Genomic DNA, 57,671 nt, shown 5'->3' with positions numbered 1-57,671 from the left:
GCAGGCATTTGTATTTACCAGCTATAAAGGGGCAAATCCCGAAGTAAATGACAGCGGCACAAACGGACTGACACAGGGTATAGACTATACATCCTATCCGGTACCACGCACGATCAGTTTTGGTATCAACGTGAATTTGAAATAAGATTATTTTATCGACTTTAATCTACTATAATTATGAAAATAAAATTGCTGATGGCCGGACTGGTACTTTTAGGGGCTGGTTCTTGTCAAAATGATTTTCTGGAGCTGACTCCGAAGACCAGTGTCACAGAAGCTGATTTTTTTCAATCTGAAGATGATTTTACAAAAGCTGTTACCGGCATTTACCGCCCTTTGCAGGGCCTTTACAATGATGCCTATGTGATGGGCGAGATGCGCTCAGACAATTCCTATTATCTGTTCAACAATAGCAACCGGGGTGGACAAATCACGGACAAGGAAAACATTAATACGTTTACGGATGTGGCGACAAATAGCTATATCTTCAATAAGTATATCAATAACTATTCCGGAATTGCCAAAGCAAATGCCGTTTTGGTGCGGATTGACGCAGCCAATATCGGTTCCGATATCAAAAATAATCTGAAAGGTCAGGCAGAATTTCTTCGGGCGTTCTACTATCTGGATCTGGTGCAGTATTTTGGCGGAGTGCCGCTGCAACTGAAAGAAGTGAGAACGGTTGCCGAAGCCAATTTGCCACGTTCGTCGGCTGCTGATGTATACAAACAAATTCTGGCCGATGCTACCGATGCAGCTTCCCTGCTGCCCAAAACCCAGTCTGTAAAAGGCCAGGCGACGCAGGGTTCAGCAAAAATGCTGCTGGGTTATGTTTATATGATTCAAAAACAGTATGCCGAAGCTGAGAAGGTTCTTAAAGACGTGACGACGCTGGGATACAGTCTTTTGCCTGATTATGCATCTATATTCGATCCGGCTAATAAAAATAATGCTGAATCAATCTTTGAAGTGCAGTATCTGCAAGGTACTCAGGGTGTTCAAAGTAATTTCGCATACCAGTTTGCCCCAGGCGTCACCGACACCAAAAACATCACCGGACAAACAGGCAACAGCCAGAACCTGGGAGACTGGAATATTCCTACCAATGACTTACTAGCCGCTTACGAATCCGGTGATACGCGTAAATCTGCTTCCATAGCCGACAATTATATCAATCCCGCTGGTGAGGTAGTGGCGCAGCCATTCGTGAAAAAATACCTTCATCCACACGCCCAGTTTAATAACACGAACGACAACTGGCCGGTTTACCGCTATGCAGATGCATTGCTGCTATTGGCAGAAAGCCTCAATGAGCAGAATAAATCGGCTGAGGCCATTGTGCTTCTCAACCAGGTGCGTACCCGCGCAAAACTTGCTGCTACCACGGCAAACTCGCAGGCCGACCTGCGGATAGCCATTGCAAAAGAGCGCCGGATCGAGCTTGCCTTTGAAAATCACCGTTGGCTGGACCTTGTGCGCACAGGTCAGGCAATCCCGGTCATGACGGCTTATGGAGCCAAACAAAAGGCTATTCGTCCCTATCTGACCGGTAATGTATACAATGTAACGCAGGACCGGCTTATATTTCCTATTCCACAAAATGAGTTGTTGATCAATTTATCATTGGAACAAAATCCTGGTTACTAATTAAAATTGACGCGTGGTTACAAATAGAGACTGTTATGAAGGATTTGTTTTCAGATCAACATTGCCAGTATTTGTTATGCTTTTATCTTGCCAAAATATTGAAAACTATAATGAGAATACCTCTGATTTTACTGTTGTTAAGCATATTGGCTACCTCTGTATCTGCACAGTTAAAAGTGTATCATCTGCGCTGCGAAGATGCTGAAAATCCTTTGGGTGTGGAAACAGCCAGACCACAGCTTAGCTGGCAGCTTTTATCGAAGGAGCGCGGACAGCGGCAAACAGCTTTCCGGATACTTGTTGCGGATTCACCCCAGCAATTGGATGCTGCAAAGGGAAACTTTTGGGATTCAGGAAAGCAATTGACGGATGAATCCATTCAAATAGCTTTCTCAGGAGCCAACCTAAAACCAGGCAGAAAATATTACTGGAAGGTAATGGTCTGGGATAAAGCGGGGAAACCTTCAGCTTGGAGCCAGCCGGCCTTTTGGCGTATGGGCTTGCCAGATCAAACAGACTGGGGCAGCGCGCAGTGGATCGGGATGGAAAAAATAGCTGAAACAGACCGCATCGTGCCAGGTATAGATTCATTTGATAAACTGATCGGCAAGTCGGCTCCGGCCAGCAACGTTTTACCGCAATTTCACAAACAGGTTTTGGTTCGAAAAAAAATAAAAGCTGCCACTGCCTACATCTCCGGACTTGGCCAGTTTGAGTTTTTTCTAAACGGTAAAAAAGTAGGTGACCATGTGCTGGACCCGGGTTGGACAGAGTATTCCAAAGTTGCCCAGTATGTAACCTTCGATCTTACCAATCAGATTAAGAATGGTGAGAATGCCTTTGGTGTAATGTTGGGTAACGGTTTTTACAATATTCCAAGTGAGCGGTACAAAAAACTGGTGGTCAGTTATGGATATCCAATGTTCATCGCAAAAATTCAACTCGAATATGCGGACGGGAGTTTTGAAAACGTCGTCAGTGATCTGACATGGAAAGCTGCCCAAAGCCCTATAACTTTTAGCAGTGTTTTTGGCGGAGAGGATTATAATGCAACACTGGAAAAATCCGGCTGGATGAGCGTTGGATTCAATGATCAGACCTGGCAATCGCCGGTAGCGGTGCAGGGGCCGCCTCGTTTGTCATCACAATTGCAGGATCCAATTAAAATTCATGAGATTTTTACGGCTAAAAAACCGATTAGTCCTAAAATAGGTATATGGGTTTATGATCTTGGACAGAACACGTCAGGCTTTCCGCAACTGACTGTAAAGGGCAAGAGGGGAGCCAGCGTCAAAATTACTCCTGCCGAACTGCTCACCAACGATAAATTAGCAAACCAACAGGCTGTCGGATTTCCTGTTTTTTTTAATTACACACTGCGTGGAAACGGCCCAAATGGCCAGCAGTCCGAGACCTGGCATCCCCAGTTTACCTATTACGGATTTCGTTATGTTCAGATCGAGGGAGCGGTTCCAGCGGGAGAGCCTAATCCGGAAGGATTGCCTGTGGTTGAAGATATAAAAGGATTGCATACACGTGCCTCGGCACCTCAGGCAGGTTCATTCTCCAGTTCGAGTGTGCTGTTTAATGAAATAGACACACTCATCGACTGGAGTATCCGAAGCAATATGGCAAGTATACTTACAGACTGCCCTCACCGGGAAAAGCTCGGTTGGCTCGAGGTGGCTCATCTCATGGGAAGTTCAATGCACTATAAATACGATGTGTCCAGATACTTTGCGAAAATCGTTCAGGATATGCAGCAGTCGCAGACCGAAGAGGGATTAATTCCAAGTGTAGCTCCCGAATATCCCCGTTTCCCCGGAGCCTTTCGCGATTCTCCCGAATGGGGTAGTGCCAGCGTCATCCTGCCCTGGTATTTATACAAATGGTATGGCAATAAACAGCTGCTGACACAGAGTTATCCAATGATGAGAAAATATATTTCTTACCTGGAAAGTAAAAGTAAGGACGGAATTCTGATGCATGGCCTGGGGGACTGGTATGACCTTGGTCCAAAAGATCCGGGTAGCCCGCAGCTTACGCCGGCAGGTGTTACCGCAACGGCGGTATATTACTATGATTTATCGATCATGACCCAAACGGCTAAATTACTGGATAAGCCGGGCGAAGCTGAAAATTATGAGCGGCTTGCGCAGATTGTCAAAAAGGCATTTAACAAGAAATTTTATAACGAAAAATTAAAGAATTACGCCACAAACAGCCAGACCGCCAACGCTATGGCTCTTTACATGGGCCTTGTTGAACCGGAAAACCGGGAGGCAGTGACCCAAAGTCTGATAACGGGCATAAGGGAACGCAATAACAGTCTCAGCGCCGGTGATGTAGGTTTTCGTTACCTATTGCTTGCATTACAACAGGCGGGTGCCAGCGAAGTTATCTATGATATGAATAGCAGAACTGACGTCCCGGGTTATGGTTATCAGTTAAAAAAAGGAGCCACTGCATTAACGGAGTCATGGCAGGCGAATACCAATGCCTCAAACAACCACATGATGCTGGGGCATTTGATGGAGTGGTTTTACAGTGGATTGTCCGGCATTCAGGATGCGCCTTCGTCTGTTGCGAGCAAGGAAATTATTATTCGTCCGCAGCTGGTTGGAGACATCACCTCTGTGAATACCCATTATGATTCTCCTTATGGAAGAATTAGCGTTCAATGTGAGATAAAGGATAATATAACAGAAATGAATGTCGAAATCCCTGTCAATAGTTCGGCGGTAATATACATTCCCTCGTCGGATCCTTCAAAAGTGAAAGAGGGTGACAAACCTGTTTTAAGTCAGAAGGACGTCAGGTTTGTAGAGAATAAGAACGGACAGTCTGTTTTCAAAATCGGTTCCGGCAGTTACAGATTTAAAGTAAAAAGATAGGGTGAGGGCCTTTTCGGTCATGGCGGTTGTCAGATCACACAGGAGCTTCTGGTGACCATGACCTGCAAAAGATATTAAGTTTCACTAATGATTTACCAAAAAATCAATTGTTATTACTTCAAAATTTTATAACAATTGATGTGATGAAATGGTGAAGGGAGATTAGATCCGCAGATATTAAAAGGCTGGCAGATCTGAAATATTATGCAGTAAATTTGAATCATGAATCGTAGAAATTTCATTGAAAATCTGACGTTGGGAAGCGGTTTACTGTCGACAGCGTCGTTAATAACATCACCTGCAACAGGACAACCGGTGCAAAATGAAGTTATAAACGGGAAAGTAGTTTTAACTTCTGACTTGGTCATTGCGGGAGGTGGTCTTGGAGGCTGTGCATCAGCGATGGCGGCGTTAAGAAATGGCCTTTCTGTTATTTTGACAGAGGAAACAGACTGGATAGGTGGGCAGCTAAGTCAGCAGGGCGTTCCGCCGGATGAGCATGTCTGGATCGAAACGCATGGAGCCACACAGCTTTACAGAGATTTCAGGAACAATGTCAGAGATTATTACAAACGTAACTATCCGCTTACAGATGAGGCAAAGGCCCGCAAAAATCTGAATCCTGGTGATGGCTCGGTTTCAAAACTTTGTCACGAGCCCAAGGTTGCCGTCGCAGTGCTAAACGATATGTTTGCGCCTTACCTAAGCAATGGGAAACTTAAACTCCTTCTTGAACATAAAATAACAGGAGCCGACGCCAATGGAAACAAGGTTAAAACGCTGGAAGCGATTAGTTTGAGCAGCAAGCAAAAACTGGTTTTATCGGCACCATATTTTGTGGATGCGACCGAACTGGGTGATCTCCTTCCGCTGACAGGTACTGAATTTGTCACAGGAGCTGAATCAAAAAGTGAAACCGGTGAACTGCATGCGCCGGAAAAGGCGGATCCCGAAAATAATCAGGCTTTTACGGTTTGCTTCGCGATTGATTATGTTCCCGGTGAAAATCATGTGATTGAGAAGCCTAAAGAATATGACTTCTGGAAAAATTTTGTCCCGAAAATGTCAAAACCCTGGTCAGGGAAGCTACTTGATCTTTCATATTCAAACCCTAAAACGCTAGCTCCAAAAATGCTGGGTTTTCATCCGGAAGGGATCAGTATGGGTGAAAAACTAAATCTTTGGAATTACAGGAGAATTATCAATAAGGAGAATTTTACAAAAGGATCTTACACAGGAGATATCACGATTGTGAACTGGCCGCAGAATGATTATTTTCTCGGAAATCTGGTGGGAGCAAGTGAAAAGGATTTTAACAAACATTTTGAAGGTGGTAAACAGTTGAGCCTGTCACTTCTTTACTCGCTGCAAACCGAAGCACCTCGTCCTGACGGAGGGAAAGGTTGGCCGGGAGTCAGGTTAAGAAAAGATATCATGGGAACGGAAGATGGGTTGGCGAAATATCCTTACGTCCGCGAATCCCGGAGAATTAAGGCTGTTTTTACGATTAAGGAAGAACATGTTGGGGTAGATAATCGCTCCTTGGTCACCGGGAAAAAAACGGAAAATAAAGCAGCGGAATTTTACGATAGCGTTGGTGTAGGGTACTACCATATAGACCTGCACCCAAGTACGCGCGGAGACAATTATATCGATTTTGCTTCGCTGCCCTTTCAGATTCCGCTGGGCGCACTTCTACCGAAAAGAATGGAAAATCTTCTTCCGGCAAACAAAAACATCGGAACCACGCATATTACTAACGGCTGTTACCGCCTGCATCCGGTTGAATGGAGTATTGGCGAATCCGTAGGTTTGCTCATAAAATATGCTCTGGACAAAAACGTAATCCCCAGGATGGTCAGGGATAAGCAGGAGTTGCTGACTGATTTTCAGATTTTTATAAGAAAACAGGGTATTGAAACGAACTGGCCTGGATAGAAAAGCATCAGTAAATTATATAAGTAGTTACGATTGAGCCAGACTTGCTAATTATGGGTTATCTTGTTAATAAATATAGCATTTACTTTATGAGAATTTAACAAAAATATCAAGTTTTGTTAATTTTGAAATAGCTATTCCTAAAACCATAACTGCTTTACCTTTTGAGCACATTTAAAATATTCAGCGGATTGTTTCTTACAGGTGCCCTGGCATCTGTAACGGTATTCAATTTTTTTGAAGATAAAAATTCTGATAAATTTTATCGGGAAAACAAAACATACACCAGGTCCGAGAGCCCGGATAAATCACAAATCAAAGGAAAGATGATTGCCGACACATCAGCACCGGACAGCAGCCGTTTTACGCAAATGATGCTGGCACAAGGACTGGACGAGCCGATGGAAATGGCTATTTTGCCCAATCTGGATGTCGTTATCGTTGAACGTAAGGGAGCGGTAAAACTTTATGATGCGGAAGAAAAACAGATTAAAACGATAGCACATTTTAATGTTTTCAGCGGTATTGAAGATGGTTTGCTGGGCGTAGCCGCAGATCCGGAATTTGATAAAAATCACTGGCTTTACTTTTACTATGGGGTCGGTGGAAATAAAAATGTAAGCAACCTTGAACGATACGAAATGACTGATGGCCAGATAAATATGGCCTCCAAAAAAGTACTGCTCGAAATTCCTACGCAACGCACTTACTGCTGCCATTCAGCGGGTTATCTGACTTTTGGCGCTGACGGTCTGCTTTATCTTTCAACAGGCGATAATACAAACGCAGAAGAAATTGAAGGACATAATCCGACTGATGAGCGCCCGGGCAGACGGTTGTCGGATGGTCAGGGTACGACTGCGAACAGCAAAGATTACCGCGGAAAAATATTGAGAATCAAGCCTGAGGCAGATGGTACTTATTCCATCCCGGATGGCAATCTTTTTCCAAAGGACGGCTCTACGGGTTATCCGGAAATTTACGTAATGGGATGCCGAAATCCGTTCCGGTTGTCAGTGGATCCAAAAAATAACTTTGTATACTGGGGGGATGTCGGGCCGGATTCCAATGTTCCGGCAGAAGAGAATTTTTTGAGTTATGACGAAATCAATCAGGCGCGAAAGCCAGGTTTTTTTGGTTACCCTTATTTTCTAGGTAACAACGAAGGATTTCCAAAATATGATTTTGAAACAAAAAAAGAAGGTCCAAAACAGGATCCGCTGCATCCTGTAAACAATTCCCCCAACAATACGGGAGTTAAAAATTTACCACCTGCGCAGCCTGCGATGATCTGGTATGGCAAGGGTGAATCGAAACGTTGGCCCATGGTGGGGAAAGGTGGCGCAAGCGCGATGGCCGGGCCGGTATATTACCGCGATTTGTACCCGAATGCAAAATATAAATTGCCGGCATATTATGACGGAAAACTGTTTATATACGAGTGGATACGTAAATGGATTATGGCGGTAAAGCTGGATAAAAACGGAAATTATGTAAGCATGGAGCCATTCTTGCCACATTTGAAAGTGGTAGCGCCTATGGATATGAAAATAGCACCGGATGGAGCAATCTATATGTTGGCCTATGGAACCAACTGGTTTGCAAAAAATACGGATGCTGGCCTGATACGAGTGGAATATTCCGAAGGAAACCGTAATCCGATGGCTGATATTCAGATTGATAAACAATACGGGGCCGCTCCAATGACGGTTTCTTTTTCCGCCGAGAAGTCCAGGGATTATGATCCGGGCGACAAATTGAGCTTTGAATGGAAAATAGGAGCAAAAAAAGTATCAGGATCGAAAGTGAAACATATGTTCACCAAACCTGGAATTTATGATGTAGCACTAACCGTTTCTGATCCGCAAGGTGGAAAAGGTATCGCTACTGTGCAGGTTAAAGTTGGTAATACACCACCAGCAGTTTCAATAAGCAGCACCGCCAATAAGAGTTTTTACTGGGACAATACAGTTTTTGATTACAAGATAAATGTTAAAGACACGGAGGATAAAGTAATCGAAAAGTCAGCTTTGACAGCTTCTTTCAATTATTTACCTTTTGGTAAGGATCTGGCTTCGGTGCTGTCGGGGGCGAATCATGGAAATATTAAATATGCTGCAACGGAAAAACTGTATGCCTCTCTCGACTGCAAGGCCTGCCATACGATTGACACCAAATCAATTGGGCCGGCATTGAAGGAAATCGGCAAACGTTATGCGGGAAAAGAAGGCTCTGATCAGAAATTGGCCAAAAAAATTATTAAAGGAGGAAGTGGCAGCTGGGGAACCTATCCTATGCCGCCGCACATGGATTTGCCTGAAAAGGACGCCCTAGAAATTTCCAGATATATTCTTTCACTCGGAGAACAAAAGAAACAGCTTCCGCTCAATGGCAGTCTAAAATTAACTGAACATGTTGGTCAGGGTAAGGAAGGAGCTTATGTGCTTTTAGCAGGATATACAGATAAAGGTGCAAATGGTATTGAGCCACTCAAAGGCAGTAGCCACATTGTGCTTCGAAATCCGCTGATCGAGATGGAGGATTACGAAGAAGGTAGTGCCAATGTTGTGATTGCCACGTTGAATACCGGTTATGTTTCATCGATATGGGGTAAGAATGGAAAGTATGTCAGCTTCAAACAAATCGATTTTACCCATATCAAAAAAATAAAGATACGGTTACAGGAGCAAGGCGCTGGTGGTTTGATTAAAGTTAGACAAGACAATGAAAAAGGCGCTCTGATCGGAAGTTTACCGGTATCTTCCGGTCAGCTCAAAGATGTGAAAACAGACTGGAAAGAATTCGTGATCAGCCTGAAACCGACAACGGGTATTCATGATCTGTATTTTACGTTTTCAAATCCTGATGAAAGCCAAGTCGGTTTGTTTTTCCTTGACTGGGTCTTTTTTGAAAAAATGTGATGGTGGGTTTGGTACTGCTTATTTAAACAACAAAGTTCCAGACAGGTTTCACTATGGATTCTGCAAATATCAGGATTTCTAATTAGTCGGAGTCTAAAATTTACCGAAAGAAAGGTCAAAGACACTTCTCTTTAAATTTAAGAAACACCTTCACTAACCGGGTAAAAATCATATCCTTTTGTCTTATTTGTAAGACAAAAATATTGCAGTTCAGGCTTGTTATGCCAAAGCACTGTTTTTTTATTTTCGACATAAAGCCTGATTCTAACCCATTATTTACCCTGTGTTACTTCAAACCACTGAAACTTTCTGGCTCTGGCAGTTATTAGGACGATTGCACCCGCTAATGGTTCATTTTCCTGTTGGCTTGCTTTGTATTGCGCTGTTATTGGAAATTATCGACTGGCGTGGCAAAAGTGGGAAGTTGAAGGATGCCATTAATATCCTGGTATGGATTGGTGCCGGGAGTGCTGTCCTTGCAGTCATTTTTGGATGGTTACTGGCAAGTGAGGGAGAATATGGCGGAGATAGCCTGGAAATTCATCGCTGGTCTGGTATCGCGACCATGGTTCTGTCTCTTGTAACCGCTTTTTTAATCCGCAATAACCGAGTAGCAGCTTTTCGCTCTTTCCTGTTTCTGACTGTTTTTGGGGTTTCTTTTGCAGGACATTATGGCGCTATGCTGACTCATGGCGGTGACTATCTTTCCAGTGTTCTTCCATTCTCAAAACCTGATAATCCTGATGCCCAGGAAGCTGATTTTGTTTTGACAAATAATGGTGAGCTGAATCCTCAGCAAATTCAGGACCTGAATGTGGAAGTCAGGACCATTCTGGCTCACAATTGTTATAGTTGTCATGGAGAGCAAAAGGTAAAGGGCGATTTGAGGTTGGATAGTAAGGATGGTATCATGAAAGGCGGTGAAGACGGCGTTGTAGTAATTCCCAATCACCCTGATAAAAGTGAGTTGATCAGAAGAATATCTTTGCCGGCAGGAGATAAGGATGCCATGCCGACAAAAGGAAAAAGGTTGACAGAAAAAGAAGTGAAAGTCCTGGAATTCTGGATTGAAAAAGGTGCATTGTGGCCGGATGGAAAAGAAAAAAGCATTTACCGTGTTGCAGCTCTGGAACCACGTATGCCGGCACTTCCGGCCGCAAGTGGAGATATTGTTCAGCCCATTGACCGGTTTGTAAATGTATATTTTCTAAAAAACAAAATTGAGTGGAAACCGGTGGTAAATGACAGAACTTATATTCGTCGCGTTTATCTTGATATCATCGGATTGCTCCCGCCACCGGAAAAAGTGGAGGCATTTATAGCTGATCAGAATCCGGAAAAAAGAGCTGCGTTGGCAAAGGAATTGTTAAGCAGAAATGACGATTATGCCCAGCATTGGCTTTCTTTCTGGAATGATGCACTCAGAAATGATTACACCGGAACTGGTTATATAACAGGTGGCCGCTTTGATATTACCAAATGGCTCTACACTTCTTTGGAGGACAATAAGCCTTATAACTGGTTTGTAAAAGAATTGATAAGTCCGGTAAAAGGGTCGGAAGGATTTATCAAAGGAATAAAATGGAGAGGAACTATTAATTCAAGTCAGCGCACAGAAATGCAGGCCGCACAAAATGTTTCACAGGTTTTGTTGGGATTGAATTTAAAATGTGCATCCTGCCACGATAGCTTCATCAGCGACTGGAAACTGGCTGATTCTTATGCCTTTGCCAATATATTTGCTGATACTTTGCTCGAAATAAACCGCTGCGACAAACCGACCGGCAAAATTGCAGGTACTAAAATACTTTATCCGGAATTGGGTGAGATTACAGTAAATGCAAGTACTGAAAAACGCCTGCGACAACTGGCAGACTATCTGGTTCAGCCAAAAGATGGTCGGCTATACCGAACGGTTGTGAACCGGATCTGGGCTCAGCTTTTAGGACGGGGCATTGTGGAACCTGTTGATATGATGGATAATATGCCATGGAGTGAGGATCTGCTCGACTGGCTTGCTTCTGATTTTGAAAAAAATGGGTACGATATGAAAAAATTGATTTTTGCGATCTTGACTTCAAAAACATACCAGCTTCCGTCTTCTTCGGTGAAAGAACCAGGAGATATTATGGCCAACAATTATAAATTCACAGGAATGGTCCGAAGACGATTGACAGCAGAACAATTTACAGATGCCATCAGTACTTCTTTCAAACCGATGTATGCAGATTCGGCCGTTGTTTTTAATCTTTTGCCGGAAAAGATTAAAGCAAAAGTGCCGTTCGCAAGAGCAGCACTTGTTAAAAATGATCCTTTTTTAACCTCATTAGGCAGACCCAACCGGGAAACTGTAAGCACAAGCCGGACATCGCAGGCAAATTTGTTACAGGCTTTGGAGCTTACCAACGGAAATAAATTTACCGAGACGCTGAAAAGTGGGGCGAAAGAATGGATCGTAAAATATCCAACAACGGATACATTGGTAACTGAACTTTACAAGCGGGCACTGGGACGAAATCCTGCACCGAAAGAACTGGATGCAGCCCGGAAAATCCTTGGCCCAAAACCAAGCGAAGAAGGAATCCAGGATTTTGTCTGGGCTCTGGCACTTGTTCCGGAGTTTCAATTAATTTATTGATTACCAATGCAGAAAAGATAATTGAGATGTAGTTTTTAGAATCGAAATATCGTTAATACTTTCGGATGCATTAAGCTAATTCCTAAACGCTAAAAGCCAAACGCTAATAATGAAATCGACCTGGAACAGAAGAGAATTCCTGCAAAGAACCAGTGCTGCAACCTTGGCCGCATTAGCCGCCGGTTCGCCACTGGCAAATGTTTTGACAGGCTGTAAATCCGGAGCAAATTCTACCGCCGATACCGTCATCCTGCTTTGGATGGCTGGCGGAATGGCACATACCGAAACTTTTGACCCGAAACTTTATACGCCATATAAAACAGGGATGGAAGGTAACCGGGTTTTGAGCACATTTAAATCAATGCCGACAGCCCTGGATGGAATTCATTTTTCGGACGGGCTGCAATCGATTGGAAAAGTGATGGATAAAGGGACTTTGATCCGTTCCTACACAGCTGCGGATATGGGGCATATTCTTCATTCCCGACACCAATATCACTGGCATACTTGTTACGAACCACCTCAAACTGTTGCCGCGCCACATTTAGGCTCATGGATTGCAAAGGAACTGGGGCCTAAAAATCCGGTCATACCCGCATTTATCGACATAGGCCAGCGATTTACTTTGGGTGAAGGTGAAGAGTTGAAGGCATTTCATACGGCTGGATTTCTGGGTAATGAGTTCGGCCCTTTTTTCATTCCGGATCCAAGCCAGGGGCTTGATAGCGTTCGACCGCCCGTAGGCATGGATGCCAAACGCTTTGAAAGGAGAAATCAACTGTACAACGAATTGATCAATAACAGTCCGGTTGGAGAATTTGGTAGTGATTATCAGCGGGAATCATTAAAACGATCTATGGAACAGGCATATGCCTTGCTTAATTCGCCGGAATCAAAAGCTTTTGACCTGAGTACTGAACCTAAGGAAAGTTATAATATTTATAATACCGGTAAATTTGGTTTGGGATGTTTGCTGGCCAGAAGATTGACAGAGCAAGGTGCGCGGTTTATCAGTGTTACTACTGAATATGAGCCATTTAAAGGTTGGGATACTCATGAAAATGGTAATACCCGGCTTGTTGAAATGAAAAAACAAATTGACGGCCCTGTGGCCCAGCTTATTAAAGATCTGGACAAACAAGGCTTGCTGGACAGAACGATGGTTGTTTTGGCGAGTGAATTTAGTCGTGATATGATGGTAGAAGGAAGTCCGGATTTGAAAGTTCAGGAGCAGGTACCGCAGCCAGATATTTTGTCGGATATGAAATTTTATGGAATGCACCGCCACTTTACCGATGCAGGTTCTATGCTGATGTTTGGCGGAGGTATTAAAAAAGGGTTTGTATACGGGAAAACTGCTGACGAACGACCATGCAAAACGATTGAAAATCCGATCAAAATAGACGCTGTTCATCAAACTATTTATCACGCACTTGGTATTGCAGAAGACACGCAATACGAAGTCGAGAAGCGTCCGTTTTACACTACGCCGGATGGAAAAGGAAAAGCTGTTATGGAACTTTTGACCTAGGAAATTACCGTTTTGAATTTATATTTAAACCGTAGATTTATCTGAAATACATTTTTGTGTTTCAGAAAAATCTACGGTTTAAAACAGGTTATAATTTTTTTAACCATATTGATTATCAATCTTTATAATTACCATTACTCCCCAATAGTATTTTTAATTTCCTCACACATTTTTTTGACCCTGGAATAAGAAGATTTGCTGTTCTCATGTTTGTTTAGTTTGATCATCACTTCACCCGGTTCATATTGAAGATCAAACGTCGTTTTATCTTCCAGTGTTGTCGTTACGTCAATCTTGTCATCATCCGAAGCAATGGTAGTTGGCGCAATATTCTGATCAATAACTTTGACAATCTCCTCTGTTTTATTTTCGTCGAAATAAGCTGTAAACCGGTATTCGTCATCAGAATCTTTTACCGCAATTTTCACATCATCTGAATTTCTGCATGAAGAAACTATGCTTACAGTAAGCATAAATAAAATGTATTTAAGTTTCATGGCTAAATATGTTATGTTTAACAAGGTACTATGCAATATATAGTACATGATTAGTATTTTGGCTAATCTATACATGGACGGAAAAATTCAGTGATGAATGTAGTGGAAAGGTGCAGATTGTCCAACCGAACCGGCAAATTGTATAAGCGTATCCAATTTTCACCGAGTACTTTTGTAATCTTATTTAGAATGAGTCTATTTATTTATAACACAGCGACTTAATAATAAATTGATTTGGCCGACTGTGGAATAGACTGTTTAAAGCTACTATATATTAAAATTCCTTATTTTTTACCTAACAAATCATAACGATGACGTGACCGCTACTATAAATTCCCTCCACAAACAATAATTAAACCGGATGGCTGCAACCATCCGGCTCATTGCGCAAAAGTGCAATGCTTACCAACGCTGAACATTTTAAAGCAATGCAAATTAGTAAAATTCTGCATATCGGGATATTTTGTGTCCTTTCGATCATAACTTTTGCCCAAAAATCTTCCGTAACCATTACCGGACATATCAAATCCGCTGATGGTGAGGTATTACCAGGTGCTGCCATAGCTCTAAAAGGAACTTCTATTGGGACTTTCTCCAATTCTGAGGGGAAATATTTCCTGGAAAAAGTAATGCCCGGCACCTATCAGCTTACCGTTTCATTCATAGGTTATCAGACCCAATCCAAACAAATTACAACAAAGGAAGGCGAGCAACTAAAATTCAACTTTCATCTGGATTCCGACACAAAAGAGTTGGAATCTTTTTCGGTGATTGGACGGAGCGAAACGAAGGAAATCAACCGGCAGGCCTACAATGTCACAGCCATTGACGCAAAAAAACTTCAAAACTCTACACTTGATTTGTCTCACGCACTAGATCGCGTTTCTGGAGTGCGGGTTAGAGAAAGTGGTGGTGTGGGTTCAAATATGAACTTTTCGCTGAATGGATTTACTGGTCGGCAGGTAAAATTTTTTCTGGATGGCGTGCCGATGGACAATTTTGGTTCTTCTTTTCAGCTTAATAATATTCCGATCAATCTTGCCGAAAGGGTAGAGGTTTATAAGGGTGTTGTGCCAATCTGGCTTGGTTCCGACGCATTGGGGGGAGCTGTTAATATCGTAACTAATACAAAACAAAATAGTTATGTTGATGCGTCATATTCTTACGGTTCATTTAATACGTACCGTACGGCGATCAATGCCGGATTTACGGCCAAAAACGGCTTCACTGCGCAAGTGAACGTATTTCAAAATTTTTCAAATAATAACTACTGGATTAACGTAGATGTCGCCGATGTGAATACGGGTGAATATTTCAGAAATCAGCGATTGCGAAGATTTCACGATACCTATCACAATGAAACCTTGATTGCAAACATCGGTATAGTTGGGAAAAAATTCGCTGACAAACTGTTGATTGGAATCACGCTTGGTCAGAACAAAGCCGAGATACAAACCGGCGCAAGGATGGTAAGCGTTTTTGGGAAATGGCATCGGAAAGGAAATATTGTGATGCCAAGTCTGAAATATCAAAAGAAAGATCTTTTTGTAAAAGGATTGAATTTCAATTTGTCTGCGAATTATAATCTTGGACAAGAGCAAAATATTGACACGGTTTATCGCCGCTACAACTGGTTTCAGCAGTTTAAACAATACGAAGGGCTGGGAAGTGAGCGCGAAAGATCATTGTATAAATTCAGAAATAATAATGGTCTGGCAACAGCAAATTTGAGCTACCAGATCGATGATCGCCACTCAATAACCATCAATAACGTTTATAATACCTTCAACAGAAAAGGAAAGGACGAACTTTTTCCTGACGCTGATAAATATGAGCAGCCGCGGATCAATACCAAAAACGTGCTCGGTTTAGGTTATAAATTTGATTACAGCGACCGCTGGAATACCTCACTTTTTGTAAAGCAATTCTCCCAAGATAACAAGTTTTCGGTTTCATATAATCCAAGTGGAAACTGGGGTGATATAGCTTATAGGGATCAGAAAAACAGTTTTAGTAAACTGGGATATGGCGTTGCCTCTACTTACTTTCTATTGAAAAACCTGCAATTAAAGGGCTCATTTGAAAAGAGTTACCGACTGCCTGAAACGGATGAGCTGTTTGGTGATTTGTTAAATCTGGAAGGAAACATTGATCTGAAACCGGAAACAAGTAATAACTACAATTTAGGATTTAGTTATCAGGCCAGTATCCATAAAATACACCGGTTTAGTATCGACGCGAATGTGATGTATCGCTATGCCCAGGGCTTTATACGTCCCAAATTGAATGCCAACCAGACAAAACAGGTAATGGATAACCTGGCAGATGTAACCAATTTTGGAGTTGATGGCGAGGTTCGCTATTCCTTCAGACAATTGGTTACTGCGGGAGTCAATCTGACTTATCAGGATCTGCGGAATAATACAAAATTTGAAGATGGCTACACAACGGAAAGTCCGCTCTACCGCGACCGGATTCCTAACATGCCTTTCATGTTCGGGAACGCGGATGCCGCACTTTTCCTGAAAGATTTTGGCAAAAAAGGAAACACCCTGACTTTTGGTTATAATCTGCTTTATGTCCATGCATATTACCTGTATTGGCCAAGTCTCGGAAGTGACAAACTTGACATTCCACGCCAGTTAAGCCATGATGTCAACATTGTTTATGCCATGGCCAATGGAAGATATAACGTCGCTCTGGAATGCAAAAACATGCTTGATAGTAAGTTATACGACAATTTCAGTCTTCAAAAACCAAGTCGAGGATTCTATGTAAAGCTTCGGTATTTTATCAGCAAATAAATAATAATCAGTTCAATAGTTTCAATAATTCTAATAAATCAAAAAATGAAAAAGTCATATTTACAGTGGTTTTTTGTGTTGGGAATGGGTGTGTTTTTGGGGGCTTGCAGTGATGATAAAACTGTTGATCCTGGTACTGAACCAGTTGTAGACACCGAGTCAAGATATGTGGTAGCATCAACGCCGATTGGTTCTGCGGGGGTGGCGGATTATCTGCTTACCACAAGCGATCTTTCGCAGGGAACGATCAGTACTGTTGGAAAAGGAATTGAGCAGGATGGGTCTTATCGTTATTATATCACCCACAAAAACAAGTTTTTCAGTTTGCTGTACGGCCAGGGAAATCCGGGTGCTGTCACGACCTATGCACTGGATGAAAAAGGTGAACTGGTAAAAACTTCTGATTTTCAGAGTGAAACTGTTCAGGTATTTGCAACTGCCGGTGATGATGTTTTGATCATTAAAGTGCCAAGAAGCGGAAACGAAAGTTCTTCCTGGTTCCGTATCAATGCGGACCAGTCTAAAATTGTTGCTGAAGGTCAGGAAAACATAGTAAAACTGGCAGGCAATGGAGAGCGTGCACATTTCACCGGCGCAACTCAGGTAGGGGATAAAGTTTTTGCTCCGTATATGAGTATCAAAGGTGCAGCGCCTGATGTTTTTGGAACAGCTTATCCGGACAGCAGCTGGATTGCGGTGTTCTCTTATCCGGCTATGAAACTTGAAAAAGTGATTAAGGACAACAGAACAAGCTTTATCGGATCATATTTTAATAACGGACTGGCAGTGGATGAAAACGGTGATGCCTATGGATTTTCTCCGGCGTCTGCTAGCAACAGTGGTGCAGCAACTTCGAAAAAACCTTCCGCTTTTGTAAGAATTAAAAAAGGAACTACCGAATTTGATCAAAGTTATTTCTTTAATGTTCAGGAAAAATCAGGCGGCTATCACATTGCTAATCAGACTTATCTGAGCAAAGGGAAAGTGCTGCTTTATATGTATGGAACGGTTAATACAGCAACCGGGAACAAGAGACTGGCGATAGCAGATCTTTATAACCAGACATTTACCTGGGTTACGGGGGCTCCTGAGGCAATTGCATCCTCATCTGCCTCTTACAATAATAATACCGTTAGTGCGGATGGAAAGACGGTATATGTTGGAATAAATACAGACGCCGGCAGCTGGGTTTATGGCGTGGACATCGCTTCCGCAACTGCAAAACAAGGTTTGAAAGTTGAAGGCGGTGCTATCACTGCCATTGTAAAAGTGAAATAAAAGAAATCAGGAATGGTCGCCAAAGCTTGTCCACTTCTTCGGAAGGGATAAGCTTTGTCATTACCAAAGCCAGCCTACCGCACGCATTCTATAATTCACTTATTCTATCATTATATTATGACAACATTCAAAAAAGTCAATAACTTTCTCCACTTATGGCTCGGGCTTATCTCCGGAATCATCGTTTTCATCGTCTGTATCACAGGCTGTATCTGGGTTTTTAATGAGGAGATTGAAGGTTTGCTAGAACCAGAAACTAAAATTGAAAGGCAGGATAAAGCAGTTATCATGCCTTCTCAGCTGATGCAGATTGCAAAGGCTTCTTATCCTGATATCAAAGTTTCTTATGCGAATTACCAGCAAGGAAGAGCGATTAATTTGGGTCTGGGTGAACGACGCGGTCCTAATATCACGTTGAAAATAAATCCGTATACTGGTGAGATAATCAGTAAGGATGTACACAAAAAGGGGGAAACAAGCTTTTTTCGATGGGTTTTAAACGGTCATCGTTTTTTATGGCTTCCGTTTGAAATTGGTCGCCCGATTGTAAATTATGGCACTTTAGTTTTTGTCATACTTTTGATAACCGGACTGATATGGTGGTATCCTAAAAAGTGGACGAAAACCACAACGGATAAAAGTTTCAAAATAAAATGGGGTGCATCTTTTAAGCGGGTTAATCTGGACCTTCATAATGTGCTTGGGTTTTACTCACTTTTATTTTTGCTGGCCATCGCATTGACGGGAATGGTTTATGGAATTAAATGGTACAGTCAGGGTTTATATTGGGCAACTTCGGGCGGGAAATCACTGCCGGGCCGGGAAAGGGAGATAACTTCTGACTCGTTAATGGCTGGAAAGTTTTTTACCCCACAACAGGCGATTGATAAAGCCTGGTTAAAAGTGATCAGCGAGAATCCGAAAGCCGAAGGTTTTTATTATACTTTTCCTGATTCTGTAAAAGCAAAATCTGCCATTTATATTACCATTTATCCAAACAGCGGTCAGTTTTATAATAACCGTAGTTATTCTTTTGATCAGCATACATTAAAAGAATTGCCGAAAGATGAGGTTTATGGAGCTTCTTATGATGGCGCACCTTTTGGAACAAAACTTCGCAAAATGAACTACGATATTCACGTGGGAAGTATTCTCGGATTTCCAGGTAAAGTGCTGGCTTTCCTTTCCAGTCTGATCGGAGCAAGTTTGCCTGTGACGGGCTTTCTGGTATGGTGGGGACGGAAAGGTTTTGGCAAAAAAGGTAAGAAAAATGCCGGCAGGATTAAGAAGTTTGTAAGTGAAGATCTTTCAGAAAATCAGGAAAATATCAGTTTAGCCACAACGTCAAAATTTAAACCGGGACTAATACGAAATAAAGATTTAAACGAAAAAACAACGATTGATTCATAATTTTGATGAAGCAGAATTTTAAAAATTTTGTGTGAATGTCTTGCCATGAAAAATAGTTTTAATAAATCAACCGACCTTTTGAATGAAACCAGACAGGTAAAAATTACTGATTTTCCTCTCCATCAATTGGGAGGAGATTTTTTCATGATGTCCAAAATTGAAGAAAGTAATGAGCATTATTTTAATGGGATCCATCGCCATGACTTTTACGAATTTCTATGGTTTACGGATGTGAAACCACGTCAGGTGCATTTTATTGATTTTATCAAATACCCTATAAGCCGGAACCAGCTATTTCTGCTTCTTCCGGATCAGGTCCATAATATTGATAAGCGGGATAAGGTTGGGTATCTTTTTGCTATTTCCAAGGATTTTTTCGAACGTTTGATTGCTGGTGATATTTTCAAATTATTTTACCACACTGTTAATTTTTCAATCATAGTGCCTGATTCACAGGTTTGTCTTTTTCATAAATTAATTGATCTGATTCAGCTTGAACATGATGGTGAAAAACGTCCTGCTATTTTAGAATCTTATCTTAGAAGCTGGTTTTTACATTGTATTGAATTTCAAAAAGATATCAGAAAAGATGAGAATAAGGATAACCGTATGAACCTGTTAATTGAATCTGTTGAAAATCACTTCAAAAGTCAAAGAAGTGCTGCTTTTTATGCGAATGAACTATCGTTAAGTGCGAAAAGACTGAATGAATTAACAAAAGACACCTATGGTAAAACAATCAATCAAATTATTAATGAGCGGCTGATTCTGGAAGCGAAAAGAGAAATCAGCTGTTTTGATAAATCAATTAAAGAGATCAGTTACGAACTCGGTTTTTCTGAACCTGCCTATTTTACACGTTTTTTTGGTAAACAAACAGGACATACCCCGGAAGATTTTAGGAAGAAAACAGGAGATGTGATCAGGTAAAATAAATGAAAATGAAATCGCCTGACTATGCAACAGCCCAGCGACTTCATTTTTTAGGAAGAAAATTCTATTAGGCTATAATTAATCCACGGATACCATTGCTTTAATCACACCATTTTCAGGATCTAGCCAACCGGCGAACTGATCTGCTACTTCATCAAATTTTACACGATGGGTGATATAGGTTGTAGGATCAACAAGCCCTTTTTTCATACTATCAATCACATGCTCAAAATCCTGGCGTGTTGCGTTTCTGCTGCTCATTAAAGTGGCCTCACGTTTATGAAATTCGGGGTGACTGAAAATGATTTCTCCTTTTTGCAAACCAATTAAAGCATAAGTTCCTCCATGTGCCAGATAAGCAAAAGCGGTGTTGATGGCCCGTAGGTTTCCGGTTGCGTCAATAATGATCGTTGGCATATCACCGTTCGTAATCTGGCTCAATCTTTCTGCTACGTTTTCCGTAAGAGCGTTGATGGTATGTGTTACACCAATTTTATCCTTAGAAAATGCCAGCCGGGAGTCATTTACATCGAGGGCGATGACCGTTGCTCCGGCGATTCTTGCAAATTCCATAGTACCTAAACCAATCGGGCCAGCCCCTGCAACCAGTACAAAATCACCGGGTTTTACACCGGCTCTTCTCACACCATGAGCGCCTATGGCAAGTGGTTCGACCAATGCCAATTCGTCAAAACTTAATCCGTCTCCGTGCACCAGCGCATAGGAGGCGACAGAGATATATTCAGACATACCACCGTCAATATGCACACCTGATACCTGAAGACTTGTACAGCAATTAGGTTTATCTGAGCGGCAAGCAATACATTTTCCACAGTTGAAATATGGAACAAAAGTTACGGCTTCGCCAATCCGGAATTCGGAGGAATCGTCACTGGACACAATTTCACCGGCCAGTTCATGACCTAAAATTCGGGGATAATTAAAAAATGGCTGCGTTCCTTCAAAAGCGTGAAGGTCTGTACCACAAATTCCAATTCGTTTTATTTTGATAAGGGTATTTCCGGCAGATTGTTCTGGTTTTTCAGATATCTGATAAGAAAATTGACCTGGTGTTACACAAACAAGAGTTTTCATTTAGGCTTAGGTTCGAAATTCGATAAAGAAGTAACTGAACGATTAGAAATTCAAAATTAAAGATAGTTACATCGAAACAATTACTTTTTTAAGATTTTCGCGTTTAAGATTCTGAACACGCACTTATCTATTTTAATTAAAATGAATAGAGATGATTCACTTTGGAAAGGAATTCTTGAAAATTTATGTCCTGATTTTCTACGATTTTTTTTCAGGATGCAGATAAATTATTGAATATCGAGAAAGGGTTTGAATTTCTGGATAAAGAACTGGAGCAGCTATTTCCATCAGACGAAATTGATGCGCCAAAGTTTGTTGATAAACTGGTAAAGGTATTTACAAGAACCGGTAAAGAGGAATGGATTCTTGTACATATTGAAGTCCAGGGATACATTGATAAAGATTTTTCGAAAAGGATGTTTACCTATTTCTATCGTATCCTTGACAAGTATGGCAAACCAGTTACAGCCATCGCCATTTTTACGGATAAAAATAAAAAGTACCACCCTTCGGTTTTTGAATATGAATTCCTTGGAACCAGAAATATCTTCTCTTTTAATAGTTACAAAATTATCGAACAGAATGAAGAAGATCTTCACGAAAATGACAATCCATTTGCAATAGTCATTTTAACAGTACTCCTGGCCTTGAAAAAGAAAAAAATGGATGACGAAAGTCTTTTCAATTTAAAATACTTATTGGCAAAGAATTTGTTGAAAAGGAAAATTGAAAAGAAAAAGATTGATGATTTGCTAATATTTTTACATCAATACGTAAGGTTTGCGGATTCAGAATATAGTATTAAATTTGATCAGGTTATTGGGGAATTAACTGAAAATAAAAAGAATATGGGCATAAGAGAAATGGTGCTTGATAGGGCTAAGAAAGAGGGGAAAGAGGAGGGGAAAAAGGAAGGGAAAGTGGAAAATCAAATTAGTATTATTACAAACTTGCTTAGGGCAGGACGTTTTACCACTCAGGAAATAGCTAATTACGCAGAGGTTCCGGAGAGCTTTGTTTTAAATGTGATGAAGAATCTGAATTTATAAATAATAAATCTTGAAATTAAAAAGCCGGTTAAATCATCTGATGAATGATCTAACCGGCTTTTTAGTTAACCAATTATCCTTATTTTACAACCACTTTTAGTGATTTCTTTTCATTGTCACCATTTTGCAATTGAAGGAAATAAACACCCGAAGTCAAAGTGGAAACGGGTTGAATGATCAATGTTTCCTGGCTTTCGGTTTTTTGTGCATTTACCTTAATTTCTACACCGGAATTGTTGAATAATCTCACCGAAGTATTTTCAGCGATTGAAGCAGTAACTGAGAAAACTCCATTATTTGGGTTTGGATATACAAAAGCTGCCTGGGTCAATCCTTTCACAGAAATACCAATAATTCTTGATAAATCGGTAGTTCCATCCAGATCTCGTTGTTCCAAACGGTAGTAATAAATCTGACCAGCTTTCACGTCAGTGTCGTTAAACTGATATGCAGAGTTGGCAGACGTCGTTGCATTTCCCGGCACGTAACCAATTTTTTCAAAAGTAGTTCCGGTAGTACTTTTTAATACATCAAACCCTGCATTATCTTTTTCATTTGCCGTTTCCCATTTCAACACAACAACCTTTTCAACCGATTGTCCGGTGAAGGATATGTAATTAACAGGCAACGGTTTAGCAAGATTTAATCCGATTAAAATCGGGTCATGGTCTGAGGCACGGAATTGGTCAGCACTGTATAAACTTGAAATCTGATTAGCAGTTTTAAATTCTGTGTTGTAATCAAGCACACTTGGTTCGTCTGCATTGATGTGCCATTTTTCAGCACCTGTAACCTGGGACTGTAATGAACCTGTCGCCAATGCATGATCCAGTGAACCAACTTGCCCGTCAAAAACGTAGGAGTAGGAAGTTACAGGAAGTAAATTGTTATATCCCGCAGTTGCCAATCTTGTAATCGGATCTTCTTTTGCATAAGCATTCAAATCACCCAAAATAAGATAATCGGTATCCAGAGTTCCGGTCGGTTTGGTACCAAGCCAGGTAATTAAATCTTCTGCCTGGCGGGTACGTGTCCCGTTTGAACTTCCCTGTCCATCATTCGCATCAGTATCACCAGCACCACCGGCACTGGATCCCTTAGATTTGAAGTGATTGACAACCACAGTGAAAGTTTCATCATTTGAAAGTTGCTTGAAAGTCTGTGCCAAAGGCTGACGGCCGACCGTATTAAATGCGGCACTTGTAGTCAGTGTAGCCGGCGATCCCACAGGTGCAACTTTATCTGTTTTATAAATAATCCCAACTGTAATGGCATCCGTCGCAATTGATCCCGGGTTGACATACGTATAAACATTGCTGCCAACTTCTGCATTCAATCCGTTTACCAGATCTGCCAGAGCCGTAGTTGGCGTTGCACCGTTGTTTTGTAATTCCATCAATCCCATTACATCAGCACCCGAACCTGTAATGGCTTTGATCACCTTCGTTCTTTGTCTTGTTAATTCTTCTGCTGTGTTAGCGCCGCGGTAGTCAGTGCCGCTCGCGTTAAGATCAAGGGAGGTAAAATAGTTAAGCACATTGGCGCTTCCTACTTTCAAAGTTGCCGATCCAACCGAAGGAGGCGTTACCGGACGAGCATTTGTAGCCATGAAATTAACACCAGAGGCTGTCTGAATTCTATATCCTTCCAGACGTTCATCCAGGATTCCTGTAACATTACTGACCTCATCACCACCTCTCAATGTGTTAGTAGCACTCAAAGGATTTCCACCGCGCCCGAAGATGATCGGATCAGGGTTTTGTTTCCCACTTCCGTCGTCAAGAATAATTTTGCGTTTGGCAATCTCTGCAAGGTAAGCCGAATATCCGGCAACACTTGGTGCACTGAATTGTGTATACTGATCAAGTCTGGCATCTGTTCCGGCAAGATTACTCGCACCATCAGCAGATAAAACAACCTGCCCGTAACGGCCCAACTGAAAATATTCTGTCACGGCCAGATTGCCTGTTGTGGCACTCAGATTTACCAGCATACCTTCATAACGTTCCAGATCAGCTACATTTGCTACCGGAAGTTTTACAGAAGTAATAGTCGGCAAGGCAGCCGTTCCAATTTTGGTATAACTAGTTAATGTTTTTAATTCTGTCAAACTTGTGGTAACGCCGCTGGTTGTGCTTACAAAATCCACAACAGTTCCGGTTATATTTACCTTATCACCTTCGGCAGGTGTTACAAGCCCGGTTGGGTCAGCAGCTTGGTTATAAACGAAGATCCCTTCCGAAGTGGCCGGATCCGCATCTGCGTCGGCGTCTTCTTCCTGAACATAAAATCCACTCAAACCATTGGTACCTGAAAATGTGCGGGTAACAATACCTTCAATCGTTTGCGTGCCAGTGATCGCCGCCGAATTTCCGCTTCCCTGAATATTATGGATTAAAGTGGCAACCAGAGGTGTTGTACCCAAGGCGATCATTTCACTTCGGAATTTTTTAAAGTTATTTTGTGCCAAATCCTTCGCAGCAGTTCCATCACCGTAGAAAACTGCATCGCCATTATCTACCAAAAGCTGGATCTGGCTGGTGCTTGTCAAATTTGCCGGAAGATCCACGATGGATTCAAAACTTCCATTCGCGTTTAGCGCTGTAAGATTTGCAGAGCGTAATACCGGCGCGTCAGTAGCAATTCCTGTCCAGGTATATAATCTGAAATCTTTTGGTGCCACACCCGTTGCTGCATCCGCCGGACCGGCAATGATCAGATATTCGCCGGTACTGTTTTTCTTAATTTCACGGATGCCGCGTCCACCAAGGTCAAGCTGAATCGGAGTGCCAAAGGTTGCCGGACCTGTTGTAGGATTTCCGCTTACCAGGGCCGTCATATTTGTCCAGGGAACAATTAAGGCACTATTGCGATTGGAAACTGGTTCAATCGGTCCGCGAAAAGCGATATATCCTGTTGTTCCATCTGGCGCAATGGTTAATCCTTCAATATTAAATCCATCAAGAGCAGGGTCTTCTGGTACTTTTCCTGTTGCCGCGCTTGCGCTTAAACCCAAGGTATTTCCATTTGAAGCATCCCAGGCTAATAAATCAGTTTTCAATCCGTCATATCTTCCTACATAACTTAATGTTGCAGTTGATCCGGTTCCGGTAAGATCCGTAGCGAAAAACCTGCTGCGGTTTGGTCTGTTTTTTCCTTCGGAAGAATTTCCGTGCGAGCCCAGCCAGTAAATTCTGTTACCAACTTTTACTGAGGATTCAATATCAACTTCACGTGGTACGCCTCCCGACAGGTCTGTTAGTCCTAATGAAGACGTGTAATCAAAACCATTAACCGGTAAACCTGAATTTGTTCTGTTATACAATCTTAAAACCTGATTTTCATCATCAGCAACCAAAACATAATTGTCATCAACGGCTTGTGATGTTGAAGCATCACTTACCTGTGTCAGAAATCTTGTGGTTGAAGGTGTTCCAGACGCTACCGAAGCCGCGTATTTTATTAGGTAAGAGCTTGTCAATGAGCCATCTGAAACTGTTAACGTGATATCACTGTAACCAGCTCCTGCCGGAATAATTTTAAGATTACGGCTATTCCCTGTTCCAGTCAAAACAAGATTAGCATTGGTTACCACATTGGTATTGCTGCTTGAAACCGTCACAACAAGCGAGTTTGCGGCAGTTTCCACATCACTGATGTTAAATTCTAAACCAATTGTTCCTGCCGGATCTGTCGGGTCGCTGACAACACCACTTACAAAAGCTGCGGGAGCAGCCACCGGACTATTATCAGGAATACTTAAATAAGCCGTAGTTTTTTCAGGATCAATTACCGTTTCATTATCAGCCAAAATCACAGGCGCATTCGCATTTGGCGGTCCGTCATTATCTGTTATTGTAATATTTTGCGAAACCGTTGAACCAAGTGTAATACCTGATGAAGGATTACTTAATGTTAAAATAGCAGTTTCGTTTCCTTCATCATCGGCGTCATCAACGATTGTAAATGTCGCAGTTCCGGTGGTTTGACCGCTCAAAATCGTAATGGTTGGAGAACTTAAAACGTAATCCGAAATAGTGATACCAGTTCCGGTTATGGACAACGAGACAGTTTGGTCCGCAGTTACCGGCACAGATGAAGTGGCAGTTACAGTGATAACCGTTTGATTTGCTTCCGCCGCCGAAGCTGGATTCACTGACAAGGTGATAGTTGGAAGCGTTGGCCCGCATGAAGTTAAAGGAGCATCCGCACCGGCAATTGTTATTGCAGTAGTACCTGATGCCGGATTTACTGTACTAACCGAACCAGTTGGCCAGGTGCCGTCATCGTCGGTTGCACAACCCACTATGTTTCCGGTTGTAACACTTCTTTGTTCAATTCTTCTTACACCAGTCGGAAGAATGTTTGGTATGATTGCATTCCAGCTGCCTGTTGTGGTTAGATATCCGCTTGTTACGCTTGCAATAGTTGCTCCAATTGATTCAACAGGTGAAATAAACAATGGTCTTCCTGTACCAGCCGTGTTGTCATAAATAGCGACAAGATTTTTTGCGGTTGCAGAAGAAGTTTCCTTTAAAAATGATCCGTTATTGGCTGCTGAGGCTGTACTATAACCAAGAACTTTAATGGAAGTGTCAAGGACATTCCGGGATAAAATAGTACCGGTAGAATTAGCTACAACAATAACAGGATAAACATCATTCCCTGCTGTAAACCTGGCATTTCCTGTATTTACAAATCCAAACCATCCGGTATAATTTCCATTTCCATCGGAAGTAAAAGTTTCATAATTTCCGGCGGATGAAGTTGATGCACCAGTTGAATAAGTGTAGGTACTTCCATTGGCACTGATCAAGAGTGGATTTCCTGCACCCGGATTCGTTCCGCCAAAATCAGTCGTTATTGCACCACCCGTGAAATATCTGTAAACAGTGTTAGCCGTCAACCCAGTTACAGTAGCCCTGAACATTACCGGCAAGCGGGTTGAAGTTCCACTAGACATATACTGGGGTGTAAGAACGGATGTAAATCCGGTTTGTGTAACTGCCTGTGCTCTTAATTCTTTAAAAAAAGAGTTTGACAAAAGGCAGATAAAAAGGATCTGCTGAACTGCCTTTCTTAGCCGGCGCGCATAAATCCCATTTTCTTCGGTAAAGATTCCCTTCATTTTTTGTTAAAATTAGTTGGATTAAATAATGTAGAAATTCAGAGGAGAAGGGTATGTCAAGCAAAAAAATGACTGGCAAAATTCCGGTTATTCTTCTGATAAGGGCTTAAATAGTCAATGATGCTTGTGTTATGATTTCCTGTAGAAGGAAATAATACCGTAATGCTGGAATATAGCAGGTCTGATCAGAACCGGAAGATGGAACTAAATCAAATCAGGTATTAAGAATATGTCGTAAAACAACAATAGTCCTGCTGACATTTTCAACAGGACTATTGCAAATATTTATAATGTACCTATTCACTCCATGGCGAGTGAAGAATGCAGTCGCAGAAGTTCTTCCGGTGAAAATTCGGGATCATGTAAGCACAGACATCTGCTTTTATATTCCCAAAAGTAGTTTCCGTTTTATGTTCAAAACCGGAAAAGAAGGTCGGGATAATATTCTTTTTAAAATCATTACGAGGAAATGCTGAGATGATTTCCTCACGGTTTGCATCGCTCAGGTTTTCATAACCTTCACCCATCACATCCAGCCCGACGCCTGAATACATCAGTGCCACTTCCGGTTCCTTATGTTCTGCAATGCCGATTGTGGTGTGTAAAGCAATGGTATCCCAAACAAGTTGAAGCGATTCTTTTGGCAAGCCATGGCTTTTCAAAAAGTCTCTTGCGGCATTTGCTCCATCCACCTCAAACCGTAAATCAGGACTGCTATAATGTGAAGTGAGCCCGAGATCATGGAAAACTGAACTTACATACAGCAGCTCAGGATCGTACTGAGCCGCATTTCTTTTTCCGTTTAAAGAGGCAAAAAGAAATACACGCAGGGAGTGATTGTAAATAAATTCTGTTCCATGTTCAAGCAAAAGCTCTGTTGCCTGTGTCGAGATGGTGCTATCGGGAATTTGAATCCCGGCTACGGATTTTACTTTATTAACTGACATATTACTAATGATCTGACTGATTGGTTTGACATGAATTTCATGTACAAAATTAGCCAGGCAGTCAGCATCAGGGAATGTCAAATCCGGTCAATCGCATGCCAATTTTCACAAAATCGCCGCGATATAGCTGGGGAGAAAACTGGGTATATTTTTTAAAAAAATGACTGAATTGTTCAGGAGAATTAAAATTTAAATCGAATGCAATTTCCTTAACTGGTTTGGTACTAAACTGTAACGCCCGTTTCGCTTCTGTAATAATTTGCAGATTGATAATGTCTTTCGGGCCTTGATTACTATTTCTTTTACAAATGTCCGAAAGTTTTCTTGTTGAAATATTCAATTGTGCAGCAAAATCGGAAACGTCATGGGAGGTATGAATCTGGTTTTGTACCAAACCCAAAAACTGCCGGTAAACTTGTTTTTCAAAGTTATCATAAGCCTTTGCCAGCGAAGCATTCAGATTAGCCGTTTTTATCATAATGATTTTTAAATAAGCCGCCATCGCATCCGGTTTGTTGATATAATCTTCATTATTATATTCCGAAAGTAAGGTATTGAACAATATATCCATTTCCTGATATCCAGACAATGGAATGGGAATGTGCTGATTTTCAGTTATATTATTAAACAAAACGGCCTTGCAGTTGTTTGCACTTGCAGGGGTTTTCTCCCAAAAGCAATCACCAAAACTGAGCTCGTAACCCTTTACATCATGATGTTGTGAGAAGTAAAAGATTTGCTCCTTAGCTAATAGAAAGATTTCGCACCCGGCGACAGGATATGTAGCTTCGTCAATATTAATGATACCACTTCCATTTTTGATAAGTAAAATACGGTGATATTTCAGACGAACGGGTTCCTGGAAATCCCGCATCTGTTTATTTAATAATCGTATTGAAAATGAATCCTTTATATCCTTTTCAACCGTTACTTGTGGTGAAGTTGTCTTGGCGTTTCCCATATTTCAAAATGTTATCCGGCGATAAATGCTCTTTTCAAAAATGCTCCGATAAAACTTCCCGCAAAGGTTAAAACACAGCTTCCATATAAACTAAAACTTTCTACCTCCTGCCGACCGGTATTTTCCGGAAGATCAGTAAAAAGAAAGTAGCCCGCCACCAATAATATACACTGAAAAATGGCCAGAAGCCAGCCTTTTACCGGTTCAACAATACCAATGGATATCGCTGAAAAAACCGCAAGTAAGAATGGTAAATGAATACCATCTGATTTTTTGATGATCACAATTACCAAAATACTGGTGGCAATGATCAGGATTGAATTTATGGCAAGACGCTTATCAAAAAACGGATCTTTGGGTTTTGTTACAACTGGTCCTGCCGTAAGCTTTTTCTGTAAAATATCACTTTCCTTCCAAAAATCTTTTTGTGCCTCCACATCTCTGCCCAGTGCCTGATTGGCCAGCCCGCGCCAGTGATAAGTTGTTTCATGTTCATCACCATCATATAAAACCGCTTTGTCAAAAGATTCAAACGCATCTCTGAGTTGCCCGGTTTCAAATTCAATTTTACCTTTTTCCAGATGTAATTGTGACAAGGTTCCGTCATAACTCAGACCGGTAATTAAATCAGTTTTCGCAGCATCAATATTCCCAAGTTTTTTGTAACAAAGTGCCCGGTATAGATAGGCGAAACTGGATTTTGGCTTTGCCTTTATTTTTTGGTCAAAATAATTAAATGCCTTTTCGGTTTGCGCTTCGTTAAAAAGACTAATTCCTTCCTGTAAACCGGCAGCTTCCTTCTCGGATTTAGTCCTTAAATCTGCATAATTCCGCAAATAATATATGTAGCCGACCAGAGAAACGACAACCAGAAATTCAAGCATAAAACTCAATGATTAATAACAAACGCAATTTAATTATAAATGTATCAGGCTATAAAACCGCATTGAAAAAACAACGATTAATTCGGAAAATCAGTTTAATTGCTTATGAATTTTGCCGGTATTGTATGGACCACAGACATTATTGTTAAAGAAAGTTAAAGTGCCATACAAATGTCCTTCTGTTAACTTTTTTTAAGAGGCGTTTCTGTCACCAAAACTATCGAATTTCCTAGTTTTGACCCATCAAAATATTCTTCATAACACCAGGGTGTCGATTGCAAGTGATTTGCTACGAGCAATTTGCGTCAATACTGCTGTGTCTAAACATCACTGACCAAAATGAAAAATTTTAAACGGATTAATAACCTGACTGGCTGGATCGTCTTTGCCATAACCTTGCTGACGTATGCGCTCACGATGGAGCAGACCGCCAGCTTTTGGGACTGCGGTGAGTTTATTGCCTGTGCTTTTAAATTGCAGGTACCGCATCCGCCGGGTGCTCCATTTTTTCTGCTTATTGGTAGAATTTTTTCGATGTTCGCGCTGGGTGATGTTACCAAAGTTGCGTTCTGGGTCAACATGCTTTCCGTATTATGCAGTGCTTTTACAATTCTTTTTTTGTACTGGACAATTGTTTTACTCGCTAGAAAACTGGTTGGTAAAAATGAAGAAGATCTGACCACTGGTGATATAATTCTTGCGGTTGGCTCAGGGATTGTCGGTGCACTCGCATACGCTTGGTCCGATTCGTTCTGGTTTTCTGCTGTTGAAGCGGAAGTTTATGCCATGTCATCGTTCTTTACTGCTATCGTAATCTGGGCAGTTTTCAAGTGGGAAAGGATAGTAGATCCCGCAGAAGAAAACCGCTGGCTGATATTTATTGCTTACTTAACCGGAATTTCAATTGGTGTACATTTATTAAATCTCGTTACTATTCCGGCGCTGGCGCTGGTTTATTATTTCAAAAAATACCCAAAACCTACTGTTTTTGGAGGATTGATGGCCTTTTTCGCAGGACTTATTGTTCTTGGAATTATCAATTCGGGCATTATTCCAGGGCTTCCCGGATTGGCAGGGAAATTTGAAATATTTTTTGTCAATACATTCGGTCTTCCCTACAAATCAGGTGTGATCATCTTCGTAATATTATTTATCGGTGTCGTGGTATGGGCAATCAGATATTCTCATCGACAAGAAAAAATTCTACTCAACACCTGTTTGCTTTCATTCGCTTTTGTTCTGATGGGTTATGCTTCTTACCTGACGGTTCTGGTCCGTTCGGAATATAATCCGCCAATCAATGAAAATGATCCAAGTGATGTTTTAAGTTTTGTTTCTTATTTAAAAAGAGAACAATACGGGAGCCGTCCGCTATTATATGGTCCGTCATTTACATCAAAACCAATAAACCAGAAACCCGAATCAACCGTTTATTCCAAAAAGGATGGCAAATATGTAGTCCAGGGCCATCGCTACGACTATGATTATGAGCCGGGAAGCAGCATGCTTTTTCCAAGGATGTATAGCACGCAGCCAGGCCATCCGCAGCTTTATCAGCAAATGACTGGATTGGTCGAAGGACAAAAGCCGACGATGACGCAAAATATATCATTTCTATTTTCACATCAGTTGGGACATATGTACTGGCGATATTTTCTCTGGAATTTTGCCGGTCGCGAAAGTGATGAAGAAGGTGCCGGTACGCTCTTTCCCTGGGATATCTCAAAAACATACCCTTCCTCAATTGCTCAAAATAAAGGACATAATAACTTTTTAATGCTTCCGCTATTTCTGGGATTTGCCGGCATTATGGCGCTTTATTTTAAAAAGAGAAAAGACTTATTGGTGCTTGGTCTGTTATTTTTTCTGACCGGCGTTGCGCTTGTGATTTACCTCAATTCACCACCAGTTGAACCCCGCGAACGGGATTATATTTATGTAGGTTCATTTTATATTTTCTGTATTTGGATAGGTTTGGGCGTGATTGCACTGGCAAATGCTTTGCGGAAAATAGTTGGAAATAATGCTAAAATGGCTATTCTGGCAACTGCTTTCGGTTTGGCAATTCCTGTGATTATGGTTACTCAGGGTTGGGATAATCACAACCGAAGCAACCGCTATCATGCTGTGGATTTTGCAAGAAATCTGCTGAATTCATGTGCGCCAAACGCCATTTTATTCACCGGTGGTGATAATGATACTTTTCCGCTCTGGTATGTTCAGGAGGTGGAAGGTTTCAGGACAGATGTGCGGGTTTGCGTGCAGACATTCCTCGGTATCGACTGGTATATCAGGCAATTGAAAAGGAAGATGAATAAATCAGAAGCACTGCCGCTTTCGCTGGATACTAATAGTTATGCTTTTGGGAAAAATGATTACCTGCCTTTTTACGAAATCCCGAGTGTGAAAGCCGGTATCAATCTGAAAGAATATCTGCAACTGATCCAGCAGCAAAACCGCGCCATCCAGGTGCCGCTGACCAGTGGCGAAATGGCTTCCATCTTACCGTCTTCCGTTCTTTTTCTACCGGTAAATACGAAGGAAGTTGAAAAAATGAACATTATCAAAAAGGATCTTGTGCCAATGCTGAGTGATTCTATGAGTTGGAACATTGGTGAAAAAGATCTGTACAAAAGCGATCTGGTGATGCTGGATATCATCGCCACTAACAACTGGAAAAGACCGGTTTACTTTTCAAGTACGATGGGCAATTCCAATAATCTGGGTTTGAAAGAATATATGCAACTTGAAGGTTACACTTACAGATTACTGCCCGTGCGTGTTCCGGGAGCGGTTGATGGCTACGTCAACTCAGACATTATGTATAATAATCTGATGAACAAAATGTTCTGGCGCGAACTGGATAATAAAAATACTTACTACGATCCAACCTACCTGGGTTCACCTGTTGCCACTGCCCGCATAGCATTTTTGCGTTTGACCAATCAGTTGATTGCAGAAAACCGGAAGGAAGAGGCAAGAAAAGTGATCAATAAAGCGCTGGCCGTGATGCCGGACAAAAGTATTCCTTACGACCAGATTTCTTCAAATTATATAGGTCTTCTTTTTGAAATAGGTGAAAATAAAAAGGCGTTGGACACGGCTAAAACCATGGCACTGAGAGCAAACGAAAATCTTGAATTTGCAAAGAAAAATGACTTATCAAAAAGTCGGGATATCAATGCTGATCTGTATATTTTACAAACAATTGTGCATGAATGCAGAGAGGCGAAACAGGAAGCGGCCGCCATGGAGTATGATACAATTTTTAAAAAGCATCTGTTAGCCTTTAATATTTTTAGTAAAGAAGAAGAGTAAATGTAAACCCTCATAAATTAAACTGCCCGTATCTTGCATAGTTATAGATACGGGCAGTTTTGTATTACTGTTTTTCAACAAATTCTTTCAGTATTTTTCCAATGATTTCAGTCCAGCCCATTGCAAAGTTTTCCTTTTTAAAGTCGTCTACCGGCGGGAAAGTTTCCAGTCCCTCGTGTGTTAATTTCACTCTGGTTTTATCACCCTCAGGAAAAAGTTCGATGCGTACAGTCGAGTTTCCGGCATAACCGTCATAACGCCAGCTATATGCCAGTATTTTATCTTTAACTACTTCCGTAACAACACAAATATGTTTGAAAGACTTCCCTTCACTTCCACCATAAAAGACAAATTCAAAACCAACTTCCGGTTTGAAATCCTCCATTTCAAAGTACCATTGTTTCAGTTTTTCATGGTCAGTAATGGCCAGCCAGACATTATCTGAACTGGCTTCGTAGGTTCTTTCAATGGTAAAAGGTTCGGGTTTTTCTTCTTGTGCCGCCATGTCGTTACATTTTTTATTTTTGGAATAGTTTTATCAAAAGTTATGAAAGATTTTCCAAAATAATACGCTGAATTTTGCAGTACTAAAATCTTATGGCCCAAAGCCAGCGGCTAACCTACGGATTCAATATATCAATTAAAGGCGACGTAGAAATTCCTCCCGGATTAATTCCTGGCTCGGCCTCAGGAATTGGTATGCCAAGTTTTGCATAATATTCAATCCATACCGGGAAGAACTGATCACTTTTCGGCTTTTTAAAAGTCATCGGTTGTAGAGTGAAAAAATCCTTTCCTGCATTTGCTCTTTTGAAAGCATCGTAGATCAGTTCGGAACAGTAATATTTTTTATTGTTATAAATAAATTCGTCATCATATGGTACACCTTTTTCCTCCAAAGCGTATTTTACAGCCTTTTTAGCCACGGCCGTGTATTGCTTTTTTACTCTTCCGATGAGTACCGGATTCGGCGTTCTTTTTAGAAATAAATCAAGTGATGTTAACTGTACTTCCCTGCCAATGGCTTCAACAATAAAAACGCTGTCTTTTTGAACATAAACCAAACCAATATGTGAAAAATGGCGCCCTCCGAAACTTTTAGTAACCTGCTCAATGGCATCACAAAGCGGTCCGCAGTCAAGATCTTGAAAAATAAAATCTCCGGTTTTAAGTTTAATTCCGGGAGGTATTTGTCCAAATGATATTTCGGATATGAGAAAAAGGCCGAGAAATATTGCAAGAAAACGTTTCACTTTTTTGGTAAAGTATTTATAATGAGATTTTTATTTGATAAATAATTTAATCCCGTTTGTCGATTTCAACACGATCAGCGGATAAATACCAACTTTATGTTTTGGGTCAAATTCGAAATCAAAACGTTTCACAAGCGATGCAAGAATGAGCATCATTTCCATCATTGCAAACTGCTGTCCTATACATAAGCGTGGCCCGGCACCAAAGGGTAGATAATTGTATTTTCCTCTATTCTTAACATTTTCCAAACTGAAATTTTCAGGATTAAAAACCAGTGGATCATTCCAGATATTTGGATTTCGGTGTAGTTCATAAACCGACATAAAAACCGAAGTTCCTTTTGGTATAATCTGCCCTTCAACCTCGTCATCTTCCAAAGCTTCCCGTGTCATTGTCCAGGCTGGCGGAAATAACCTGAGGCCTTCTTCAACAACCTGCCGGGTGTATGGTAGCTTCATTAATTGTTCAAAGCCCGGAACAGTATCAAATATTTTCGATTCCTCACGAATTCTTGCAACAATTTCGGGTTGTTTCGCCAACTCTAAAAGCAACCAGCTAAGACCCGTTGCAGAGGTTTCATGTCCGGCTGCAAACATCGTAATGGCCTCGTCACGGATTTGCTGATCGTTCATTTGCGCTCCGGTTTCCTCATCCAGACTATCCAGAAGCAGCTGCAACAGATCATTCGGTTTATCTTTTACGCCATGTCTTTCGTGAATAAACTCAAAAACCAGTTTGTTAAAATAAGCCAGATCCGTTTTAAACCGTGTTCTTTCTCCATTAACATACATCAAAGGAATTCTATATGGACGGCGGACACGGGTCACCAGATAACGCTGCGTTCTGTTCACCTGATGAAAGATCTGCATTTTGTCCTCATTCGATATGTTGCCAAACAAAGTTTTCAGAGCAATGTCTGCTGTAATTCCCATCATTTTGGCATCAATATCAACGGCACCTTTACCACGAAACGCTTCCATTTCATCAATAAATTCTGATGTGATCTGGCCCATTGTCACAAACAGTTCCTGCAATCTTTCCCGGTGAAAAGCCGGCTGGACGAGCCGGCGCTGACGAAGCCAGAATTCTCCTTCGCTCGTTACCAAACCATTCCCCAGTACCGGATTAAGCATCTTTGATGAGCTTCCTTTTTTGTAATTTTTATTATTTGTTACAAGAATATGTCTGAAAAAGGCAGGGTCGCGGCTCACTATAAATTCGCGAAAAAGTTTGATCCGAAAGGTGTCTCCACAATTATCGAAGCCGCTTCTTAATGCCAAAAGGGGATCTCTGGCAAATATGAAAGGTGCCTGAATATCAAATTTTGCAATCTTGAATAATGGAATTTCAGACATCAATTATTTGTGTTTTAAGGTGGATTATCCGTAGGGAATTTTTGGACATTAAACCGTCGATAAAAGTAAATATAAACGAAAAGGAAATCAGTAAAATTTTCTTTCCTAAATTGACCGGGTAAAATAATGATTGAAAATGAAAAAAGATTGGAGCGAAGATTGGTCCGGGGAAAGGAGCGTAATTTGCCTCTCTTATTGAATTAACTGCTAATGTAAGATAACGGGACATTGATATTCCTGAGTCTATGATACGGGATCCCGGTAACGATAAAGAACTTGAACTGACAGGTCATGTCTGAAACTACTAAAATAAAACTTTACGATCCGAAAGCCTTTACCAGGAAGTACATGCCTTCGGATACATTAAAAAATATCATCAGGGTAGAAGAGCATAAGTTCTTCATTACACGGATTGAAGAAATGTATCAGTTAGTAAAGCATAATGTCCCAGCATCCCGATCCACTATTCATAGCGTTTTATATTTAACAGAAGGCGAGGCGGTGATGAAAATTGGTAGCGATGTTTACAAAATCCAGAAAGACGAAATGCTTTTTGTTCCCGCCGGTCAAGTGTTTTCGTTCCGTACCGGAGATGTGAACAAGGGATATATCTGTGGGTTGCATAATGACATGCTGGTAGGTGCCTTCGGGAAAACGGATCCTTTGAAGGAGTTTGAATTTTTAAGAGTCTGGGGTAATCCGGTTGTGCGTTTTGATCGACAAACTTCTGATTTTATACACCACATTTTGAAACGGCTTTTGCTTGAATATGTTCAGAATGGTATAAAGAATCAGGATATTTTTCAGTCCTATCTATTGGCCATGTTTTGCGAAGTAAAAAATGTATATCAGCCCTTGGTAAGTACCGGAAGGGCCGCTTCTGTATCCATTGCAAACAAATTTAAAGAGCTTGTTTTTACCAATATTAAAGACAAACATCTGGTTTCTGATTATGCATTTCTGCTTAATATTTCACCTAATCATTTAAATAAAACGGTCAGATCGGTCACCTCAAAATCGCCTACAAAATGGATTGATGAGGCAATTATTGCTGAGGCAAAAGTTTTACTATGCCAATCTGACTGGCCGATCAGTGCAGTTGCTCAGGAAGTTGGATTTGAAGATCAGTCGTATTTTACACGTTTATTTAAAAAATACGAAGGAATCACGCCTACTGATTTTCGAAGAATGATTGAAATATCCTGAAATTATTGTCTTCTGTCCTAACTTTTCCTTTCGTTTAAGCTGATCTTTGCAGTGTCAAATTTGGAGCCCGATGTATACTTATTTACTATTTTTTCATTCGATATTCAGGTGGCTTGTTCTGGTCAGTTTATTGTTCGCACTTTTTAAAGGAGTACGCGGATGGAGCGGGAAATTGTCATTTACTAAAAGAGATGATCGCGTCAGGCACATGACTGCGACCATTTCTCACGTCCAGCTCACGCTTGGGTATTTGTTGTATTTCAATAGCCCGTTTATCGCCTATTTTCGGTCGAATTATCACGAAGCGGTCAAGCATTTTGACTTCATGTTCTTTGGCATGATCCACATCACATTGATGACAATCTCTATTATTCTTATCACAATCGGTTCGTCTATTGCCAAACGTCAGCAAAACAATGAAAGCAAATTCAAAACCATGGTAATATATTTCGGGATTGCGCTTTTAATCATTTTTCTGGCTATTCCATGGCCATTTTCACCTTTGGCCAACCGGCCGTATTTACGTCTTTTTTAATAATGATGAAGTTTTTGAAAACTAAAATTGGCAGGTTACGATTGGTAGCTTTGCTGGAAGGACTGTCGCTTTTGGTACTGGTTTTTATAGCGGTTCCGTTAAAATATGCCTGGCATGATCCATCATTAGTTAAAACCATGGGCCCGATTCATGGTTTTTTGTTTCTGTTTTTTGTAATAAACACCATCAGTGTTGGCGTTGAATACAACTGGAAATTTAAGGAAACAACCTGGAAAGTTTTGCTCGCCTGTGTTATTCCTTTCGGTACATTTTATGTTGATTATACGATTTTGAGCAGGATGGAGGAAAGATAATTTATTTCTTCTTCCACAAATTAGGCAGCAACTTATCATTCAGCAGCATCCGCCACGTTCCCCAGTCATGCGCGCCATCGCCGCCAATGAAGTAGTCATGTTTGATTCCATGTTTTTCCAGGGCTTCGTGGGTTGCGGCTGAGCGTTTTTCAACAAAATCCACTTCAGCACTACCGTGCCCTATTAAGAGATAATCCACTTTTTCCTTCACTTTTGGATCATTGAAAAAAGCAGCATTCAACTTTTCTGTTTCCAGATCGCCGGCACTTAAAATTCCAAAAGAACTGAAAAGATCCAGATCATTCATACCAACAATTTGCGTATGACGTCCGCCCATGGATAATCCGGAAATAGCTCTGCTCTTACGATCTTTGATGGTGCTGTAATTTTTGTCAACAAAAGGAACAATCTGCGATCGAAGTTCTTTCTCAAAGAGAGTATAAGTTTTTTCTATGTGATTCGGGTCATTTCTGTGTAAAACCTGGTTATTGGGCATCGCAATAATCATTGGTACAATCCTGCTTTCTGCCAAAAGATTGTCAGCAATAAAATTAGCGCGTCCGTCCAGCATCCAACCCGAAGCCAGCTCGCCACTTCCTCCTAATAAATATAGGACCGGATACTTTTTCTTTGGATCATAGCCTGGCGGCGTGTAGACAAAGATTTCCCGTTCTCCGTTCAATACGTCAGAGTGATAGATACTTCTGGTAATATTTCCATGCGCGACATTTTTCGCGTCATAATAAGCCGGTCCGTTTCCATGAACCACTACACTGCTATATCCAGGCTGATTCGATGCGCCGGTGATCGTATTATTTGGATCTACAATAGCAACTCCGTCAAGCAGAAAACGGTAGACATAGATATTTGGCTTAACCGGACCAACAGTGAGCGACCAAATCCCGTCATCTCCTTTTTTGAAAGGGACCGGATCTTTTACGCCCAGAGCCAGCAGTATGGGGCCGCCGGTAAGTTTTACCTCATGCGCATCTGGTGCTTTCAGTCGAAAAGTTATGGTATGATCATCCTTAACATCGGGAGATACAACATTGCCGCCATAAGGAACCAGATTCTCTGTATTCTTCTGCGGATTCCAATCCAGGTTTACATTTGCCTGTTGGGCAAAGGTGATAGCGGAGGTAGAAAAAATTGTAAAGGTAAAGATGGAAAAGGTTTTCAGCAGGTTCATTTTATCGTCTATTTTCTGGTCATTTTCAGTATTGAACTTACATTGTATATCGCAAAAAGTAAGTGCCAGAGACGGGATACTCACTAAATCAGAACAAGTTTTATTTTTCTCTTACAATGAAGTATTATTTAAAGAAAATATGTGTTGGCAACGTCGAAATAATTTTATTTTTGGATAAATAAAATTAAACACGGGATGCAAGTAGCTGTGAATTTCTTTTCAAAACATAAGCAGGTAATCAGTTACGGTCTTTCTCTGGCGATACTGCTGTTCTTGCTGAAATGGCTGGAAATGCGCTATGTGATTATCAATCATTCTCTTGAAATTTATATTGGTGCCATTGCCATGATTTTCACAGGCTTAGGGATATGGCTGGCTCTTAAACTGACAAAGCCAAAAACTGTTGTGGTAGAAAAAGAAGTGTTTATTCACTCAGAAGATACGTTTTACCCAAATAATCAATCAATTGAAAAACTTGGAATAAGCCGTCGCGAACTCGAAGTGTTACAACTTATTTCGGCAGGTTTTAGCAATCAGGAAATTGCAGATCAATTATTTGTTTCCCTTAATACGATTAAAACGCATTCTTCAAATCTGTTTGGTAAGCTGGATGTGAAAAGCAGGACACAGGCTGTGGAAAAAGCCAAAAGGCTGAATATCATTGGAAAATAAAGTAATACTTTGGTATGATAAAGTTGTCTGGAAACCAAAATCACTCAAAAGTATGACTTAAAATACTGTGCAGCCTATCACCTTTGTGGCATGTCAAATATCAAAACTCACTGAATAGATGAAACGAAACATTATTGTGTGCGGACTAATTTCCGGAGCCATCGTAGCTGTCATGATGGTTACTTCAACAAGCCTTTGTTATCAATCCGGAAATTTTGAGGGCAGCATGGTTATTGGTTATGCAACCATGATCCTTGCCTTCTCTTTGATCTTTGTGGCCGTAAGAAATTTCCGGGACAAACATAACGGAGGCACAGTCACTTTTGGTGAAGCTTTCAAAATTGGCCTATTCATTTCTTTGATCGCTTCAACAATTTACGTGCTCGTCTGGCTGGTTGATTATTATCTTTTTGTCCCGGATTTTTTGGAAAAATATTCCGCAACTATGATCAAAAATGTAAAAGAGGAGGGTGGAACGTCAGCGGAAATAAACAAAACAGTTGCGGAAATGGCTGGATATAAGGAAATGTATAAAAATCCGCTCTTTGTTATCTTATTGACTTACACCGAAATTCTTCCGGTAGGCTTAATTGTTTCACTAATCTGCGCATTGATCTTAAAAAGAAAAACAGTCAGCTTGTAAATTATTTCTATTTAAAATGAATTACGCAATGGACAAAATTCTATTGCTTCCATTGCGTAATCCTATTGTGCCCATTGCGGTTAAAAAAAATTACCCGTGAAAAACCCTTTCAGAAATACCTGTCATAGCCGGACGATTATAACTGCCGAAACGTTCACAAAATGCCTGTTCCAGATTTTCGCGATGGTTTGGGTGAGCAATACTGATCAGTGCCCTAGCACGTTGTTTAAGGCTTTTTCCAAACAAATCTACAATTCCGAATTCCGTCACAACCCAATGAATATGGCCTCTGGTTGTTACCACACCTGCGCCTTCTTTCAAAAATGGAACAATTCTGGAAGCTCCGGATGACGTTATGGAAGGTAATGCTATAATCGGTTTGCCACCTTCTGAAAGCGATGCGCCATGAATGAAATCCATTTGTCCGCCAATGCCGGAGTATTGATAGGTACCCAAAGAATCGGCGCAAACCTGTCCTGTTAAATCCAGTTCCAGTGCCGAATTAATGGCAGTAACTTTTTGATTCTGACGGATAATGCTCGTGTCATTCACATAACCAATGTCCATGACCCGGATAGCCGGATTGTCATTTACAAAATCATACAATTTTTTTGTGCCAACCATAAATGACGTTACTGATTTTCCTCTGTTCAGTTTTTTGCGACTGTTATCAATAATCCCGCTTTCAATCAGAGGAATTACCCCGTCAGACAACATTTCGGTATGCAACCCCAGATTTTTGAGATGGTTCAGATTTTTCAAAACCTGGTCAGGAATCGCACCGATACCAACCTGCAACGTGGCCCCGTCTTCGATAAGCGATGCAATATTTTTTCCGATTTCCACTGTTGCATTTTTCGCATTCAAAGAGTAATCTACTTCGGGCAATAATGATTCGTGCCAAACCAGATTGTTGATTTTACTGATATGCACAAATCCGTCGCCATGCGTTCTGGGCATATTTGGATTGACCTGGGCAACAATATATTTGGCCGTGTCCACCACCGCTCTTGCAATATCGACAGACGTGCCGAGTGAGCAAAAACCATGTGCATCCGGCGGAGAAACCTGAATTAAGGCCACATCAACCGGCAGTTTCCCATTTTTGATTAACTGTGGAATTTGACTTAAAAAGATCGGCACATAATCTCCATAATCACTATTGACTACGGAACGCGTGTTCGCTGACACAAAAAGTGAATTAAAAAAGAAGCTGTTGTGGTGAACCGGATTGTTGAAATCCACATCTCCCAACGTTGTGATACTAATAAATTCAACATTTTTTAACTCCCAGTGACGTTTTTGCAAAGCCTCCACAAGATGCACCGGTGTTGCGGCACTTCCATGAATAAAAACCCTGTTTCCTGATTTAATATGTTTAACCGCTTCTTCTGCTGAAACGTATGTTGGCATGCTCATAGCTCGTGATTTTATATCGTTTTTCAAAGTTTTCTGAATCGAACAGCGATTTTGAAATCCATTTTTATGATGTAAAATTCACCTATTTGAGTCCGGCAGGAAATGACTGAAGTTGGGTTAAAACATGACCGTAATCAGTTTATGATCAGCGTCGTAAAGAAATAATCCGGTGCGAATATTTCTATATTACTGACAAACAGAATATTAGATTTAAGTAATTTTTGGTTACATTTTTGGACATAATTGTCGTCAGTGCAACAACGTCTTATTTTTATGAGTACTGACTGGCAAAGACATGATGAAATTGTTAATATTTCCGTTGCACGATTTTTGTACAACTTTTTGAAGTATAAAACACTTTCGGAAATACTTTTAAATTTTGTTGGCACATCCCGAAATAAAATAGCAGACATATGATTATTCAATTTTGCGGTTTATCAGGCGTTGGTAAGACAACCCTTGCAGAAAATACGAAGACGCGGTTACTTGAAAATGGTATTCGGGCCGAGATCATTGACGGAGATGTTTACCGTAGTAAACTTTGCAAAGATCTTGGTTTTACAAAAGCCGACAGACAGGAAAATATCAAAAGACTGGGATTTATTGCGAGCCGTTTTTCAGCCCAGGGAATTGTCGCCATTATGAGCGTAATCAATCCTTACGAGGAAACCAGAGCCGAATTGGTCCGGGAATATCCGAATGTGAAAACCATTTTTCTGGATTGTCCCATTGAAGTTTTGTATCAGCGCGATACCAAAGGTTTATACAAAAGAACACTACTTGCTGACGATGATCCGCAAAAAATAAGAAATCTTACAGGAATCAACGATATGTTTGAAAGGCCTGGACATCCGGATCTTTATATAAATACATCAGAAAAAACGATCGTAGAAAGTGTAAGAGACTTGACTGATCTGATCATGAAACATATCACTTGTCAGAATTCCCAAACCAGGAAAACCAACCCATCTTTTCTCAAATCTTTAACCTATGCAAAATAAAACGCTGATTATTGCCGGAATGCACCGGTCTGGTACATCATTGACAACGCAGTGGTTATATCGTTGCGGTTTAAATGTGGGTGAAAATCTTTTGGGTGCAGGAATTGGCAATGACGACGGGCATTATGAGGACATAGATTTTTATGAAGCGCAAAAGCAGATTTTAAGAAATAAGAATATCGAGGATTCTGGTTTTACTGAAACACCGGTGCCTGGCTTGGTGCTTGAAGAAAAGGAGTTTTTGCAAAATATTATTTCAAAGAAAAACAGCTCATTTAAAGAATGGGGATGGAAAGATCCACGGACTTGTCTGTTTCTGAGGGATTATGAAGACTTGCTGCCGGAGGCTTATTATCTGGTGGTTTTCAGGGATTGGAAATCGACTGTGAGTTCATTAATAAGTCGCACATATAAAGTGATATATCCGGTTGATGACATTGTTATAAAGGGTTTATTCAAAAAATACCGAAAGAGGCTTGAAGTTCAGAAGCGAATTGAGGAATTGTGTGAAGAGCGGGCAACTAATTTTTTGAAAATCTGGATTTTATACAACAAGGAGATTCTAAAATCGATGTCCCGGTTATCAAAAGACAATTATACCGTCGTCAATTTCGGGGCACTGTTGCAGTCAGATAAAGATGTGTTTAAGATGCTGACCGAGCACTGGAATTTCGATTTGAATTATGTCTGTTTTAAGGAAATTTACAAACCAAAGCTGATTAGTAAGGAAATTAATACGAGCCGTTTTATTGACAAAGCCCTGATTGCAGAAGCAGAAAAGATTGAAAATATTTTACAAAAGAAAACCACGGCATAATCGTGGTTTTCTTTTGTAAAATGCACTTTAAATTTCTTTGTATAATATCATTCCGGCATGGTACAAAATGCCATCTTTGAAATCTCCATCGGCCGTAAAACCGGTGTCGTCCTTATAATCGATATGATTTCCAGTGATTTTGTAATTTCCCTGGTATGCACTTTTTCGGTTTCTACGTGCTTCGTCGTATCGGTTACCGGGTAATAATTCATGGCGGATGTGGCCGTCTTTTGTGACCCACATGCCCAAATAAAATTCCTTATTTTCCATCAAATAATGATTTGGTTTGATAGTTAGAAAATCGATAAACTCAGGAATCGAAATCTGTCGAAACCGTTAAAGATTTGTATTTTTCGAGATTGCTGGTTATGATTTCAATTTTGCCATTGGCCATTTCATAAGCGTCTTTTCCAAGGAAAAGGTGAACCGGCGGTTTTTCTTCCGATGCGATTTTTATTAAAACAGCGACCGCTTTTTCAGGATCGCCCGGCTGATTTCCAGCGATTTCTTTTTCGTGCGCTTCAATGGATGCACGGGAAGTTGCATAATCCTGAATCGAATTTTTTGGAGCAGCCATTGAATCACTTGATAAAAAGTCCGTACGGAAATAACCAGGATACACAACTGTTGCAGAAATGCCTAATTCCTGAACTTCCGATGCAAGGCCTTCTGTAAAACCTGCCACTGCGAACTTTGTGGAACAATAAATTCCTACGCCAGGAAAATCGGCCCTGAAACCTCCAACAGATGCTATATTGAATATTTTTCCAGAACGCTTTTCCCGCATGTAAGGCAGTGTCTGACGAATTACATTAAGTGAACCAAAAACATTAATATCGAAATTCTGACGGGTTTCTTCGTCACTTAATTCCTCTAACGCGCCAAATAATCCGTAACCGGCGTTATTTACCAATACGTCAATTGATCCAAATTTTTCTATTGTTTTTGAAACTGCATCCTTCACACTTTGCTCGTTGGTAATGGTGACTTCGAGCGGAAGAAAACTTTCTGACTCTTCTGATCCAACAGCTTTGTTAAGTGAGTTTACCGTTCTGGATGTTGCTGCAACATTGTAGCCGGCTGATAATAATTGTTTTACAAGTGAAAGTCCAAGACCTTTTGAGGCGCCTGTAACAAACCATACTTTTTTATTTTCCATTTGTTTCGATGTTTTAATTTGATGAAACAAAGGTAATTGGGCAAATCAAGGCTGACATTGCAGGCACCAAACCAATAATTACGAAATTCAAACAATTGGTAATTATTCGTTTGTTTGAAATGAATAATTGAATTTGCACACAGGCAAAACGATAAATTTTATACAAAGTCACCATTATTAATATTTCAAAAGTTTTAACAAAAAATTGCCAGTCAGATAATTCTAACTGGCAATTTTAGATTGGCTTATGATCTTTTATATCGAGCGAAAAGCGGTTGGCGTGGTTTCTGTCTGTTTTTTGAAGAAATTATTGAAATGCGCAGCTTCTTCGAATCCAAGGCAATAACTAATTTCTGAAATGTTCCAGTTCGAATGTTTTAGTAAGGCTTTCGCTTCGTTGGTTATTCTTTCTGCGATATGATGCGATGTAGTTTTTCCGGTCGTGGCTTTTAAAGCCCGGTTCAAATGATTGACATGAACCGAAAGTTTTTCAGCATAATCCTGGGCAGAACGCATGGTGAAGCGCTGTGATGGAGATTCGATAGGGAACTGTCTTTCCAATAATTCGGCAAAAATGGACGTAATTCTTGTGTTGGCATCAGCATGTTGGTACAGCATTTCGGTTGGCTCCATTTTTAAAGCATAATGAATCAGCTCCGTTACATAATTACGGATCAGATCATATTTGAACCGGTAATCCGAATCCAGTTCCGTTCTCATTTTCTCAAATATTTGCGATACATGGACATCCTGTTCTGGTGTTAGCGAGTAGGAAGGTTTGTTGCCTGGCGTGAACATCGGAAGATCACCAATGCCGCCTCTCATTTTTTCTGTAAAAAAGAATTCCTTGAAAATGCAGAAATGACCTGTAATATCTTTGGTAAGATTATCGGATAATAGTGTATATGGTATTTGTGGATTAAAAAAGATCAGGGTGCTGCCCTCAATTTCTACACTTTTATCGGCATAGTGATAAACATTTTTTCCTCTGACCAGACTAATCTTGTAGAAATCCCGACGGCTATATTTCACGGGGTGACTAATGCAATCTTCAAGACGGAAAACATTAAAATGGCCTAGTTCCTGTTGCAGGTTTTCGGGCAGGTAATTGAATTTCCCCCGGTAAAATTCTTCAATCGATTCAGTGTTTGCTATCATGGCGGAAATGGAAGTAATTGCCAAATTTTAGATTGAAATATATTTTCAATTTTATTGATACAAAAGTAAAAGCAAGCGTGGTAAACAAATTACTAAAAACAAACAGAAGATTGCGAAATTCAAACAATTTAGTCATGTTGTGGCAAATTCATCCTCAATACTTTTCCGTTTGTTTACCTTTGCGGTATGGAATATTTTAAAAAGCTGCTTGATTTATTAAAAATAGAAAGGGAGGAAGATCGTCAATCTTATCTTAAACTTACTGAATCAACATCCGTTTCTGAGCGCAGGGCAAATGGACTTGCCTGGTATCCGATTGCAATTCGCGGGCAGGAAATGAGCCGGGGTGATTATGTTACGGTTGAAGTGGAGCGGACAACGCATCAGGACATTTCTCACCAGCTGAGATTTGGAATGCCGGCAGTTTTGTTTTCCAATCATGATCCCAAAAAAGATAAAGTTGAAGGGACGATAACCCATCAAAACGGCAACCGGCTTAAAATCACACTTCGTACAGACGAATTACCGGATTGGTCCCGTGACGGGAAACTGGGTATCGATTTACTTTTCGACGATAACAGTTATGATGAAATGCAAAATGCGCTTAAAACCGCATCTGCCATTGATGAAAAATCGGATGAAGGACGACTGGTGAAAATCCTTACCGGAGAAAAAGAACCAACTTTTAATACAGAAATTCCACCTTATACTTTCCCAAAATTAAATTCGTCCCAGCAAGCTGCGGTGAATAAGATTTTGTCAGCAAATGAGCTGGCCGTGGTGCATGGACCACCCGGTACCGGCAAAACAACGACATTGGTTGAGGCGATAAAAGCGCTTATTAAACGGGAAAAAAAGCAGATTCTGGTTGTTGCGCCCAGTAATACTGCCGTTGATCTTTTGAGCGAAAAACTTTCCGACCAGGGTTTAAATGTGCTTCGTGTGGGCAATCCGGCAAGGGTTTCTGAACGACTTATGTCCCTGACGCTGGATAGCAAAATGTCTGCGCATCCGGGTATGAAAGAAATGAAAACGCTAAAAAAACAAGCGAATGAGTATAAAAACATGGCTCATAAATACAAGCGAAGTTTTGGGAAAGCGGAACGTGACCAGCGCAAAGCACTATTTGACGAAGCGCACAGGATCATGAAGGATGTTGGCAAATCCGAGCAGTATATTATTGATGATCTGGTAGCAAAAGCGCAGGTAATTACGGCGACACTTGTCGGATCAAATCATTACACGGTTCGTAATTTGAAATACAATACTGTTGTCATTGATGAAGCCGGACAGGCTTTGGAGCCGGCCTGCTGGCTACCGATTTTAAAAGCACAGAAAGTTATTCTGGCTGGTGATCATTGCCAGCTTTCGCCAACCCTTAAATCAAACGAAGCTGCTAAAAAAGGTTTGGCAACCACTTTGCTCGAAAAATGCGTGGCCTTACATCCAGAATCTGTGACACTTTTGGAAGAACAGTACCGTATGAATGAGCAGATTATGGGTTATTCTTCAAAAATATTTTATCATGAAAAACTGAAAGCCAGTATTGCTGTGGCGCATCATGTATTATTTCCGGAAGCAGCTCCGCTGGCTTTTATTGATACGGCTGGTTGTGGTTTTGATGAAAAACTGGAAGGAACAAGCTCAACAAATCCGGAAGAGGCGGCCTTTGTATTCAAACATCTTGGCCAGCTTGTTGCAGAAATTGTGTCCAAGACGGGAGCAGATGGGAAGTTGCTGTATACCGCCGAAAACTTTCCATCCATCGCTGTTATCTCACCGTACAAACAGCAAATTTATATTTTGAAAGAACAATTGCTCCATAGCCCTGAACTTCAAAAATATGGAGATAAGATTTCTGTCAATACCATTGATAGTTTTCAGGGGCAGGAGCGGGATGTTGTTTATATCAGTATGACCAGAAGTAATGCGGAAGGCGAAATAGGATTTCTTTCAGACATCCGGAGAATGAATGTGGCTATGACCCGCGCCAGAAAAAAACTGGTTGTCATCGGAGATAGCGCAACGTTATCTTCACTTCCTTTTTACGCAGATTTCATAACCTATGCAGAAAAGCTGGACGCATATCAGAGTGCCTGGGAATTTGCTGATTTATAACGCAGCAAGTTCTTTGTTTAGAAGTTAGTGCATGTAAGAAACATTCGAAAGCCTTAACCCTAAATCGAATTCATATAGCCTCGGGACACCGGTAGCCAGATTAACATCTGAAATCCTGGTTTCGCTTATTTTTTCAAGATACATCATCAGAGCGCGCAAACTATTTCCGTGCGCTACAATAATAATGTTTTTGTTTACTCTCAGTTTAGGCTCTATTTCTTTGATATAATACGGCACAACACGATCGTAAGTATCTTTCAGACTTTCTCCGTTTGGAGGTATTACGTCGTAACTTCTTCTCCATGTCTGTACTTGTGCTGCACCATATTTTTTGGTCATTTCAAGTTTATCAAGGCCTTGCAAATCTCCGTAACTCCGTTCGTTGAATGCAGCTGTTTTTGTAACAGGCATTGTAGTTTTGTCAATTTCCTGAAGTATAATATTGAGTGTATGAATAGCTCTGACCAAAACCGAAGTATAAGCTTCGTCAAGAGGATATTTTTTAATGAGTCTGCCGGCATTTCTGGCTTCCATTTCACCGGTCGAAGTTAGTTCAACGTCGGTGCTGCCCGTAAATCTGTTTTGTAAATTATAGACGGACTGGCCGTGTCTGACGATTATTAAATCCGGCATAAACTATTTTTAAGGTTACAGAAGTCATTTATAAAGTATTCACATTAAAACCTTTTTCGAATTAATGAAACGCCCTATGTAAATGTAACGCAAAAGGCCGACTTCCATATTTCCGGCTTGATGTTTGTTTTCTTTTTTAATCAGATTTAAATAATGAAAAATATGTTCGCCCGAAATGATCAGGCGAACCTGAATTTTACGCATCAGCAATGGTCATAACAACCCGTCCATCTATTTTACCCGCTTTCATTTTGTCAAAAACCGAATTGATATCTTCCAGTCTGGCCGTATGCACGGTGGCTTTCACTTTGCCATCAAGAGCAAATTCAACAGCTTCCTGAAGATCTTTCCGGGTACCAACGATTGAACCTCTTACCGTATACCGGTTTAAAACTGTTTCAAAAATCGGCAAATCAAAACTTCCCGGAGGCAATCCGTTCAAAGCAATTGTTCCTTTTTTTCGCAGCACCGAAATTCCCTGTTTGAACGCGACAGGAGAGACGGCTGTAACCAAAACTCCATGCATACCACCGGTTTCTTTTTTCAGAAACTCGCCGGGATCCTGTTCCAAAGCATTGACTGTCAGGTCAGCGCCCAGCTCTTTTGCCAGATCCAGTTTGTCTTTACTGATATCAATTGCAGCTACATGCATACCCATTGCTTTGGCATATTGCACTGCCAGATGCCCCAGGCCGCCAATGCCGGAAATCGCAACCCATTCACCAGCCTTGGTCTCTGTTTCTTTCAAACCTTTGTAGACCGTAACACCCGCGCAAAGAATCGGTGCCATCTCAATCATATTTGTATTCGAAGGCAAATGTGCCACATATCTTGCATCGGCGATCACGTATTCGGCATAACTTCCATCCACACTGTATCCGCCGTTTTGCTGGGTATCGCATAAAGTTTCCCAACCGGTAATACAATATTCACAGCAGCCGCAGGCACTATAAAGCCAGGGAACACCCACAATATCACCTTCTCTAACCTGACTGACATCCGGCCCGAGTGCCACAACATATCCAATTCCTTCATGTCCGGGAATAAGCGGCATTTTTGGTTTTACCGGCCAGTCGCCTTCGGTGGCGTGTAAATCCGTATGACAGACACCGCTGGCAATTACTTTAACCAAAATCTGATTTCTTCCGGGTTCTTTTACCGGCATTTCTTCAATTTGGAGCGGTTTTCCAAATTCACGGACAACGGCGGCTTTCATTTTCTTTGGCAACATAACGCAAAAATTTAAGGATTTTTTACATATTGAATTGTAAAGTTCGGGTTCCTTAAACCTTCTTCTTATGACCAGCGTCATTTGTGGTTATGACCTTGTTTTGCATATTCTTCTGCCTTGGAACAAAAGTTGTATGTTTTCAGAATAACAGGATTTCGAAGAAATCAATCATTGTAATTAAAAATTGAAGCTATTATATGATCAAAACATTTGCTGATAAGTCCGACTATCCTTTTGAGTGGCTGGACGTAACTGATCCGGATAAGGATGAATTAGATGAAATTGCAAAGAAGTACAATTTACACGAATCGTCTGTAAATGACTGTTTACAGCCAGATCATCTTCCTAAATACGAAATTGTTGGTACGGAGGGCGATGTATTCGTCATTTTACGTTTGCACACCAGTGAGGTTGCAAACCAGGCCGATACTGTCAGGGAACTGACGGATAAGGTTGCCATTTTTATGAAGGAAGAACGGATAATTACAATTCATAAAAAACCGTGGCCTGAGTCTGAAAAGATCAAAGATGAATACATGAAGTCAGATAATTGTAAATCAGCGCACCATATCTTAAACGAAATTGTAAAAACCGGACTGGCAACGTTTGATAGTCAGGCGTCACATCTGAACAGGGAAATTGAATTTTTTGAGACAAATATGTTTTTGAAAAACAGAAAACGGTCTCTTTTGGAAGGGTTATATTATTTGAAAAGAAAAGTGGACGTTACGAGACGGATATTGATTTTGACAAATGAAATCGTAGATAAAATCGATAACGAGCCAGGAAATACATACACGCGCGACACACGTGATCTTTACGTAAAGCTGCATAACATTTATGATACGCTTTTTGAAAATACAAACCATTTATTGACCATTTATTTTTCGCTGTCTTCTCAGCGTACCAATGAAATTATCCGCGTCCTGACCATTTTTTCGGTCTTTTTTATGCCCCTGACTTTTATCGTGGGAATTTATGGAATGAACTTCGAATTTATGCCGGAACTTAAAATGAGATTTGGGTATCCGGGTGTGATGATCCTGATGGGGGTTGTCACAGGGTGTATTTATTATTGGTTCAAAAAGCGGGAATGGTTGTAAGAATGGTAGTTTGAATACAATCAATTTATGTCGTTTATATTTGTTGAACTATTCAAAAACAGGCGAAAATTGTAAATTTGGAAAAGTTAAATCATATTTGATTTTCCAGTAAGTAAAATATCCTGATCCTTAAAAATATTCTTTAAACATGCCATTTTCTACGCTACGCGCGGCGAGAGCCGTACTAAGTTTAAGTTTTTTTCTTGTCATTTTGTTTCCCGTTTTTGCTCAGAAAACTAGACCGAAATTTAAAGTAATTGCTTTTTACACAGGTAAAAATGATCAGGCGCATATCAGCTATATGCATGAAGCGAATAAATTCTTCCCGCAAATCGCCTCAAAATATAATTTCACCTACGACTCCACGACAGATTGGAGCAAACTGAACGCGGAATTTCTTTCCAAATATCAGATAGTACTTTTTCTGGATACCCGCCCGGAAAAGCATGAACAAAGAGCCGCATTTCAGAAGTACATGGAAAACGGAGGAGCGTGGATGGGTTTTCATTTCGCTGCCTTTGCTCTGACACCTTCGGCCTTTAACCAGGATTGGGATTGGTATCATGAAAAGTTCTTGGGGTCTGGTCAATATGCGAGCAATACCTGGCGGCCCACCTCTGCTGTTTTACGGGTTGAGGACAAAAAACATCCGGCCACAAAAAATCTCCCGGCCACCTTTAAATCTTCTCCAAATGAATGGTATCGCTGGGAAAATGACCTTCGTAAAAATCCGGATATTAAAATACTGGTTTCAATAGATTCGACCAGTTTTCCGCTGGGAACCGGTCCAAAACCGCATGAAATATGGCACAGTGGTTATTATCCTGTTGTCTGGACAAATAAAAATTACAAAATGATTTACCTGAATATGGGACATAATGATATTGATTATGAAAACAAAACGAATAAAACATTGTCTTACACCTTCGCAAATAAAATACAGAATCAGTTGATTATTGATGGCCTTTTATGGCTGGGTTCAGGTAAAAAGTAATATTATGCGGAAGTACAGAATTGCAACAAATTTCATAGTTTCATTTGTAGAAAATATCAGGCTATGAAACTATTACTCATAGAAGACGAAAAAGCACTTGCCACGAGTATCCAGAATTATTTTCAGCGTGAAAATTTCATTTGTGAATGGGCTCCGGATTACGAATCGGCAATTGAAAAAATAAATATATACAAGTACGATTGCGTACTGGTGGATATCATGCTGCCAGACGGAGATGGTTTAAATGCGGTTAAAGAATTAAAAAAGAAAAATCCGGAAACCGGGATCATCATTATTTCTGCCAAGAACTCCCTGGATGACAGAATTGAAGGTTTGAATCTAGGTTCCGATGACTATTTGACCAAACCATTTCACTTATCCGAACTTAATGCACGAGTTCAGGCTGTGATTCGGCGCAGAAGTTTTCAGGGAAATCAGCAAATCCGTTTTGGGAAGATAACAATAGAACCGCAGGAACATTTTGTATCGGTGGAAGGCCAGGAAATTATCCTGACAAGAAAGGAATATGACCTGCTTATTTATTTGATTGCCAATAAAAATCGTGTTTTGACCAAAGAATCCATCGCTGAACATTTGTGGGGCGATGATGCGGATTTGATGGACAATTTTGATTTCATCTATACCCACATTAAAAATCTCAGAAAAAAATTGATGGACAAAGGCTGTCCGGATTATCTGAGATCGATTTACGGGGTAGGATATAAGTTCAGTGAACAATGAGATTATTACTCCGGATCCTTCGCTATCAGCTGGTAACATCGATGACCGTTCTCTTTTTGGGAGCCGGACTCTTTTATGTTTCTGTGAAGTATCTGATTGACAGGGAGGCAAATAAGGAATTGGCTCAAAGCCAGGTTAAAGTGCGTTGGCAACTGAGGCATCTGGACACGTTACCCGTTTATATTCTACAACTTGGCGATAGTTTGCAGCTTCAACCGGTTGCTTATCCTGGAAGAACTTTCATGAGGGAGATTTCCATGTTGAATCTTGCTGAAAATGAATATCAGCCATATCGCCAACTGGTTTTTTATGAAAGATATCTGGGGCAATGGTACAGGATTACAATCAGTAAAATGCTTTTGCAGAGACAGCGATTACTGGAAACGGTTGTGATGACGATTACTTTTATTGTCGCCTTGTTACTGGTTTCTCTTTTGTTATTAAATAGCTGGTTATCAGAACGTTTGTGGAAGCCGTTTTACAATACATTGGGCAAGCTGGACGAATACCAGATTCAACAGCATGAAACTCTGCAATTTAAGAAAGAGGAAACGCTGGAATTTGATCAGCTCAACCAGGCTGTTACACAGCTTACTGAAAGAATAGCAACGGCATATCAAAATCTAAAAGAATTTACCGAAAATGCATCGCATGAAATACAAACGCCTCTGGCAGTGATCCTTTCAAAAATTGAAGGATTGTTCCAGGATGAAACTTTAACTGAATCACAACTTGTTATATTATCGGGCGTAAGTGAAGCAGCCAATCGTTTGGGGCGTTTGAATCAGGCATTATTATTGCTAACAAAGATTGAGAACAGGCAGTTTTTGGCTGGAACAGAGCCGGTTAATCTGGTGCCGATTATCAACGGAAAGTTGGAGGACCTTGAAGATTTGGTCCTTAAACGTGAAATTAGTGTTGAAACAGACCTTGAACCCATAGGGATAATAATTCATCCCGCGCTGGCCGAAATTCTTGTTAATAATTTATTGACAAATGCGATTCGCCATAACGTTGAAAAGGGAAAGATTATTATTACCTTACGTGAAAGATTTTTATCTGTGAAAAATACAGGAAAAATTATGAATTTGAACCCGGAGCAGCTATTTGAACGTTTTAGAAAAGAAAGCACATTATCTGCATCACTGGGACTAGGTCTTGCTCTTGTTAAAACAATTTGCGAGGTGAACGGACAGAACTTAAAATATGATATAGACAACGAATGGCATACTTTGACCGTAAGTTGGTAATATAAAGATTTTTCATGGCTAATAAAAAGAGAAAGGGGGAGGTTTATGACCTTCCTTTTTTTATGTTTTATGCTGATTATGAATATTTTAATCAAATAAGAGTTAAGGGGAAATTGAGGTTTTTTTATTGACTTTTAAAATTGTAAATTTTGGCTCATTATCAATAAACGACCAAAGCTATGAGTAACGATTTGAAAGAATTTAAAGAAGATGGCATGGTATATCAGCAATCTTCTAAATCGGTTAACACAAGGTCCCGGAAATCCGTAACAACTTACACGGGACCCTTTTTACAGGAATTGGATATAAATAACGAATCGGTTACAGATAAAAATCTCATGTTTTCTCAAACCAGGAATCAAAATACCGGGCATTGGATTAAAAGAAATGAGTTTACGGGAGAATTGACATCTGGTAATGGAACCAGGCCTTTCGTAGGAATTCCGGTTAGAAGAAAATTTAAAGCTGTGCCAAATCCATCTATCACACCAGACACTGCTGAAATGGCTGAAAAAGCAGTTTTGGCTATTTTAAACAGGGCATTGAAAAAATAAAGTGCCGGTGAATATTACACGAGAAAGGATCCATAAGGAACCGGTATTTGAGGAGAGTGTCTTCATTAATTGCCCATTTGATACGCAATTTAAAAAAATCTTTCACGCTATTATTTTCACAATTCACGCCTGTGACTTTACACCCCGATGTGCATTGGAGTTTGCTGGTGATCAGAATCGATTACAAAAAATAACTGACCTCATAAAAGATTGTCAATTCGGTATACATGATGTTTCCCATAAGGATGGCAGATTAAATATGCCGCTTGAACTAGGCTTATTTATTGGCTGCCAAAAGTATGGTACAGGAAAACAGAAAAAAAAGAGCTATCTTATTTTGGAAGGAAATAAATATTCGTCCAAAGTGTATCTTTCAGATTTAGCAGGCCAGGATCCAATGGCGCATGAATTTAAGGTCATATCAGTAATCGGCTGTGTACGAGATTGGCTTACGTCGAAATCTAACCAGCCGGATCAGATTGCTCACCTTCCATTTATTATGTCAAAATATCGACAATTTCAACAACAACTTCCTCACTTGTGCGCTTACAATAACTGGTCAGTGAAGCAATTGCTGTTTCCTGAATATTCCAGTTTGGCGTCTTCCTTCATCTATATCAATTTTTAATCTGAGATAAATTTAAAACTTCAGAATTCCTTCAGAATCCCGACAAAATTACAACAGGATCATGTTGCAATTTTGAATTAACAAACGAGTAAAGCAGCAGTTTAAGTTTCAGCTGATCCTAATACAGTAGTCTTTTATCGTCAATTAATCCATCATTCAACTTAATCTTCAAGTATAGTCATGTTTCAAAAACAAAATATTAAAAAACTGGCACCTGTTGCTTTGGCATTTGCCTTTTTGGGAGGAACTTCATTTGCAGCTTATGAGCATTTTAGTAAGCCTGATACAATTTCAAATTGGGTAGAAAACAATATGCCGGTTGTGAAGGCACGTCTTGATAATAAAAATACGGGTGATAACGTAGCAATGATTCCAGCGGATTTTTCATTCGCATCCCAAAAAGCAACGGCGGCGGTAGTGCATATTAAATCAACGCTTAAACCAGAAAGAAATGTCAGTCAGATGCAGGTTCCGGATGAACTGAAAGAGTTTTTCGGTGGTCGCAGTCCATTTGGTCAGGATGGTCCGCAGGGACAGGGAAGAGGTGAAAAAGCGCAGGCCTCGGGTTCCGGCGTTATCATAAATCCGGACGGTTATATTGTAACCAATAATCACGTGATCCAGGGCGCGGAATCTTTGGAAGTTACATTGGCCGATAAGCGGACATTCAAAGCAAAAGTAATTGGCTCTGATCCCAACACCGATATTGCTCTGATTCAAATTGATGCTAAAAACCTGCCGGCGCTATCTTTCGGCAGCTCAGAAAATGTGAAAGTAGGACAATGGGTTTTGGCTGTTGGTAATCCTTTCAATCTGACCTCAACTGTTACAGCGGGTATTGTCAGTGCGAAAGGACGCAGTATCAATATTTTAGGTGAAAACTCAAAAGCACCTGTTGAGTCATTTATTCAAACAGATGCAGCGGTGAATCCTGGAAATTCCGGTGGAGCACTTGTGGATCTAAACGGAAATCTTATTGGGATCAACACTGCCATAGCGAGCCAGACTGGACAATTTGCAGGTTATTCATTCGCAGTTCCCTCCAGTATCGCGCATAAAGTGGTTGAAGATATTTCGAAGTTCGGTTCTGTGCAACGAGGTTATCTGGGTGTAGGGATCAGTGAAGTTGATGGTGCAAAGGTAAAATCATATGATTTGAAAGTAAATGAAGGCGTTCGCGTTGAAAGTTTTGCTGAGCAAAGTGCTGCACGCGATGCCGGAATAAAAATCGGTGATGTGATCACAAAAATAGACGGACATCTAATTGAAAGCGTACCCCAGCTCCAAGAGTCAATCGCGCAGCATAAACCAAGTGATAAAGTCAATGTCAATGTGAATCGCGATGGGGTCGACAAAGAAGTTACCGTAATCTTAAAAAGTAACACAGGAACACTGGTAGCGGAAAAATCGGCTCAAACACTCGACAACCTTGGAATTGAATTGCAGGATTTGACAACGCAACAAAAAAGAAACTGGGATGTAGAACAAGGTGTAATTGTGAGCCAAATTAATGCAGGAAAAGTTCGTCAGAATACTGATATGCAGGACGGATTCGTTATTACTAAAATAGATAAAACACCTGTTGGAAACGTGCAGCAAGCGATGAAAGCATTGGAAGGTAAAAAAGGTGGAGTCATGATTGAGGGAGTATATCCTGGAAGTCAGGAAACACAATATTATGCAATTGGTTTGTGAGACTGGTAGGGGCGGGCCTTGTGTCCGCCCAAAAATAAACGGCATGTCCGCCCAAAAACTGGCATTTCTGACTATAAAGCCGGCAAGTCCATATCAAAAACCGGCAAGTCCATATCAGAAACCGGCAAG

45 protein-coding genes (2 of these 45 cut by a window edge) are annotated in these 57,671 nt (G+C 40.7%); 29 read left to right on the top strand and 16 right to left on the bottom strand.

The features are described from left to right. The 7 genes from LXL81_RS08965 to LXL81_RS08935 all read left to right on the top strand — a co-directional run. Positions 1 to 145 carry the 3' end of a TonB-dependent receptor gene (locus LXL81_RS08965; protein WP_234646394.1) on the top strand. It extends 2,966 nt beyond the left edge of the window, so 145 of the gene's 3,111 nt are visible here — the last part of the coding sequence; the start codon falls outside the window, past its left edge; it ends in the stop codon at positions 143 to 145. Positions 146 to 177: 32 nt separating this feature from the next. Continuing rightward, positions 178 to 1,647, top strand: a complete 1,470-nt coding sequence (locus LXL81_RS08960) for a RagB/SusD family nutrient uptake outer membrane protein (RefSeq protein WP_234646393.1) — start codon at positions 178 to 180, stop codon at positions 1,645 to 1,647. Between the two features lie 110 nt (positions 1,648 to 1,757). Beyond that, positions 1,758 to 4,541 (top strand): alpha-L-rhamnosidase, encoded by a 2,784-nt coding sequence (locus LXL81_RS08955; RefSeq protein WP_234646391.1) that lies wholly within the window; start codon positions 1,758 to 1,760, stop codon positions 4,539 to 4,541. 222 nt (positions 4,542 to 4,763) lie between these two features. Beyond that, positions 4,764 to 6,479 carry an FAD-dependent oxidoreductase gene (locus LXL81_RS08950; RefSeq protein ID WP_234646390.1) on the top strand — a complete coding sequence of 572 codons (1,716 nt, stop codon included), beginning with the start codon at positions 4,764 to 4,766 and terminating at the stop codon, positions 6,477 to 6,479. 164 nt (positions 6,480 to 6,643) lie between these two features. Continuing rightward, positions 6,644 to 9,400, top strand: coding sequence for a PQQ-dependent sugar dehydrogenase (locus LXL81_RS08945; RefSeq protein ID WP_234646389.1), 2,757 nt, complete (start codon positions 6,644 to 6,646; stop codon positions 9,398 to 9,400). 346 nt (positions 9,401 to 9,746) lie between these two features. After that, entirely contained in the window at positions 9,747 to 12,038 is a 2,292-nt protein-coding gene (locus LXL81_RS08940) for a DUF1549 domain-containing protein (protein ID WP_234646991.1), read from the top strand. A gap of 109 nt (positions 12,039 to 12,147) precedes the next feature. Then, entirely contained in the window at positions 12,148 to 13,569 is a 1,422-nt protein-coding gene (locus LXL81_RS08935) for a DUF1501 domain-containing protein (RefSeq protein ID WP_234646388.1), read from the top strand. 134 nt (positions 13,570 to 13,703) lie between these two features. Here LXL81_RS08935 and LXL81_RS08930 read toward each other — a convergent pair whose 3' ends face one another. Further along, positions 13,704 to 14,066: a hypothetical protein gene (locus tag LXL81_RS08930; RefSeq protein ID WP_234646387.1), complete on the bottom strand. Its 363-nt coding sequence runs from the start codon at positions 14,064 to 14,066 to the stop codon at positions 13,704 to 13,706. Positions 14,067 to 14,494: 428 nt separating this feature from the next. Here LXL81_RS08930 and LXL81_RS08925 point away from each other — a divergent pair, with 428 nt between their 5' ends. The 4 genes from LXL81_RS08925 to LXL81_RS08910 all read left to right on the top strand — a co-directional run bounded on the left by LXL81_RS08925 (position 14,495) and on the right by LXL81_RS08910 (position 20,488). Then, the gene (locus LXL81_RS08925) at positions 14,495 to 16,870 is read left to right on the top strand and encodes a TonB-dependent receptor (RefSeq protein WP_234646386.1); all 2,376 of its coding nucleotides are present in this window, start codon (positions 14,495 to 14,497) and stop codon (positions 16,868 to 16,870) included. A 45-nt stretch (positions 16,871 to 16,915) separates the two neighbouring features. Then, positions 16,916 to 18,148: a DUF4374 domain-containing protein gene (locus LXL81_RS08920; RefSeq protein ID WP_234646384.1), complete on the top strand. Its 1,233-nt coding sequence runs from the start codon at positions 16,916 to 16,918 to the stop codon at positions 18,146 to 18,148. 117 nt (positions 18,149 to 18,265) lie between these two features. Further along, the gene (locus LXL81_RS08915; RefSeq protein WP_234646382.1) at positions 18,266 to 19,558 is read left to right on the top strand and encodes a PepSY domain-containing protein; all 1,293 of its coding nucleotides are present in this window, start codon (positions 18,266 to 18,268) and stop codon (positions 19,556 to 19,558) included. A 45-nt stretch (positions 19,559 to 19,603) separates the two neighbouring features. Beyond that, complete coding sequence (locus LXL81_RS08910; RefSeq protein WP_234646381.1) at positions 19,604 to 20,488, top strand: AraC family transcriptional regulator; 885 nt, start codon at positions 19,604 to 19,606, stop codon at positions 20,486 to 20,488. Positions 20,489 to 20,569: 81 nt separating this feature from the next. Here the strand turns inward: LXL81_RS08910 and LXL81_RS08905 are convergent, their stop codons facing one another. Further along, a complete protein-coding gene (locus LXL81_RS08905) occupies positions 20,570 to 21,586 on the bottom strand; it encodes a zinc-binding alcohol dehydrogenase family protein (RefSeq protein ID WP_234646379.1) in 1,017 nt (338 codons plus the stop codon). A 230-nt stretch (positions 21,587 to 21,816) separates the two neighbouring features. On the opposite strand from LXL81_RS08905, the gene LXL81_RS08900 reads away from it, so the two are divergent. After that, entirely contained in the window at positions 21,817 to 22,635 is an 819-nt protein-coding gene (locus LXL81_RS08900) for a hypothetical protein (protein ID WP_234646378.1), read from the top strand. Between the two features lie 79 nt (positions 22,636 to 22,714). Here the strand turns inward: LXL81_RS08900 and LXL81_RS08895 are convergent, their stop codons facing one another. The 4 genes from LXL81_RS08895 to LXL81_RS08880 form a co-directional block, all read right to left on the bottom strand. After that, entirely contained in the window at positions 22,715 to 27,763 is a 5,049-nt protein-coding gene (locus tag LXL81_RS08895; RefSeq protein WP_234646377.1) for an ExeM/NucH family extracellular endonuclease, read from the bottom strand. A gap of 296 nt (positions 27,764 to 28,059) precedes the next feature. After that, on the bottom strand, positions 28,060 to 28,710 hold the full coding sequence (locus tag LXL81_RS08890) for an HD domain-containing protein (protein WP_234646376.1): 651 nt from the start codon (positions 28,708 to 28,710) through the stop codon (positions 28,060 to 28,062). A gap of 67 nt (positions 28,711 to 28,777) precedes the next feature. Next, positions 28,778 to 29,671 carry an AraC family transcriptional regulator gene (locus tag LXL81_RS08885; RefSeq protein WP_234646375.1) on the bottom strand — a complete coding sequence of 298 codons (894 nt, stop codon included), beginning with the start codon at positions 29,669 to 29,671 and terminating at the stop codon, positions 28,778 to 28,780. An 11-nt stretch (positions 29,672 to 29,682) separates the two neighbouring features. Beyond that, the gene (locus tag LXL81_RS08880; RefSeq protein WP_234646374.1) at positions 29,683 to 30,555 is read right to left on the bottom strand and encodes a M48 family metallopeptidase; all 873 of its coding nucleotides are present in this window, start codon (positions 30,553 to 30,555) and stop codon (positions 29,683 to 29,685) included. A 339-nt stretch (positions 30,556 to 30,894) separates the two neighbouring features. On the opposite strand from LXL81_RS08880, the gene LXL81_RS08875 reads away from it, so the two are divergent. Next, complete coding sequence (locus LXL81_RS08875) at positions 30,895 to 33,873, top strand: DUF2723 domain-containing protein (RefSeq protein ID WP_234646373.1); 2,979 nt, start codon at positions 30,895 to 30,897, stop codon at positions 33,871 to 33,873. A gap of 64 nt (positions 33,874 to 33,937) precedes the next feature. On the opposite strand, the gene LXL81_RS08870 is transcribed toward LXL81_RS08875, so the two are convergent. The 3 genes from LXL81_RS08870 to LXL81_RS08860 all read right to left on the bottom strand — a co-directional run bounded on the left by LXL81_RS08870 (position 33,938) and on the right by LXL81_RS08860 (position 36,482). Next, positions 33,938 to 34,378, bottom strand: coding sequence for an SRPBCC domain-containing protein (locus LXL81_RS08870; RefSeq protein ID WP_234646372.1), 441 nt, complete (start codon positions 34,376 to 34,378; stop codon positions 33,938 to 33,940). 115 nt (positions 34,379 to 34,493) lie between these two features. Further along, a complete protein-coding gene (locus LXL81_RS08865; RefSeq protein ID WP_234646371.1) occupies positions 34,494 to 35,126 on the bottom strand; it encodes a YiiX/YebB-like N1pC/P60 family cysteine hydrolase in 633 nt (210 codons plus the stop codon). Positions 35,127 to 35,156: 30 nt separating this feature from the next. Further along, entirely contained in the window at positions 35,157 to 36,482 is a 1,326-nt protein-coding gene (locus LXL81_RS08860; protein ID WP_234646370.1) for a cytochrome P450, read from the bottom strand. A gap of 291 nt (positions 36,483 to 36,773) precedes the next feature. On the opposite strand from LXL81_RS08860, the gene LXL81_RS08855 reads away from it, so the two are divergent. From LXL81_RS08855 to LXL81_RS08845, 3 genes are all read left to right on the top strand, one after another. After that, entirely contained in the window at positions 36,774 to 37,688 is a 915-nt protein-coding gene (locus LXL81_RS08855; protein ID WP_234646369.1) for an AraC family transcriptional regulator, read from the top strand. A 70-nt stretch (positions 37,689 to 37,758) separates the two neighbouring features. Then, positions 37,759 to 38,223 carry a hypothetical protein gene (locus LXL81_RS08850; RefSeq protein ID WP_234646368.1) on the top strand — a complete coding sequence of 155 codons (465 nt, stop codon included), beginning with the start codon at positions 37,759 to 37,761 and terminating at the stop codon, positions 38,221 to 38,223. A gap of 5 nt (positions 38,224 to 38,228) precedes the next feature. Further along, a complete protein-coding gene (locus LXL81_RS08845; protein WP_234646990.1) occupies positions 38,229 to 38,537 on the top strand; it encodes a DUF3817 domain-containing protein in 309 nt (102 codons plus the stop codon). A 1-nt stretch (position 38,538) separates the two neighbouring features. On the opposite strand, the gene LXL81_RS08840 is transcribed toward LXL81_RS08845, so the two are convergent. Beyond that, positions 38,539 to 39,810 carry an esterase gene (locus LXL81_RS08840; protein ID WP_234646367.1) on the bottom strand — a complete coding sequence of 424 codons (1,272 nt, stop codon included), beginning with the start codon at positions 39,808 to 39,810 and terminating at the stop codon, positions 38,539 to 38,541. A 111-nt stretch (positions 39,811 to 39,921) separates the two neighbouring features. Between LXL81_RS08840 and LXL81_RS08835 the strand changes: the two genes are divergently transcribed. Beyond that, positions 39,922 to 40,398, top strand: a complete 477-nt coding sequence (locus tag LXL81_RS08835; protein WP_234646366.1) for a response regulator transcription factor — start codon at positions 39,922 to 39,924, stop codon at positions 40,396 to 40,398. 118 nt (positions 40,399 to 40,516) lie between these two features. Next, positions 40,517 to 41,041: a DUF4199 domain-containing protein gene (locus LXL81_RS08830; protein ID WP_234646365.1), complete on the top strand. Its 525-nt coding sequence runs from the start codon at positions 40,517 to 40,519 to the stop codon at positions 41,039 to 41,041. 90 nt (positions 41,042 to 41,131) lie between these two features. Here the strand turns inward: LXL81_RS08830 and LXL81_RS08825 are convergent, their stop codons facing one another. Beyond that, on the bottom strand, positions 41,132 to 42,454 hold the full coding sequence (locus LXL81_RS08825; RefSeq protein WP_234646989.1) for an acetyl-CoA hydrolase/transferase family protein: 1,323 nt from the start codon (positions 42,452 to 42,454) through the stop codon (positions 41,132 to 41,134). Positions 42,455 to 42,873: 419 nt separating this feature from the next. On the opposite strand from LXL81_RS08825, the gene cysC reads away from it, so the two are divergent. Both cysC and LXL81_RS08815 read left to right on the top strand, forming a co-directional pair. After that, positions 42,874 to 43,461: an adenylyl-sulfate kinase gene (cysC, locus tag LXL81_RS08820; RefSeq protein WP_234646364.1), complete on the top strand. Its 588-nt coding sequence runs from the start codon at positions 42,874 to 42,876 to the stop codon at positions 43,459 to 43,461. Next, positions 43,451 to 44,278, top strand: coding sequence for a hypothetical protein (locus LXL81_RS08815; RefSeq protein WP_234646363.1), 828 nt, complete (start codon positions 43,451 to 43,453; stop codon positions 44,276 to 44,278). The genes cysC and LXL81_RS08815 overlap by 11 nt, the downstream gene beginning before the upstream one ends. A 27-nt stretch (positions 44,279 to 44,305) precedes the next feature. On the opposite strand, the gene LXL81_RS08810 is transcribed toward LXL81_RS08815, so the two are convergent. The 3 genes from LXL81_RS08810 to LXL81_RS08800 all read right to left on the bottom strand — a co-directional run bounded on the left by LXL81_RS08810 (position 44,306) and on the right by LXL81_RS08800 (position 46,595). After that, a complete protein-coding gene (locus LXL81_RS08810) occupies positions 44,306 to 44,548 on the bottom strand; it encodes an Atu4866 domain-containing protein (RefSeq protein WP_234646362.1) in 243 nt (80 codons plus the stop codon). A gap of 40 nt (positions 44,549 to 44,588) precedes the next feature. Then, positions 44,589 to 45,437: an oxidoreductase gene (locus tag LXL81_RS08805; protein ID WP_234646361.1), complete on the bottom strand. Its 849-nt coding sequence runs from the start codon at positions 45,435 to 45,437 to the stop codon at positions 44,589 to 44,591. A 255-nt stretch (positions 45,438 to 45,692) separates the two neighbouring features. Beyond that, on the bottom strand, positions 45,693 to 46,595 hold the full coding sequence (locus LXL81_RS08800) for a helix-turn-helix transcriptional regulator (RefSeq protein WP_255713673.1): 903 nt from the start codon (positions 46,593 to 46,595) through the stop codon (positions 45,693 to 45,695). A 186-nt stretch (positions 46,596 to 46,781) separates the two neighbouring features. Between LXL81_RS08800 and LXL81_RS08795 the strand changes: the two genes are divergently transcribed. After that, positions 46,782 to 48,713, top strand: a complete 1,932-nt coding sequence (locus LXL81_RS08795; RefSeq protein WP_234646360.1) for an AAA domain-containing protein — start codon at positions 46,782 to 46,784, stop codon at positions 48,711 to 48,713. Positions 48,714 to 48,737: 24 nt separating this feature from the next. Here the strand turns inward: LXL81_RS08795 and LXL81_RS08790 are convergent, their stop codons facing one another. Both LXL81_RS08790 and adhP read right to left on the bottom strand, forming a co-directional pair. Continuing rightward, positions 48,738 to 49,346: a 2,3-diphosphoglycerate-dependent phosphoglycerate mutase gene (locus LXL81_RS08790; RefSeq protein ID WP_234646359.1), complete on the bottom strand. Its 609-nt coding sequence runs from the start codon at positions 49,344 to 49,346 to the stop codon at positions 48,738 to 48,740. 196 nt (positions 49,347 to 49,542) lie between these two features. After that, positions 49,543 to 50,577, bottom strand: a complete 1,035-nt coding sequence (gene adhP, locus LXL81_RS08785) for an alcohol dehydrogenase AdhP (RefSeq protein ID WP_234646358.1) — start codon at positions 50,575 to 50,577, stop codon at positions 49,543 to 49,545. Positions 50,578 to 50,774: 197 nt separating this feature from the next. Here adhP and LXL81_RS08780 point away from each other — a divergent pair, with 197 nt between their 5' ends. The 8 genes from LXL81_RS08780 to LXL81_RS08745 all read left to right on the top strand — a co-directional run. Beyond that, entirely contained in the window at positions 50,775 to 51,680 is a 906-nt protein-coding gene (locus tag LXL81_RS08780; protein WP_234646357.1) for a CorA family divalent cation transporter, read from the top strand. Positions 51,681 to 51,828: 148 nt separating this feature from the next. Then, on the top strand, positions 51,829 to 52,674 hold the full coding sequence (locus tag LXL81_RS08775; protein ID WP_234646356.1) for a ThuA domain-containing protein: 846 nt from the start codon (positions 51,829 to 51,831) through the stop codon (positions 52,672 to 52,674). Positions 52,675 to 52,737: 63 nt separating this feature from the next. Then, complete coding sequence (locus tag LXL81_RS08770; RefSeq protein WP_234646355.1) at positions 52,738 to 53,415, top strand: response regulator transcription factor; 678 nt, start codon at positions 52,738 to 52,740, stop codon at positions 53,413 to 53,415. Further along, complete coding sequence (locus LXL81_RS08765) at positions 53,412 to 54,665, top strand: HAMP domain-containing sensor histidine kinase (protein WP_234646354.1); 1,254 nt, start codon at positions 53,412 to 53,414, stop codon at positions 54,663 to 54,665. The genes LXL81_RS08770 and LXL81_RS08765 overlap by 4 nt, the downstream gene beginning before the upstream one ends. Positions 54,666 to 54,844: 179 nt before the next feature. Continuing rightward, entirely contained in the window at positions 54,845 to 55,219 is a 375-nt protein-coding gene (locus LXL81_RS08760; RefSeq protein ID WP_234646353.1) for a hypothetical protein, read from the top strand. Between the two features lie 7 nt (positions 55,220 to 55,226). Continuing rightward, positions 55,227 to 55,847: a hypothetical protein gene (locus LXL81_RS08755; protein WP_234646352.1), complete on the top strand. Its 621-nt coding sequence runs from the start codon at positions 55,227 to 55,229 to the stop codon at positions 55,845 to 55,847. A 180-nt stretch (positions 55,848 to 56,027) separates the two neighbouring features. Continuing rightward, a complete protein-coding gene (locus tag LXL81_RS08750; RefSeq protein WP_234646351.1) occupies positions 56,028 to 57,542 on the top strand; it encodes a Do family serine endopeptidase in 1,515 nt (504 codons plus the stop codon). Between the two features lie 43 nt (positions 57,543 to 57,585). Beyond that, positions 57,586 to 57,671: the 5' portion of a hypothetical protein gene (locus LXL81_RS08745; protein WP_234646349.1), read on the top strand. Its footprint extends 55 nt past the window's final position; only the first 86 of its 141 coding nucleotides appear in the window; the start codon lies at positions 57,586 to 57,588; the stop codon falls past the right edge of the window.

Origin of the sequence: Dyadobacter sp. CY356, from assembly GCF_021440195.1 — a bacterium.
Taxonomy (GTDB): domain Bacteria; phylum Bacteroidota; class Bacteroidia; order Cytophagales; family Spirosomataceae; genus Dyadobacter.
Note: the sequence above shows the minus strand (reverse complement) of the source record. Positions and strands in the feature narration are given on the sequence as shown.

What these genes read in the sequence shown, in the direction of transcription:
- LXL81_RS08765 (WP_234646354.1), top strand. Translation starts at nt 53,412, where the DNA reads ATGAGATTATTACTCCGGATCCTTCGCTATCAGCTGGTAACATCGATG.
- LXL81_RS08850 (WP_234646368.1), top strand. Translation starts at nt 37,759, where the DNA reads ATGTATACTTATTTACTATTTTTTCATTCGATATTCAGGTGGCTTGTT.
- LXL81_RS08830 (WP_234646365.1), top strand. Translation starts at nt 40,517, where the DNA reads ATGAAACGAAACATTATTGTGTGCGGACTAATTTCCGGAGCCATCGTA.
- LXL81_RS08880 (WP_234646374.1), bottom strand. Translation starts at nt 30,555, where the DNA reads ATGCTTGAATTTCTGGTTGTCGTTTCTCTGGTCGGCTACATATATTAT.
- LXL81_RS08885 (WP_234646375.1), bottom strand. Translation starts at nt 29,671, where the DNA reads ATGGGAAACGCCAAGACAACTTCACCACAAGTAACGGTTGAAAAGGAT.
- LXL81_RS08925 (WP_234646386.1), top strand. Translation starts at nt 14,495, where the DNA reads ATGCAAATTAGTAAAATTCTGCATATCGGGATATTTTGTGTCCTTTCG.
- LXL81_RS08760 (WP_234646353.1), top strand. Translation starts at nt 54,845, where the DNA reads ATGAGTAACGATTTGAAAGAATTTAAAGAAGATGGCATGGTATATCAG.
- LXL81_RS08915 (WP_234646382.1), top strand. Translation starts at nt 18,266, where the DNA reads ATGACAACATTCAAAAAAGTCAATAACTTTCTCCACTTATGGCTCGGG.
- LXL81_RS08875 (WP_234646373.1), top strand. Translation starts at nt 30,895, where the DNA reads ATGAAAAATTTTAAACGGATTAATAACCTGACTGGCTGGATCGTCTTT.
- LXL81_RS08775 (WP_234646356.1), top strand. Translation starts at nt 51,829, where the DNA reads ATGCCATTTTCTACGCTACGCGCGGCGAGAGCCGTACTAAGTTTAAGT.
- cysC (WP_234646364.1), top strand. Translation starts at nt 42,874, where the DNA reads ATGATTATTCAATTTTGCGGTTTATCAGGCGTTGGTAAGACAACCCTT.
- LXL81_RS08855 (WP_234646369.1), top strand. Translation starts at nt 36,774, where the DNA reads ATGTCTGAAACTACTAAAATAAAACTTTACGATCCGAAAGCCTTTACC.
- LXL81_RS08930 (WP_234646387.1), bottom strand. Translation starts at nt 14,066, where the DNA reads ATGAAACTTAAATACATTTTATTTATGCTTACTGTAAGCATAGTTTCT.
- LXL81_RS08795 (WP_234646360.1), top strand. Translation starts at nt 46,782, where the DNA reads ATGGAATATTTTAAAAAGCTGCTTGATTTATTAAAAATAGAAAGGGAG.
- LXL81_RS08905 (WP_234646379.1), bottom strand. Translation starts at nt 21,586, where the DNA reads ATGAAAACTCTTGTTTGTGTAACACCAGGTCAATTTTCTTATCAGATA.
- LXL81_RS08825 (WP_234646989.1), bottom strand. Translation starts at nt 42,454, where the DNA reads ATGCCAACATACGTTTCAGCAGAAGAAGCGGTTAAACATATTAAATCA.
- LXL81_RS08950 (WP_234646390.1), top strand. Translation starts at nt 4,764, where the DNA reads ATGAATCGTAGAAATTTCATTGAAAATCTGACGTTGGGAAGCGGTTTA.
- LXL81_RS08815 (WP_234646363.1), top strand. Translation starts at nt 43,451, where the DNA reads ATGCAAAATAAAACGCTGATTATTGCCGGAATGCACCGGTCTGGTACA.
- LXL81_RS08790 (WP_234646359.1), bottom strand. Translation starts at nt 49,346, where the DNA reads ATGCCGGATTTAATAATCGTCAGACACGGCCAGTCCGTCTATAATTTA.
- LXL81_RS08835 (WP_234646366.1), top strand. Translation starts at nt 39,922, where the DNA reads ATGCAAGTAGCTGTGAATTTCTTTTCAAAACATAAGCAGGTAATCAGT.
- LXL81_RS08890 (WP_234646376.1), bottom strand. Translation starts at nt 28,710, where the DNA reads ATGTCAGTTAATAAAGTAAAATCCGTAGCCGGGATTCAAATTCCCGAT.
- LXL81_RS08870 (WP_234646372.1), bottom strand. Translation starts at nt 34,378, where the DNA reads ATGGCGGCACAAGAAGAAAAACCCGAACCTTTTACCATTGAAAGAACC.
- LXL81_RS08920 (WP_234646384.1), top strand. Translation starts at nt 16,916, where the DNA reads ATGAAAAAGTCATATTTACAGTGGTTTTTTGTGTTGGGAATGGGTGTG.
- LXL81_RS08860 (WP_234646370.1), bottom strand. Translation starts at nt 36,482, where the DNA reads ATGTCTGAAATTCCATTATTCAAGATTGCAAAATTTGATATTCAGGCA.
- LXL81_RS08770 (WP_234646355.1), top strand. Translation starts at nt 52,738, where the DNA reads ATGAAACTATTACTCATAGAAGACGAAAAAGCACTTGCCACGAGTATC.
- LXL81_RS08910 (WP_234646381.1), top strand. Translation starts at nt 19,604, where the DNA reads ATGAAAAATAGTTTTAATAAATCAACCGACCTTTTGAATGAAACCAGA.
- LXL81_RS08805 (WP_234646361.1), bottom strand. Translation starts at nt 45,437, where the DNA reads ATGGAAAATAAAAAAGTATGGTTTGTTACAGGCGCCTCAAAAGGTCTT.
- LXL81_RS08895 (WP_234646377.1), bottom strand. Translation starts at nt 27,763, where the DNA reads ATGAAGGGAATCTTTACCGAAGAAAATGGGATTTATGCGCGCCGGCTA.
- LXL81_RS08935 (WP_234646388.1), top strand. Translation starts at nt 12,148, where the DNA reads ATGAAATCGACCTGGAACAGAAGAGAATTCCTGCAAAGAACCAGTGCT.
- LXL81_RS08810 (WP_234646362.1), bottom strand. Translation starts at nt 44,548, where the DNA reads ATGGAAAATAAGGAATTTTATTTGGGCATGTGGGTCACAAAAGACGGC.
- LXL81_RS08960 (WP_234646393.1), top strand. Translation starts at nt 178, where the DNA reads ATGAAAATAAAATTGCTGATGGCCGGACTGGTACTTTTAGGGGCTGGT.
- LXL81_RS08800 (WP_255713673.1), bottom strand. Translation starts at nt 46,595, where the DNA reads ATGATAGCAAACACTGAATCGATTGAAGAATTTTACCGGGGGAAATTC.
- LXL81_RS08780 (WP_234646357.1), top strand. Translation starts at nt 50,775, where the DNA reads ATGATCAAAACATTTGCTGATAAGTCCGACTATCCTTTTGAGTGGCTG.
- LXL81_RS08940 (WP_234646991.1), top strand. Translation starts at nt 9,747, where the DNA reads ATGGTTCATTTTCCTGTTGGCTTGCTTTGTATTGCGCTGTTATTGGAA.
- LXL81_RS08845 (WP_234646990.1), top strand. Translation starts at nt 38,229, where the DNA reads ATGAAGTTTTTGAAAACTAAAATTGGCAGGTTACGATTGGTAGCTTTG.
- LXL81_RS08750 (WP_234646351.1), top strand. Translation starts at nt 56,028, where the DNA reads ATGTTTCAAAAACAAAATATTAAAAAACTGGCACCTGTTGCTTTGGCA.
- adhP (WP_234646358.1), bottom strand. Translation starts at nt 50,577, where the DNA reads ATGTTGCCAAAGAAAATGAAAGCCGCCGTTGTCCGTGAATTTGGAAAA.
- LXL81_RS08955 (WP_234646391.1), top strand. Translation starts at nt 1,758, where the DNA reads ATGAGAATACCTCTGATTTTACTGTTGTTAAGCATATTGGCTACCTCT.